This window comes from Cocleimonas flava (genome assembly GCF_004339015.1).
Classification (GTDB): domain Bacteria; phylum Pseudomonadota; class Gammaproteobacteria; order Thiotrichales; family Thiotrichaceae; genus Cocleimonas; species Cocleimonas flava.
Genome location: NZ_SMFQ01000005.1, coordinates 1 through 57,671, shown reverse-complemented (window position 1 = coordinate 57,671; position 57,671 = coordinate 1). Strand labels below are relative to the sequence as shown.

58 protein-coding genes and 1 pseudogene (1 of these 59 running past the window's edge) are annotated in these 57,671 nt (G+C 41.0%); 39 read left to right on the top strand and 20 right to left on the bottom strand.

Going from position 1 to position 57,671, the window contains the following annotated elements; translation table 11 throughout:
- The 3 genes from EV695_RS16700 to EV695_RS16690 form a co-directional block, all read right to left on the bottom strand.
- Window positions 1–242, bottom strand: partial view of a hypothetical protein gene (locus EV695_RS16700; protein WP_131907158.1) — the beginning only. The gene continues 250 nt to the left of window position 1, outside the view; the window shows 242 of its 492 coding nt (coding positions 1–242); its start codon is at window positions 240–242; its stop codon lies beyond the left edge, outside the window.
- Window positions 243–513: 271 nt separating this feature from the next.
- On the bottom strand, window positions 514–1,623 hold the full coding sequence (locus EV695_RS16695) for an SGNH/GDSL hydrolase family protein (protein WP_131907157.1): 1,110 nt from the start codon (window positions 1,621–1,623) through the stop codon (window positions 514–516).
- Between the two features lie 115 nt (window positions 1,624–1,738).
- On the bottom strand, window positions 1,739–2,950 hold the full coding sequence (locus EV695_RS16690; RefSeq protein ID WP_131907156.1) for a BaiN/RdsA family NAD(P)/FAD-dependent oxidoreductase: 1,212 nt from the start codon (window positions 2,948–2,950) through the stop codon (window positions 1,739–1,741).
- A 110-nt stretch (window positions 2,951–3,060) separates the two neighbouring features.
- Between EV695_RS16690 and cysE the strand changes: the two genes are divergently transcribed.
- The 12 genes from cysE to EV695_RS16630 all read left to right on the top strand — a co-directional run bounded on the left by cysE (window position 3,061) and on the right by EV695_RS16630 (window position 13,246).
- Window positions 3,061–3,897, top strand: coding sequence for a serine O-acetyltransferase (gene cysE, locus EV695_RS16685; RefSeq protein ID WP_131907155.1), 837 nt, complete (start codon window positions 3,061–3,063; stop codon window positions 3,895–3,897).
- Window positions 3,898–4,128: 231 nt separating this feature from the next.
- Window positions 4,129–4,608: an Rrf2 family transcriptional regulator gene (locus EV695_RS16680; protein ID WP_131907154.1), complete on the top strand. Its 480-nt coding sequence runs from the start codon at window positions 4,129–4,131 to the stop codon at window positions 4,606–4,608.
- An 86-nt stretch (window positions 4,609–4,694) separates the two neighbouring features.
- Window positions 4,695–5,918 (top strand): IscS subfamily cysteine desulfurase, encoded by a 1,224-nt coding sequence (locus EV695_RS16675; RefSeq protein WP_131907153.1) that lies wholly within the window; start codon window positions 4,695–4,697, stop codon window positions 5,916–5,918.
- An 84-nt stretch (window positions 5,919–6,002) separates the two neighbouring features.
- Window positions 6,003–6,380 (top strand): Fe-S cluster assembly scaffold IscU, encoded by a 378-nt coding sequence (gene iscU / locus EV695_RS16670; protein ID WP_131907152.1) that lies wholly within the window; start codon window positions 6,003–6,005, stop codon window positions 6,378–6,380.
- A gap of 58 nt (window positions 6,381–6,438) precedes the next feature.
- Window positions 6,439–6,762: an iron-sulfur cluster assembly protein IscA gene (gene iscA / locus EV695_RS16665; protein ID WP_131907151.1), complete on the top strand. Its 324-nt coding sequence runs from the start codon at window positions 6,439–6,441 to the stop codon at window positions 6,760–6,762.
- A gap of 133 nt (window positions 6,763–6,895) precedes the next feature.
- Window positions 6,896–7,435: a Fe-S protein assembly co-chaperone HscB gene (gene hscB, locus EV695_RS16660; protein WP_131907150.1), complete on the top strand. Its 540-nt coding sequence runs from the start codon at window positions 6,896–6,898 to the stop codon at window positions 7,433–7,435.
- 44 nt (window positions 7,436–7,479) lie between these two features.
- Entirely contained in the window at window positions 7,480–9,375 is a 1,896-nt protein-coding gene (gene hscA, locus EV695_RS16655) for a Fe-S protein assembly chaperone HscA (protein WP_131907149.1), read from the top strand.
- A gap of 21 nt (window positions 9,376–9,396) precedes the next feature.
- Window positions 9,397–9,735, top strand: coding sequence for an ISC system 2Fe-2S type ferredoxin (gene fdx, locus EV695_RS16650; RefSeq protein WP_131907148.1), 339 nt, complete (start codon window positions 9,397–9,399; stop codon window positions 9,733–9,735).
- 261 nt (window positions 9,736–9,996) lie between these two features.
- Window positions 9,997–10,197: a Fe-S cluster assembly protein IscX gene (gene iscX, locus EV695_RS16645; RefSeq protein WP_131907147.1), complete on the top strand. Its 201-nt coding sequence runs from the start codon at window positions 9,997–9,999 to the stop codon at window positions 10,195–10,197.
- Between the two features lie 222 nt (window positions 10,198–10,419).
- Window positions 10,420–10,923 (top strand): DUF2244 domain-containing protein, encoded by a 504-nt coding sequence (locus EV695_RS16640; RefSeq protein ID WP_131907146.1) that lies wholly within the window; start codon window positions 10,420–10,422, stop codon window positions 10,921–10,923.
- Window positions 10,924–11,024: 101 nt separating this feature from the next.
- Entirely contained in the window at window positions 11,025–11,945 is a 921-nt protein-coding gene (locus EV695_RS16635; RefSeq protein WP_131907145.1) for an aldo/keto reductase, read from the top strand.
- A gap of 5 nt (window positions 11,946–11,950) precedes the next feature.
- Window positions 11,951–13,246 carry an NTP/NDP exchange transporter gene (locus EV695_RS16630; RefSeq protein ID WP_131907144.1) on the top strand — a complete coding sequence of 432 codons (1,296 nt, stop codon included), beginning with the start codon at window positions 11,951–11,953 and terminating at the stop codon, window positions 13,244–13,246.
- Window positions 13,247–13,336: 90 nt separating this feature from the next.
- On the opposite strand, the gene EV695_RS16625 is transcribed toward EV695_RS16630, so the two are convergent.
- The gene (locus EV695_RS16625) at window positions 13,337–13,888 is read right to left on the bottom strand and encodes a helix-turn-helix domain-containing protein (protein WP_131907143.1); all 552 of its coding nucleotides are present in this window, start codon (window positions 13,886–13,888) and stop codon (window positions 13,337–13,339) included.
- Window positions 13,889–13,987: 99 nt separating this feature from the next.
- Between EV695_RS16625 and EV695_RS16620 the strand changes: the two genes are divergently transcribed.
- A complete protein-coding gene (locus EV695_RS16620) occupies window positions 13,988–15,145 on the top strand; it encodes a benzoate/H(+) symporter BenE family transporter (protein WP_131907142.1) in 1,158 nt (385 codons plus the stop codon).
- A 303-nt stretch (window positions 15,146–15,448) separates the two neighbouring features.
- Here EV695_RS16620 and EV695_RS16615 read toward each other — a convergent pair whose 3' ends face one another.
- Window positions 15,449–15,874 (bottom strand): glycine zipper domain-containing protein, encoded by a 426-nt coding sequence (locus EV695_RS16615; protein WP_165874746.1) that lies wholly within the window; start codon window positions 15,872–15,874, stop codon window positions 15,449–15,451.
- A gap of 323 nt (window positions 15,875–16,197) precedes the next feature.
- Window positions 16,198–16,800 (bottom strand): glycine zipper domain-containing protein, encoded by a 603-nt coding sequence (locus EV695_RS16610; RefSeq protein ID WP_131907140.1) that lies wholly within the window; start codon window positions 16,798–16,800, stop codon window positions 16,198–16,200.
- A gap of 360 nt (window positions 16,801–17,160) precedes the next feature.
- On the opposite strand from EV695_RS16610, the gene EV695_RS16605 reads away from it, so the two are divergent.
- Both EV695_RS16605 and EV695_RS16600 read left to right on the top strand, forming a co-directional pair.
- A complete protein-coding gene (locus EV695_RS16605; RefSeq protein WP_131907139.1) occupies window positions 17,161–17,517 on the top strand; it encodes a thioredoxin domain-containing protein in 357 nt (118 codons plus the stop codon).
- A gap of 174 nt (window positions 17,518–17,691) precedes the next feature.
- Window positions 17,692–18,843 (top strand): MFS transporter, encoded by a 1,152-nt coding sequence (locus tag EV695_RS16600; RefSeq protein ID WP_131907138.1) that lies wholly within the window; start codon window positions 17,692–17,694, stop codon window positions 18,841–18,843.
- A 42-nt stretch (window positions 18,844–18,885) separates the two neighbouring features.
- Here EV695_RS16600 and EV695_RS16595 read toward each other — a convergent pair whose 3' ends face one another.
- The 3 genes from EV695_RS16595 to EV695_RS16585 form a co-directional block, all read right to left on the bottom strand.
- On the bottom strand, window positions 18,886–19,437 hold the full coding sequence (locus EV695_RS16595; protein WP_131907137.1) for a gamma carbonic anhydrase family protein: 552 nt from the start codon (window positions 19,435–19,437) through the stop codon (window positions 18,886–18,888).
- A gap of 410 nt (window positions 19,438–19,847) precedes the next feature.
- Window positions 19,848–21,260, bottom strand: coding sequence for a sensor histidine kinase (locus tag EV695_RS16590; RefSeq protein ID WP_131907136.1), 1,413 nt, complete (start codon window positions 21,258–21,260; stop codon window positions 19,848–19,850).
- Window positions 21,257–21,958: a response regulator transcription factor gene (locus tag EV695_RS16585; protein WP_131907135.1), complete on the bottom strand. Its 702-nt coding sequence runs from the start codon at window positions 21,956–21,958 to the stop codon at window positions 21,257–21,259. The genes EV695_RS16590 and EV695_RS16585 overlap by 4 nt, the downstream gene beginning before the upstream one ends.
- A 191-nt stretch (window positions 21,959–22,149) precedes the next feature.
- On the opposite strand from EV695_RS16585, the gene EV695_RS16580 reads away from it, so the two are divergent.
- Entirely contained in the window at window positions 22,150–23,724 is a 1,575-nt protein-coding gene (locus EV695_RS16580; RefSeq protein ID WP_243651700.1) for a Do family serine endopeptidase, read from the top strand.
- 139 nt (window positions 23,725–23,863) lie between these two features.
- On the opposite strand, the gene mnmC1 is transcribed toward EV695_RS16580, so the two are convergent.
- Window positions 23,864–25,120, bottom strand: coding sequence for an FAD-dependent 5-carboxymethylaminomethyl-2-thiouridine(34) oxidoreductase MnmC1 (mnmC1, locus tag EV695_RS16575; protein ID WP_131907134.1), 1,257 nt, complete (start codon window positions 25,118–25,120; stop codon window positions 23,864–23,866).
- A 432-nt stretch (window positions 25,121–25,552) separates the two neighbouring features.
- Between mnmC1 and EV695_RS16570 the strand changes: the two genes are divergently transcribed.
- A complete protein-coding gene (locus EV695_RS16570) occupies window positions 25,553–25,828 on the top strand; it encodes a hypothetical protein (RefSeq protein ID WP_131907133.1) in 276 nt (91 codons plus the stop codon).
- A 51-nt stretch (window positions 25,829–25,879) separates the two neighbouring features.
- Here the strand turns inward: EV695_RS16570 and EV695_RS16565 are convergent, their stop codons facing one another.
- Together EV695_RS16565 and EV695_RS16560 are read right to left on the bottom strand one after the other, a co-directional pair.
- Window positions 25,880–26,653: an ABC transporter permease gene (locus tag EV695_RS16565; RefSeq protein WP_131907132.1), complete on the bottom strand. Its 774-nt coding sequence runs from the start codon at window positions 26,651–26,653 to the stop codon at window positions 25,880–25,882.
- Window positions 26,650–27,606 (bottom strand): ABC transporter ATP-binding protein, encoded by a 957-nt coding sequence (locus tag EV695_RS16560; RefSeq protein WP_131907131.1) that lies wholly within the window; start codon window positions 27,604–27,606, stop codon window positions 26,650–26,652. Before EV695_RS16560 ends, EV695_RS16565 begins: the two co-directional genes overlap by 4 nt.
- Before the next feature lie 169 nt (window positions 27,607–27,775).
- Here EV695_RS16560 and EV695_RS16555 point away from each other — a divergent pair, with 169 nt between their 5' ends.
- The 4 genes from EV695_RS16555 (at window position 27,776) to EV695_RS16540 (ending at window position 33,332) form a co-directional block, all read left to right on the top strand.
- Window positions 27,776–28,087, top strand: a complete 312-nt coding sequence (locus tag EV695_RS16555) for a GIY-YIG nuclease family protein (RefSeq protein ID WP_131907130.1) — start codon at window positions 27,776–27,778, stop codon at window positions 28,085–28,087.
- Window positions 28,084–28,395, top strand: coding sequence for a hypothetical protein (locus EV695_RS16550; RefSeq protein WP_131907129.1), 312 nt, complete (start codon window positions 28,084–28,086; stop codon window positions 28,393–28,395). The genes EV695_RS16555 and EV695_RS16550 overlap by 4 nt, the downstream gene beginning before the upstream one ends.
- 241 nt (window positions 28,396–28,636) lie before the next feature.
- A complete protein-coding gene (locus EV695_RS16545; RefSeq protein WP_131907128.1) occupies window positions 28,637–29,851 on the top strand; it encodes a class I SAM-dependent methyltransferase in 1,215 nt (404 codons plus the stop codon).
- Window positions 29,852–29,969: 118 nt separating this feature from the next.
- Window positions 29,970–33,332 (top strand): adenylate/guanylate cyclase domain-containing protein, encoded by a 3,363-nt coding sequence (locus EV695_RS16540; protein WP_131907127.1) that lies wholly within the window; start codon window positions 29,970–29,972, stop codon window positions 33,330–33,332.
- Window positions 33,333–33,339: 7 nt separating this feature from the next.
- Here the strand turns inward: EV695_RS16540 and EV695_RS16535 are convergent, their stop codons facing one another.
- Complete coding sequence (locus EV695_RS16535) at window positions 33,340–34,485, bottom strand: cupin domain-containing protein (RefSeq protein ID WP_243651698.1); 1,146 nt, start codon at window positions 34,483–34,485, stop codon at window positions 33,340–33,342.
- A 203-nt stretch (window positions 34,486–34,688) separates the two neighbouring features.
- Window positions 34,689–36,053: an adenylosuccinate lyase gene (purB, locus tag EV695_RS16530; protein ID WP_131907125.1), complete on the bottom strand. Its 1,365-nt coding sequence runs from the start codon at window positions 36,051–36,053 to the stop codon at window positions 34,689–34,691.
- 335 nt (window positions 36,054–36,388) lie between these two features.
- Here purB and petA point away from each other — a divergent pair, with 335 nt between their 5' ends.
- The 16 genes from petA to EV695_RS16450 all read left to right on the top strand — a co-directional run bounded on the left by petA (window position 36,389) and on the right by EV695_RS16450 (window position 51,215).
- On the top strand, window positions 36,389–36,994 hold the full coding sequence (gene petA / locus EV695_RS16525; protein ID WP_131907124.1) for a ubiquinol-cytochrome c reductase iron-sulfur subunit: 606 nt from the start codon (window positions 36,389–36,391) through the stop codon (window positions 36,992–36,994).
- A complete protein-coding gene (locus tag EV695_RS16520) occupies window positions 36,994–38,406 on the top strand; it encodes a cytochrome b (RefSeq protein WP_131907123.1) in 1,413 nt (470 codons plus the stop codon). Before petA ends, EV695_RS16520 begins: the two co-directional genes overlap by 1 nt.
- Window positions 38,403–39,206, top strand: a complete 804-nt coding sequence (locus EV695_RS16515; protein WP_131907122.1) for a cytochrome c1 — start codon at window positions 38,403–38,405, stop codon at window positions 39,204–39,206. The genes EV695_RS16520 and EV695_RS16515 overlap by 4 nt, the downstream gene beginning before the upstream one ends.
- Before the next feature lie 197 nt (window positions 39,207–39,403).
- Window positions 39,404–40,033, top strand: a complete 630-nt coding sequence (locus EV695_RS16510) for a glutathione S-transferase N-terminal domain-containing protein (RefSeq protein WP_131907121.1) — start codon at window positions 39,404–39,406, stop codon at window positions 40,031–40,033.
- A 65-nt stretch (window positions 40,034–40,098) separates the two neighbouring features.
- On the top strand, window positions 40,099–40,554 hold the full coding sequence (locus EV695_RS16505; RefSeq protein WP_207907138.1) for a ClpXP protease specificity-enhancing factor: 456 nt from the start codon (window positions 40,099–40,101) through the stop codon (window positions 40,552–40,554).
- Window positions 40,555–40,576: 22 nt separating this feature from the next.
- Window positions 40,577–41,068, top strand: coding sequence for a type 3 dihydrofolate reductase (gene folA / locus EV695_RS16500; RefSeq protein ID WP_131907120.1), 492 nt, complete (start codon window positions 40,577–40,579; stop codon window positions 41,066–41,068).
- Between the two features lie 113 nt (window positions 41,069–41,181).
- Window positions 41,182–42,528 (top strand): dihydroorotase, encoded by a 1,347-nt coding sequence (locus EV695_RS16495; protein ID WP_131907119.1) that lies wholly within the window; start codon window positions 41,182–41,184, stop codon window positions 42,526–42,528.
- Window positions 42,529–42,716: 188 nt separating this feature from the next.
- Complete coding sequence (locus EV695_RS16490; protein WP_131907118.1) at window positions 42,717–44,306, top strand: peptide ABC transporter substrate-binding protein; 1,590 nt, start codon at window positions 42,717–42,719, stop codon at window positions 44,304–44,306.
- A 15-nt stretch (window positions 44,307–44,321) separates the two neighbouring features.
- Complete coding sequence (gene oppB, locus EV695_RS16485; RefSeq protein ID WP_131907117.1) at window positions 44,322–45,236, top strand: oligopeptide ABC transporter permease OppB; 915 nt, start codon at window positions 44,322–44,324, stop codon at window positions 45,234–45,236.
- 1 nt (window position 45,237) lies between these two features.
- Window positions 45,238–46,131 carry an ABC transporter permease subunit gene (locus EV695_RS16480; protein ID WP_131907116.1) on the top strand — a complete coding sequence of 298 codons (894 nt, stop codon included), beginning with the start codon at window positions 45,238–45,240 and terminating at the stop codon, window positions 46,129–46,131.
- A 7-nt stretch (window positions 46,132–46,138) separates the two neighbouring features.
- Window positions 46,139–47,116: an ABC transporter ATP-binding protein gene (locus tag EV695_RS16475; RefSeq protein ID WP_131907115.1), complete on the top strand. Its 978-nt coding sequence runs from the start codon at window positions 46,139–46,141 to the stop codon at window positions 47,114–47,116.
- Window positions 47,116–47,946: an ATP-binding cassette domain-containing protein gene (locus tag EV695_RS16470; RefSeq protein ID WP_131907785.1), complete on the top strand. Its 831-nt coding sequence runs from the start codon at window positions 47,116–47,118 to the stop codon at window positions 47,944–47,946. The genes EV695_RS16475 and EV695_RS16470 overlap by 1 nt, the downstream gene beginning before the upstream one ends.
- A gap of 68 nt (window positions 47,947–48,014) precedes the next feature.
- Window positions 48,015–48,974 (top strand): patatin-like phospholipase family protein, encoded by a 960-nt coding sequence (locus EV695_RS16465; protein ID WP_131907114.1) that lies wholly within the window; start codon window positions 48,015–48,017, stop codon window positions 48,972–48,974.
- Between the two features lie 138 nt (window positions 48,975–49,112).
- The gene (locus EV695_RS16460) at window positions 49,113–49,532 is read left to right on the top strand and encodes a polyhydroxyalkanoate granule-associated phasin (RefSeq protein WP_131907113.1); all 420 of its coding nucleotides are present in this window, start codon (window positions 49,113–49,115) and stop codon (window positions 49,530–49,532) included.
- 166 nt (window positions 49,533–49,698) lie between these two features.
- Window positions 49,699–50,208 (top strand): hypothetical protein, encoded by a 510-nt coding sequence (locus tag EV695_RS16455; RefSeq protein WP_131907112.1) that lies wholly within the window; start codon window positions 49,699–49,701, stop codon window positions 50,206–50,208.
- 419 nt (window positions 50,209–50,627) lie between these two features.
- Window positions 50,628–51,215, top strand: coding sequence for a TlpA disulfide reductase family protein (locus tag EV695_RS16450; protein ID WP_207907137.1), 588 nt, complete (start codon window positions 50,628–50,630; stop codon window positions 51,213–51,215).
- Between the two features lie 6 nt (window positions 51,216–51,221).
- Here EV695_RS16450 and EV695_RS16445 read toward each other — a convergent pair whose 3' ends face one another.
- On the bottom strand, window positions 51,222–53,411 hold the full coding sequence (locus EV695_RS16445; RefSeq protein ID WP_131907111.1) for an OsmC domain/YcaO domain-containing protein: 2,190 nt from the start codon (window positions 53,409–53,411) through the stop codon (window positions 51,222–51,224).
- A gap of 172 nt (window positions 53,412–53,583) precedes the next feature.
- The gene (locus EV695_RS16440) at window positions 53,584–54,243 is read right to left on the bottom strand and encodes an NADPH-dependent FMN reductase (RefSeq protein WP_131907110.1); all 660 of its coding nucleotides are present in this window, start codon (window positions 54,241–54,243) and stop codon (window positions 53,584–53,586) included.
- Between the two features lie 309 nt (window positions 54,244–54,552).
- On the opposite strand from EV695_RS16440, the gene EV695_RS16435 reads away from it, so the two are divergent.
- Window positions 54,553–54,768: a DUF2061 domain-containing protein gene (locus EV695_RS16435; protein ID WP_131907109.1), complete on the top strand. Its 216-nt coding sequence runs from the start codon at window positions 54,553–54,555 to the stop codon at window positions 54,766–54,768.
- A 229-nt stretch (window positions 54,769–54,997) separates the two neighbouring features.
- Here the strand turns inward: EV695_RS16435 and EV695_RS16430 are convergent, their stop codons facing one another.
- From EV695_RS16430 to EV695_RS16415, 4 genes are all read right to left on the bottom strand, one after another.
- Entirely contained in the window at window positions 54,998–55,714 is a 717-nt protein-coding gene (locus EV695_RS16430; RefSeq protein WP_131907108.1) for a hypothetical protein, read from the bottom strand.
- A gap of 214 nt (window positions 55,715–55,928) precedes the next feature.
- Window positions 55,929–56,345, bottom strand: coding sequence for a hypothetical protein (locus EV695_RS16425; protein ID WP_131907107.1), 417 nt, complete (start codon window positions 56,343–56,345; stop codon window positions 55,929–55,931).
- Window positions 56,346–56,434: 89 nt separating this feature from the next.
- Window positions 56,435–56,719: a hypothetical protein gene (locus EV695_RS16420; RefSeq protein ID WP_131907106.1), complete on the bottom strand. Its 285-nt coding sequence runs from the start codon at window positions 56,717–56,719 to the stop codon at window positions 56,435–56,437.
- A 164-nt stretch (window positions 56,720–56,883) separates the two neighbouring features.
- Window positions 56,884–57,264, bottom strand: coding sequence for a hypothetical protein (locus EV695_RS16415; RefSeq protein WP_131907105.1), 381 nt, complete (start codon window positions 57,262–57,264; stop codon window positions 56,884–56,886).
- A 280-nt stretch (window positions 57,265–57,544) separates the two neighbouring features.
- On the opposite strand from EV695_RS16415, the pseudogene EV695_RS20435 reads away from it, so the two are divergent.
- Window positions 57,545–57,671: pseudogene (locus EV695_RS20435) on the top strand (IS110 family transposase); the annotation flags it as partial.

The following is a 57,671-nucleotide window of genomic DNA, read 5'->3' as shown; positions in this document are numbered from 1 at the left end:
TTGATTGCACATCCACCCGTAGTATTCGACTCTGTACCCAGATTTCCTAAGGTAGTCACTGTGCCATTAACTTCAGTCACAGATAGGTCTTTAGATGCATTGCCAGCCAAGTCACCAATGAAGTTAACATAAGCGTCTTTAGTAACGTTGATCTCAATTTCTGCAGTGTCTGTTGCAGCGGTGGCGATTGATGAAGCAGCCATTAAAACAGCTACAGTCATTAACTTTTTAGAAAAAATCATATTTTTATTCCAGTACTTATTTTTATTAAATGGGTTTGTATTTTATATATTGGGGTTATTAAGATTACCCGATTCAAGGTAGTCTCATGCATACGGGCAATTATGAGCGATTGACGTTCAAAAAATGATGACAAAGCGGATGAGCGGTAGTTACGTGATCGCTTAATTCGGATAGAAGGAGTGAAATGAGATATTTTGCTTTATTCTAATCGATTGATTTGTATGGCAATATTTTTTATTTTTAGTATTTTCGTTCAAGTATAATGTGTTGCTAATGTGCAATAACAGGAGTCAATTTTTCGGAAATAATCTTGGCGACAAGTTCTGAACCACGGTTAGTAAAGTGAACGGGATCAGACATATATTCTTTCGTTTGAGGCACTGCTTGATTGAGATCAATGAGTAATGCTGACTTATCCAAAGCTACTGCTCTGATGACTTGGTTCATCGCAATGAAAAGAGAGCGATATTCAGGGTAGCTTAAACCCATCGCCTCAAGATTTTGCAGGTTTTTCATAACTACTTCATCAGGCTTTTCTGTAAAGCGACTCGCTTGTGTCATCAGAACTGGGGTGATGTTGTTTGCCTTGCTGATTTCGATAAAGCTATCCAGATTGGATTTAAACAGTGACAGTATTTTTTCATTGCTGAGTCTAGGTTGCTTATTCCCATGATCAGCATTTTCAAACTCATTGCCATCACCGAGCAGTTTGCGTTTCACTTCGAAAGCGAAATTGTAGGTGTTAGGCAATAACTGTTTAAGCATTGCTTTTATCGACCTGTCTTCTGTGACTAAGAGTGATCGATGATCGTTATTATTCCAGTAGGTTTTTTCGTGCAACAATATCGATAAGTCATTGATATTATGCATGAGTACGGCAATATCGGGGTTCATCGGAATAATTTTATTCAACAGACTATTAATCGAATGCATGCTGTTATTACCACTGACACCTGCATTGAGCGCATTAATTTTTTTACCGCTGTTCGTTTCTAATAACGTTCCTGTTAATGCAGGAAAGCGCTTATCTTCATCCACATACATGCATTCTGTGGTCGAACCTCCAAGAAAGGCGATTACCTTGTCGGCTTGTTGATGCGTAGTGGAGGGAAAAATAAAACCATTCTGATCAATTTTGAAAGAATAAGGCTTGTTTTCTAAGCTATCAGATAGCGCGACTATATCGTCACTCGGTGAAAGCATTTTATCAATATTAGGGGTGTTTTCTTTTAAGCGGATATGTCGAACGGACTGGTTTTCTTCGCCACCAAATCGTGTGTTGCCCAGGAGTTTTTCAAAACCAAATAGCAGCACTAGAATCATAATCAATGAAATGATCAGTAGTGTTTTTTTAGAATTATTTTCAAATCTATTCGACACGGTGAGGCTTACATCCTGTTTTTATCATGGTAGCGAATGAATGCTACCTTGTTTTTTGTGACTAACAACAGCTTTGGGATAAGAGGTCAGGATGGCTAACAGGCTGATTCAATAATCAGACGAATTGCCCAGCGCACCACGCTGACGCCCATGCCCATTGGAAATTATGGCCACCGAGATGTCCGGTTACATCGACCGCTTCGCCGACAAAATAGAGACCTTTGACTTTCTTCGTTTCTAAGGTTTTCGAAGACAGTTCATCCGTGTCTACACCGCCTAAGGCAACCTCGGCAGTTCGCATGCCTTCAGTGCCCGATGGGCGTAATTTCCATTGAGTAAGTTGTTGTTCGATGCTTTCTAGTTCAGGCAGATTAAACTGGCGCATGGTTTTATTGCTTATGTCATCGTTTATAAGCACATGCTCACAGAGTTTCTGTGCCAGACGTTTAGGCAGTTTGTAATTCAGAATGGTTTTTAATTCTGCTTGCGGGTGTTCAGTTTGTTGCTCTTTTAACCATTCCAAGAGATCAAAATCAGGGAATAGGTTGATAGAAATCTCATCACCGAGTTTCCAGTAGGATGAAATTTGCAATGCCGCCGGACCGCTAATGCCTCTGTGAGTAAACAGAATACTTTCTTTAAAGGACTGGTTTAAAGTCACCCCCCCACTTACAGCGCCCATTTCTACATAAGTTGAAATACCTGAAAGGTCTTTGATAAACGCATCCAGTGTTTCAATAGTAAAAACAAAAGGCACTAACGCAGGTGAGAAAGGGATTGTATTGATATCAAACGTTTCAGCCACTTGCAATGCAAAATCGGTAGCGCCCATTTTGGGAATTGAAGGTCCGCCCGTAGCAATCACTAAAGAGTCCGAAGCGTAATTTTCTTTTTCGCTGGCAACCAGAAAATCTTCCCCTTTTTTGATGGAAATGATTTCAGATGAAGGTTGTATAGTAACGCCGGCTTTGTCACATTCATCGTGTAATAGTTGAACCACGGCTTTTGATTTTTGATCACAAAAAAGCTGACCGAGTGTTTTTTCTGTCCAGCTTAGTCCGTGACTTTCTAGAAGCGCAACGAAATCCCATGGAGTATAGCGAGATAAGGCAGATTTACAGAAATGTGGATTGCCAGATAAAAAGTTATCCGCATCAGTATACATATTGGTGAAGTTGCAACGTCCTCCACCTGAAATCAGAATTTTCTTACCGATCTTGTCCGCTTTTTCCAGAATCAAAACAGAGCGTCCGCGTTTCCCCGCTTCTATCGCGCACATCAGGCCGGCTGCACCTGCGCCAATTATAATCACATTAAATTTTTTCATTTTTTTAACTTTATTCCAGCACTAGACACAAGGTAATCGCATACTTTAAAGCAAAGTATTATAGAATCCACATATTATAACGACCTAAAGCTTAAATAGTTGGTAGAAACATGTTGGCAAGTATAAAAGAAGATATCGCAGTCGTATTTGAACGCGACCCAGCGGCACGACATACGCTAGAAATATTAACCACCTCTCCGGGTGTGCACGCGATTATTTTTCATCGCATCAGTCATGCATTATCGAATAAGGGCTTTAAATGGCTGGCAAGAATTCTGTCAAATGTTGCACGTTTATTTACCGGAATTGAAATCCATCCGGGTGCAAAAATTGGTAGACGCTTCTTTATCGATCACGGCATGGGGATTGTAATCGGTGAAACCGCAGAGATCGGTGATGATTGTTCTATTTATCATGGTGTAACTTTAGGCGGAACCAGCTGGAATCCCGGAAAACGTCATCCAACCCTTGGGAATAATATCGTTGTCGGTGCAGGGGCTAAAATTCTGGGGCCGATCAAAATCAACGATGGAGCGCGTATTGGCTCAAACGCCGTCGTGGTTAAAGAAGTACCTGCGAATGCAACCGTTATTGGTGTGCCTGGTCGCGAAGTGATTCGACGCGAAGACGAAGGTGAAGCTCAGCGAGCAGAAGTGGCGAGCAAAATGGGCTTTGATGCATACGGTGCTACACAGGATATGCCCGACCCGGTTGCTAATGCAGTCAACAGAATGCTGGACCATATCCATAAAATGGATGAGCGCATGGATACCATGTGCACTCAATTACGGCATTTAGGCAGTGATTTCGATTTTGAGCCATTTCAAGGTTTAAAAGACGTCGAATTAGATGGTTGTGGTCAAGAGGAAAAGAGGTCACAAAAAGAAGCTAAGGAAAAGGCCGAGTTAGTCGAAGATTCCCCTGAAAAAGAGAAAACTGATAGCTAAGTTGTGTTTGCTTGTGCTCTGTAAATGCTTTGTAAAGCCCTTTGTATAGGGCTTTTTAATCCCCAATATTAAATACTGTACAATCCGTGGTAATACTTGACTATATTAATCGGGTATTCTACTATCTCGCTCAAATCAGGGGTACTAAATTACTCAGGATTAGAACCCCCAACTTTTTATTGGAGTCGATTGGTTGATCTTCAATTTGAGATTAACAACGCGAGAAAAGATATGAAACTCACGACTAAAGGACGTTATGCGGTTACAGCAATGCTGGATTTGTCATTAAATAGTGACAATGGCCCAGTATCGTTGCTGGAAATTTCAGATCGCCAAAGCATTTCATTGTCTTACCTTGAACAGCTATTTTCTAAATTACGCAGACAAGGTTTGGTAAAGAGTATGCGTGGACCGGGAGGAGGGTATAGCCTCAGTAGAGCACCGGAAGAGATTGCTATTTCAAGCATAATTATGGCGGTCGATGAGAATCTTGATGTCACAAATTGTGGCAATGCAACCAGTGGTTGTAACGAAGACAATAAACGTTGCTTGACCCATAACTTATGGATGGATTTGAGCAATCGGATTCAATCATTCCTTGATGATATTTCATTACAAGACATGATGGATAAGAGCGACGTGATTGAAGTCGCAGCAAGACAGAATTCAAAACAAAAAGGGACTCGCATTAATTTGCCAGACTCTCTTTAAAAACGATATAAACATTACATATATAAAGTAACTGCTTTAAAAAGTAAGTACTACATAAAACAGCGCGAGAACTAATAGGATACAGAATGAGTAATTTAATCACCCCAATTTATATGGACTATTCAGCCACCACGCCGACTGACAAGCGTGTTGCGGAAAAAATGGCTCAATATTTAACTGTTGATACAGCTTTTGGTAATCCTGCGTCTAGTAGTCATTCATTTGGCTGGGAAGCGGATGAGGCAGTTAAAGCTGCACGTAAAGATGTTGCTGACTTAATCAATGCTGACCCAAGAGAAATCGTCTGGACCAGTGGCGCTACTGAATCAAACAACCTGGCAATTAAAGGTGCAGCGCACTTTAATACACGCAAAGGTAAGCACATCATCACGATGAAAACTGAGCACAAAGCAGTACTTGATACCTGTCGCCAGTTAGAGCGTGAAGGCTTCGAAGTAACTTACCTTGATCCAAAAGATAATGGTTTGTTAGATATGGATGCTTTCAAAGCAGCACTTCGTGACGACACAACAGTTGTTTCAATCATGCATGTGAACAATGAAATCGGCGTGATTCAGGATATCGCAGCAATAGGCGAGATCTGTCGTGAAAATAAAATCATTTTCCACGTTGATGCGGCACAAAGCGCGGGTAAAGTTCCATTAGATCTGGAAACACTTAAAGTTGATTTAATGAGTTTCTCAGCACACAAAATTTACGGTCCAAAAGGTATTGGCGCTCTATATGTACGTCGTAAGCCACGTGTTCGTATCGAAGCACAAATGCACGGTGGTGGACATGAACGTGGTATGCGTTCTGGTACATTAGCTACCCATCAGATCGTTGGTATGGGTGAAGCATTCCGCATCGCTAAAGAAGAAATGGCGACTGAAAATGATCGTATGCTGATGCTACGCAATCGTTTATACGATGGCTTCAAAGATATGGAAGAAGTTTACGTAAACGGTGATCTTGAGCAACGTGTTGCAGGTAACTTAAACATCAGTTTCAACTTTGTTGAAGGCGAAAGCTTAATGATGTCACTAAAAGATATCGCGGTATCTTCAGGTTCTGCCTGTACCAGTGCTTCACTAGAGCCAAGTTATGTATTACGAGCACTAGGACGCAACGACGAGCTTGCACACAGTTCATTACGCTTTAGTATCGGTCGATTCACTACAGTTGAAGAAGTGGATTACGCGATCGAGCAAACGCGTGCAGCAGTAGAAAAATTACGCGCCTTATCGCCACTTTGGGATATGTATAAAGACGGTATTGACTTGAATACTGTTGAATGGGCCGCACATTAATAACAACGACAACAGAAACAAAAGAGTAGTTAATAATAGTTAGCTACATTGCAATAAATATAGAAAGTTAGAAGGTAAAAAATCATGGCGTACAGTGAAAAAGTTATAGATCATTACGAAAATCCACGTAACGTTGGAGCAATGGATAAAGATGCTCAAGAAGTAGGAACGGGCATGGTTGGTGCTCCAGCTTGTGGCGACGTAATGAAGCTACAGATTAAAGTAGGTGCTGACGGCATTATTGAAGATGCGAAGTTCAAAACTTACGGTTGTGGTTCTGCAATTGCTTCATCTAGTCTTTTGACTGAATGGGTAAAAGGCAAATCACTGGATGAAGTTCAGGCGATCAAAAATACTGATATCGCAGAAGAACTCGAATTACCACCTGTTAAAGTACACTGTTCTGTATTAGCTGAAGATGCTATCAAAGCAGCGATAGCAGACTATCAGTCTAAGCAATAGTTTTTAACTACGTTTTCGCTAAAGCTTAAGCACTATAAAAGATAGTAAGGATTAGAATATGGCCATTACATTGACCGACGTTGCAGCAGATCGAGTGAACACCTTTTTAGCCAATAGGGGCAAAGGTGTTGGCTTGCGTCTGGGTATTAAAACCCATGGATGTTCTGGTATGGCTTACGTGATGGAATTTGCAGATGAGATCGAAGAAACTGATGAAGTTTTTGAAGATCACGGAATCAAGATTATTGTTGATCCTAAAAGTCTGGTTTACCTCGATGGAACTGAAATGGACTTCACCAAAGAAGGCCTGAATGAAGGTTTTAAATTCACTAATCCGAATGAAAGCGGTGCCTGTGGTTGTGGTGAAAGCTTCACTGTTTAGAACCTAATCAGAATACGCATTTAGCCACCCCCCTACTTATAGCCAGTTTTTTTGTATCACCTTTGCTTCATCCGATACAAAATGCTGGCTATTTCCAAAAGTAAACAATACACGTTAGGCCCCACGAAGAACTATGCTCGATTTTAAACAAAGCTATTTTGACCTATTCGGCTTGCCAGAAGATTACAATATTGATACATCTGCGCTTGCCCTGAGCTTTCGCGAACTGCAGGCAAAATATCATCCTGACCGTTTTGTAAATAGTGACGAGCAAGAACGACGTGTTGCGGTGCAAACTACCGGCTTCATCAATGAAGCGAATGAAACGCTAAAATCCTCTCGTTTGCGTGCGCGTTATATGTTGCAACAAAAGGGTGTTGATTTTGATGATGAAATCGATACCACCAGTGATGGCATGTTTTTGATGCATCAAATGGAAATGCGCGAAGCATTAGAAGATGTACCCAATGCTAAAGACCCTATCGCAAGAGTTGATGATATTGCGCATGATGTCGAATCCCAAATGGATGCTTTGAAAGAAAGTTTTGTCGAGCATTATGCTGCAGAGAAATATGCTGAAGCCAAAGAAGATGTACTAAAAATGAAGTTTTTTGAGCGTTTATGTCAAGAAGTGAAGACTTTGACAGAAAAGCTTGAAGATGAAATGTTCTAATGACCATCAACTAGAACTCTAAATTAGATTAGAATCCCCGCGCTATGGCACTATTACAAATATCAGAACCAGGAATGTCTACTGCACCACACGAGCATCGTCTCGCAGTAGGTATCGATTTAGGCACGACTAATTCACTCGTTGCGAGCGTCCGTAGTGGCGCAGCTGAAATCCTTTGTGATCCTGAAGGGAATGCACTGTTACCTTCGGTGGTTCGCTATCTGGAAAACGGTGCAACCGAAGTCGGCAAGAAAGCTCAAGATAATCAATTAGAAGATTTACCTAATACCATTTCATCGGCGAAGCGTCTTTTAGGTCGTGGAATTAAAGATCTCAAAACACTTGGCGGTAGCTTGCCTTATGAGTTCGCTACTGCTTCTAGTAGTTCGCACGGTACTGAATCAAATGTTCCACAAATAAAAACGGTTGCTGGTAATAAAACTGCTATTGAAGTTTCTGCTGAAATTTTAAAAACACTGAAACAACGAGCAGAAGAATCTTTGGGTGGAGAATTGAAAGGTGCGGTAATTACAGTACCTGCGTATTTTGATGATGCGCAACGTCAAGCGACCAAAGATGCTGCACGTCTTGCAGACTTGAAAGTATTCCGATTATTGAATGAGCCAACAGCTGCGGCTGTCGCTTATGGTTTGGATCAAAAAGAAGAACTATCAGAACGAATTATCGCTGTTTACGATTTGGGTGGTGGTACTTTTGATATCTCCATCTTAAAGCTCAATAAAGGCGTATTTGAAGTGATGGCTACGGGTGGCGATTCTGCACTGGGTGGCGATGATTTTGATCATGCTATTGCTGAATGGATTCTTGAAGAAGCACTACTGGAAGATACCCATAACACCAAGATTCATCGCAAAGCGATGATCGAAGCACGTAGAGTCAAAGAAGCACTCACAGATAATAATGAAGTAAGCGTTAAGCTGGAAGATTGGCAGGGTTCTTTGAGCCGTAATCAGTTTGATGAGATGGTTGCTCCATTGGTTAAAAAGACATTGATGGCTTGCAGAAGAGCGTTACGAGATTCGAGTTTAGATAAAGACCAGGTACACGATGTAGTGATGGTTGGTGGTTCAACACGCATGCCAGTCGTGCGTGAAAAAGTAGGTGAGTTCTTCGGACAACCACCACTGGTTGATATCGACCCAGATAAAGTTGTAGCAATTGGCGCGGCATTACAGGCTGATGTTTTGGCAGGCAATAAGCCAGATGCTGAAATGCTATTACTTGATGTCATTCCTTTATCACTAGGTCTGGAAACTTACGGTGGTTTGGTAGAAAAAGTAATCGCTAGAAACACTACGATACCGATCACCCGTGCTCAGGAATTCACCACCTTTAAAGATAATCAAACCGCAATGACCGTGCATATTTTGCAAGGTGAACGCGAAACGGTTGAAGAAAATCGTTCATTGGCGAAATTTGCGTTAAAAGGAATTCCCCCAATGGTCGCGGGTGCAGCACGCATAAAAGTGACTTTTCAGGTTGATGCAGATGGTTTGTTGAACGTGCACGCGGAAGAAGAAACAACAGGTGCAAAAGCTGGCGTTGAGGTGAAGCCATCTTATGGTTTAACAGATTCAGAAATCGAAGGCATGATTCGTGACTCAATGGATAACGCTCAAGCAGATATGGAAGCGCGTAAATTGCGCGAACAATTAGTCGAAGCAGACCGCACTTTAGAAGCACTAGATTCAGCGATGGCATCAGATGCAGATAGAATGCTGAATGACGAAGAAAAGAAAACACTGTTAGCAGCACGTTCAGAATTGATGGAAGCAAAGCACACTAGTAAAGATGCTGAAAGTGTAAAAGCCGCGATTAAAAACATGGAAAAAGTAGCTGAATTTTACGTTGCTCGTCGTATGGACGACAATGTGAAAAAGGCCATGGCTGGTCACAATGTTGACGAGTTCAACAAATAGAATTAGAGAGTTAATACAAATATGCCACAAATTATATTCCTACCACACGAAGAACTTTGTCCTGAAGGTGCCGTAGTAGAAGCAGAACCAGGTACAACACTGTGTGATGTAGGCTTACAAAATCATATCGAAATCGAACATGCTTGTGAGAAATCCTGTGCATGTACAACCTGCCATGTATACGTGCGTGAAGGTTTTGATTCTTTAGAAGAAGCAACAGATCTAGAAGAAGATTATCTGGATAAAGCCTGGGGTGTAGACCCGGATTCGCGTTTGAGTTGTCAGGCGAAAGTGGCTGATGAGGATTTGGTAATAGAAATACCAAAGTACACCATAAACATGGTCTCAGAAAACCACTGATAAATTGTCTTTTTGTCCAATCTCTACGTTGGGCATTTGAATACAAACCCTCACGTACTTAATGTACGTTTCGGCCTTGTATTCAAATACCCGCCTTGATCTTGAACAAAAGTCCTGCTTTATCAATGATGTACTGTAAATAGATAAAGTTTTAGAATGTTGATTTGATGGAATATTCAAAGCAAAAATACACCCCCCTACTTATGGGCACTTTTTTTAATAATTTAGAAATCGATTAAGTAACAAATAGAGGTATTTAAAATGCAGTTAAAATGGACAGACACACTCGATATCGCTATTGATCTTGATGAAGCTCATCCTGATGTTGATCCTCAATATATTCGTTTTACTGATTTACATGCCTGGGTTTGTGCGTTGGAAAACTTCGACGATGATCCTGAAAAATCGAATGAAAAAATTCTCGAATCAATTCAAATGAACTGGATTGAAGAAAAAGAATAATCTCAAAAATGGGCTCTATCAGCCCATTGAAGCCCGATCTACTTGAGGGTATTCATCGTTAAGTAGACTTTTCTGCAACGTATTTTGCGTACACACTTCTTAAACTGTTAATTTCCCTCTCAGAAACAACTTCCTGCGTATGTGCTATTAGTGTGCTCATTGTACATTTTGAACTTTGGCACATAGAATGTTCGACTAGGTTAACCACTTATTCGCCGAGCAATGATAGTTACCCAGTCTAATCACAATGATATTGTAATCACTCTGTCGCCTAATCGATCTGCATCGATGCGTCAGACGCAAGTCGTGATCATTGCGGTGAGTCTATTTGTGTTGATGATTGGAGTAGGGTGGAGTTTTGTCGGCGGTTACCTTGTTTTACCTTTTGCTGGATTGGATGTCGGTCTATTTGCATATTTCATGTACAAGGTTTGTAATCAAACGTATGAAAAGCAGGTGATTACGATTGGTGATCATCATGTGCTTATTGAAACGGGAAAGCATTGTGTCGAGCGAACCTTCAAGCTGGATAGGCCAGAAACCTTTATTCTGGTTACTGAGTCAGAAAAGCCTACCGAACCCATCGAGCTAAGTTTATCTGATTCGAAGTCACGTTTTGAATTAGGCTCCTTTCTTAATCATTCTGATAAAGCTGAAGCACGCCTTGTTTTTAAACAAGCAGGACTAAAAGAAATCAATGCTAAATGGTGGAAGCCACTCTCTTAAATTAAACGCATTTATTAATTAACTATTGAATTAGCTGAACAATTATTCAAATTTTTGGTCTAGAATTTAAACACATCTATTATTTCTGAAAGGGGTATTTCATGGTTACACGACGTCAGATTCTACAGTTAGCAGCAGCGATGCTAGCCTTACCAGCCAGTGAGTTATTCGCAGAGAGTGCAACATCAAAGCTCCCATTGATTCAGAAAAAAATACCCAGTTCAGGTGAATTATTACCCGTCATAGGCATGGGTACATCGCGTACCTTTAATAAAGATGATGATCCAGAAAGCATGGCTAAACTGACTGCTGTTATTCAGGCGTTCTTTGCAGCGAAAGGTATGGTCATCGATTCATCTCCCATGTATGGCAGTGCAGAGGCACGCGTAGGTGATGTTTTACGCAGTATGAAGAATCATCCGAAAGTATTTGCGGCGACCAAAGTCTGGACAAGGGGGCGTGAGCAGGGTATCTCTGACATGCTGGAATCAGCACAACGCATGAATGTGAAGAACTTCGATCTTATCAGCGTACATAATCTGGTGGATTGGAAGACCCAGCTCGATACCCTTAAAAACTGGAAGAAAGAAGGCAAAGTCAGGTATATCGGGATTACTACTTCGCACGGGCGCGACCATGATGAGTTTATTCAGGTGATGAAAAGTGAACCGATCGATTTTGTTCAGTTTAGTTATAACATCGCCAATCTGGATGCAGAACGAGAAATCCTTCCAGTAGCGAGAGATAAAGGAATTGCGACGATGATCAATCGACCCTATCAACGCGGTTCTTTGTTTCGTCAAAGCAAGGGTAAAGCACTGCCAGAAATGGCAAAAGACATTGATTGCACCAGCTGGGGACAGTTTTATCTCAAATTTATACTGGGGCATCCGGATATTACCTGTGCAATTCCTGCGACATCAAAAGCCAAGCACATGGTTGATAATATGCAGGCTAATTTTGGGCGCTTGCCTGGCCAAGCCCAACGCAAAGAAATGCTTAATTACTTTAACAGCTTATAACTGCTATGAGTGATGGTGCAAAAGAGTCACATCCGATTCAGCGGCTTTTAAATTTCGCGAGCGACATTAAACCGCATGAAATCAGAATAACATTAGCTTCGTTTTTGCTGGTTTTTATCCTGATGGCGGGGTATTACATTCTGCGTCCGGTGCGCGATGCGATGGCGAGTGACTGGACTGATGTAGAGGTTAGCTTTTTATGGACGCTGACTTTTTTCTTTAGCATTATCACGGTCTCTTTATACAGTAGTTTGATAAGTCGAGTACGCTACAAACAACTCGTTCCCTATGTGTATGCTTTCTTTGCCTTCAGTTTTCTGCTGTTTTATCTGGGCACTCAATTAGCGACTGGAATCGTATTGCTGGATAAATCCTTCTATGTGTGGATTAGTGTGTTCAGCTTATTTCATATCTCCGTGTTTTGGAGTTTGATGTCGGATATTTTCACACGACCTCAGGCAACGCGTTTATTTGGTTTTATCGGCGCAGGGGCAAGTGTAGGGGCCATTATCGGCCCAAGTATTCCCGCTTTTCTAGCGACTAATATTGGTACAGATAATTTATTGCTGATTGCTAGCGCGTTGCTGATATTGACTATTCCACTAAGTATCTGGTTACAAAAGCTCAAACTAAGCGACCTTGAAATTGATAGCCATGATAGTTCGAGTAATGATGTAGATATTATCGGTGGGAAGCTGTTTTCGGGTATTAATGACTTCCTGAAAAGTCCTTACTTAATCATGATCGCCGTATTTATCCTGCTATATACATCCATCAGTTCGTTCGTGTATTTTGAATTGAAAAATTTACTCGCTGATTATGATCGTGAGACACGCACACAAATCTGGTCGAGTATGGATTTAGTGGTTAATACTTTGACGGTGTTCGTCGCTGTTTTTGCGACAGGTCGTATGGCAAAACGATTTGGGCTTTCTTTCACCCTGGCTTCTGTGCCGGTATTGATTGCTGCGGGTATGTTGTTACTGGCTTTCGCGCCTATTGTCGGTGTGGTGATTGCGGTGCAGGTTATCCGCAGAGCAGGCAATTACGCAGTGACACGCCCAGCGCGGGAAATGTTGTTTACGGTAGTGAGCAGACAGGTCCGATTTAAAACCAAACCTGTGATTGATATTATTATATACCGCGGTGGCGATATGTTGAATGCATGGGCCTTTACCGCATTGACTCAAGGCTTGGGATTAAGTCTTGCAGCTGTGGCTGGCGTGGGCGCCGTTATTGCAATGATATGGGCTGCTTGTGGGATATATTTGGGACGTAAGTTTAAACAGTTTTCAGCATAGTTTTGAATATGTATGAATCTGGCTACAACATGGTTAAATGGGCTAAATAACTACTAGATATAGCTATCTGAGCAATAAATTCATCAGTGCTTATGTATAGAAAATCAGGTTATGAAATTCGGTTGTGGTGTCTTTATCAGTATTTCGATATTCATGTGGTTGATCTGCTTTAAAACGAAGTACATCTCCTTCTGCTAGTTTTTTCCACTCACCATTGAGTTTCACTTCCATATTTCCTTTGATGACAGTGATATGTTCAATAACTCCCTTGTCATGAGGTTCAGAGATATGCGTTTGATCAGGATCTAGTTTTATTGAAAATAGCTCAAAGCCAAATCTAGGGTCAAAAGGGAACAGAATTCTGGCTTTCAGGTCGTGCTTGTGGTGGGTAAAACTGATATGGGTACTGCGTACACTTTCATCATCTTCGGTGATCAAGGCATCATTAACAAAGACCGACAGCGGCTTATGAAAGCCCGTTGCAATTTTCCATAACGTTGAGATAGTGGGACTAGATTCATTTCGTTCTATCTGGCCGAGCATCGCCTTGCTCACGCCCGTTTCATTCGCTGCTCTGGATAGACTCCAGCCAGCATCATTGCGAATTTGTTTTAATTGATGGCCGATCTCATATTTGATCATAGTAATGTATTCGTAAACAAAATGCTTGTGCGCTATAACGGTCGAGCCTATGATAAGTGTACGCTATAGCGCACATGTTATCATAGGAGTCTGTGAAAAATGAGGTTTCCCTTAAAAATCAGTCATATTAGTTCTGGTTTCATTGCCGTGTTAGTTGGCTACACCAGTTCGGTGGCGATCGTTTTTCAAGCGGCGAATGCTGCGGGGGCTGATCAGGCGTTAATCAATTCATGGTTATTAGCGCTTGGTTTGGGGATGGCGGCAACGTGCATCGGCTTATCATTTTATTATAAGACGCCTATTTTGACTGCATGGTCGACCCCCGGTGCTGCCATGCTTGCTACCGCGCTGGTAGATGTGCCTATGAATGAGGCGGTAGGTGCCTTTATTTTTAGTGGGTTATTGATAACCTTAAGTGGAATCACAGGCAGTTTAGATCGTTTGAGTAAACTTATACCTCCGCCCATTGCTGCTGCCATGTTAGCAGGTGTGCTGATGCCTTTCTGTCTGGAAATCTTTACATACCTACAACAAGAATTCGCTTTAGTTGCGTTGATGTGTGTGACTTATCTATTGGGTAAGCGACTATTTCCTCTCTATGCAATTCCATTAGTGTTGGTTGTTGGTGGGGTTGCCGCCTGGAGCATGGGTTTGTTTGAAACCAAACAGCTGGATTTTGAGATAGCATCCTTTGTTTTCACCATGCCTACATTTTCAATGACATCATTGATTAGTATTGGCATTCCGTTGTTTATTGTAACCATGTCTTCACAAAATATGCCGGGTATCGCGACCATGCATACGGCGGGATATAGACCCCCTTTGTCTCCGATTATTACCACTACGGGCATTACCACTATGCTGCTCGCACCATTTGGTGGGTTTGCCTTTAATCTGGCAGCTATAACCGCAGCGATTTGTATGGAAAAAGATGCAGACCCTAATCGTGAAACACGTTATTTGGCGGCGGTGAGCGCGGGTGTGTTTTATTTTATCGCAGCTTTGTTTGGTGCAACCGTTGTGGCGCTATTTTCGATGAGTCCTAAAGCGTTGATTCTACCGTTGGCGGGTTTAGCCTTAATCGGTACATTAGGTAATAGTCTTGCGGTTGCTTTGGATAAGCCTACATACAGAGAAGCTGCTCTCGTTACTTTTCTAGTAACAGTATCTGGTGTTGTTTTCTTTGGGATTGGTGCAACGTTTTGGGGATTGATTGCAGGTTTGCTGGTGCAGAAAGTATTGCAATTTCGATCTTAAAAAAATCCCTTAGCTCTGCATAAATTCTATTTACGTTTTTAAAAAACAAAAACGTAATATCATTCCGCAAAGCATAAGTTCCTATAGTCATTTCATACAGCAAAATGAAAAGTCACTTAAAGTAGGGGGGTGACTTAATCATTATTAAGGGTTAACAATGCCTCAAATACTACTTTGAAACAAAAAAGCCAAACCTAATACACGTGCTATTAGCACTTTGCATTAAGTCTGGCTTGTACATCCAGCTAATGAGTTCGAAGTTGGTTCTTTATAAGCAATATCTTCAAATCACGTACTGAGTTATTAGTAGCGACGCGTATAACGCACACGGTGGTGACGTCTGTCATGCATCGGTCTGTGATAATACCTGCCGCTAATAATAATGGTTGGGCTGATTGGATAGTAAGGGTCCACATACACGTATTCAGGTTGACGATTTACAATCACCTGACGTGGTTGTTGTACGGGAGCCGAATAAACCGCACCATTTTGCGTTGAATTATTATAAGCGTTGACACGATCTTGTTCAGCACCCACTGCGGAACCAACGATACCACCTAATACACCACCAATTACAGCGCGTTTGTCATGATGGTTTGAGGTTGATTTGCCAATGCCAGCACCGACTAAAGAACCAACTAAAGCGCCAGTTTGGGCATTCGTAGAACAAGCACTTAAAAATACAGTTCCTGCTAAAACGAGTGATAAATATAGAGTTTGTTTTTTCATCATAAATCCTTGAGTGTATGAAGCACTTGAATGGTTAGTATATAACTACGTTTACATCTGAAGTTTAGAGCGATAAAAACCCACAAACTTTCCAATAAATTATCTATTAGGAACTGCATCAAGCGAGTTCAATCAGTAACTTTTAGCTCTTATTACACTCTCAATATAGCACCAGAAAAAGAAAGCGCTAATATCTTTACCTAATATTACAATTGGTTATTATTTCAGTGTCTTAGAAGGTTTTTTCTTCGGGAATTTGTGGATGAAAATAAAAAAAGGAGCACATAATGCGCCCCTTTTTTTATTGTTTAACTTATCACGTTTTAGTGACGTCTTGGATGACGAACACGGTTGTGATGTCTGTGGCGATTGTTTCTGTAGTTGCGTTTATTGTAACGATGACGGTAACCACCATAGTAACCTGCACCTAACACGATAGATGTGGTTACCGGTGGGTAATAATATGCAGGTGCTCTTTCGACATAGACAACCTCAGGTTCTGCGACTACAACCTGTTGTTGCGTTTGAGTCGTTTGCTGATTGTAGTTATGCTGATGATTACCTGCACCACCAGGATGAGTATGTGTTGTGTTGCCATGCTTGTGTGTCACAGAAGGGTGTTGTGTCACTGTCTTGCTCGCCGTACCGTTCGGATTGTAGCTATAGTCTGATGAGTAACTTTGTTGATTGCTCACAGCACGGTTATAGTTAGCTCTATCTTTCTCTGCGCCAATGGCTGATCCAACAATTCCCCCCAGAACACCACCTATGACTGCACGTTTATCGCGATGGTTGGAAGTTGATTTGCCTATTCCTGCACCTACTAGAGAGCCAACTAGCGCACCTGTCTGCGCATTAGTAGAGCAACCCGATAATAAAAGAGCGCCTGCGGTAAAGCATGATAGAAGTATGGTTTGTTTTTTCATAATGTTTCCTTGTGTAAATCAAATCCTTTGTGGATTAAATTAACCTGTATGAATACTACTTACGGTCAATACCTGCGAACAGATTCCAGTAGTGTAAAAAGCTTACTCATCGACAATAACAGTTGAATGTCCAAATTAAAGCATCTTTACGAAACTTTACAATTGATATATTTATCAATAATTTATGAACCTTTTTCTGTTTCGATATGTACATGAATTAACAAGCGTGAAACACAACGACATAGAATCGATAACAAAAAAGGTGGTTACGGATTACTTTGTAATAATTTGAAATAAAAAAACGCCTGAAAGTAGGGGGGTGATATATAAGATTTTTACAATGCGTGTTTTAATCCAATAATGAATAAAGTTGCTGAATTAGATGAGTTTACTATCCACGAAGTTTTATCCGATCTGGATGGAATCGCATTGGTTTTTTTCTCAGGCCCGCATTGTGCGTCGTGCCATCATTTAAAGTCGTTGTTAAATACAGAATTTAAAAAATTTGTAGATCATTTTCACGACTTTGCTGCATTTGAGATAAAAGCAGATAAAGCCGCGGCTTTAGTGAATGAATTTGGTGTATTCCATTTACCCAGTATGTATTTGTATAACGATGGTGAATTTCATTGTGAGCTTCATGCTGAGGCAATAACGAGAAAGTTGATAGAGGCAATTGAATTGGCGCTGACCAAACCTGCGGAAGAAGAGCCTTAAGTCATTGGTATTCAGGTTTTTATTACTTGTTACTTTTAGGTGAACTTTATTTGGGGTTGATGTGATTTTTTTTCATTCACTTTACCATCGATATTCTCCTATAATTTTCGTCCTCTACTTTTTTGTTTCGCTTTTTATTTCATATTTTTTTCTTATCTGTTTAAAGAATCCATCATGACTGACACGGCATATTTTCGAATAAAACTCATTGTGTTTGCTCTGGTATCTGCCTCTTTTACCAATGTATACATAACGCAACCTGTATTACCTGTTTTACAGGATGAGTTTGCGGTAGATCTGGTTATGGTGTCTTTTTCTATCTCCGGCGTAATACTGGGCATTGCCTTGTCTAATTTGCCGTTTGGCATGCTGATTGATCGTTATGATATTCAGCCGATTGTATTAGTTGGCGGCACCATGGTGGCAGCCGCAGGGTTGGTTTGTGCATTAACCGATAATTTCTGGGTGTTGATTGCCGCCCGTTTCGTACAAGGCTTATTCATACCCGCGCTCACCACCTGTCTGGCTGCTTATCTGGCCAAAACCATACCGCTCGCCAGTCTCAGTGTCGTGATGGGGTCTTACGTCTCTGCAACCGTCCTGGGCGGCCTTGGAGGGCGTTTATTAGGTGGTTGGATACATCCGCCATTGCATTGGCGTTATGCCTTTATTACCGCGTCTGTGTTTATTTTGATCGCGACATTTATGGCGGTGAAATGGTTGCCAAAACCTGCGAAAGACCTGAGTGTTAACAAAACACCGGTGAGTTTTGTTTCGCTATTAAAGAGAAAAGAATTATTTCTGATCTTCTTGTGCGCGCTCGGCAGTTTTTCTGTGTTCTCATCGGTCTTTAATTATTTGCCATTTAGGCTTGAGGGAGCCCCTTTTAACTTCTCGACCGAATCCATCACGTTGGTGTTTTTGGTTTATATCACAGGGATATTCATGGGGCCTACCGCGGGCAGGCTGAGTAATCGTTTTGGTAGCGGCAACACGCTGTTGTTAGGATCTGGGATTCTAGCAGTTTCCCTTTTGGTTATTTTAATGCAATCGGTGGTTGCGATAGTCATAGGTTTAATCGGCGTATGCATGGGATTTTTTATGGTACACGCAGCTGCTGTTGGCGCATTGAATAAAAAATTAACCAGCGGTCATGGCAGAGCTAATGCGCTCTATGTCTTGTTCTATTATATCGGTGGTGGTCTAGGAATTACCGCGGCAGGCTTTGCTTACAAGCAGGGCGGCTGGAATGTGATGATTTTACTTTCAATTACCATGTTAATTATTCCTGTGCTCACAGGGCTTAGTGAGAGAAAGCAAAATTAAAGATATTTTATAATTCTTGCATAAACAATTTATGAAGTGACATTAGCCATTTTCAGTACGTGTTTTCAAACGCACATAATGCTCTGCAGAATACGGTAAATACTTTTTCTCTTTATCAGTGAGTTCGCGCACTTTTCTGGCAGGGTTTCCGACCCAGAGATAACCACTTTCTAGTGTTTTTCTTGGTGGTACCACGCTACCTGCGGCGATCATGGTGTCTTCTTCAACCACGGTGCCATCCATAACAATAGCGCCCATTCCAACAAGTACACGGTCTTTGATTTCACAGGCGTGTAAAAGTGCTTTGTGGCCGATGGTTACATCATCTCCAATGATCAACGCATAACCGGTTTGGGCAGCGCCAATCTTTTCGCTATGTTCGTTGGGAGCGTGTGTAACATGCAATACAGATGCATCTTGAATGTTTGTGCGTTTACCAATTTTAATATAGTTAACATCGCCACGAACTACTGCCATTGGCCATACAGAACTATCCTCTCCGATTTCTACTTCGCCACTCACTAGTGCAGTTTCGTCAACGTAGGCTGTTGAATGTACATTGGGTAGGTGAGCTTCAAATTTTCTAATAGTCATAATTTTTATTATTCCTTCAAAAGTGTTTGATCCGAGGCGTAGCCGAGCCAATTTTGGCGTTTAGCGACAACGAACCCAAAGGCATGGTTTTATTATTTTAAAGTAAAAAAACCGCTCAAAGTAGGGGGGTGGCTAACTTTATTGTTTAGCTCATTTCTTGCTATTAAGGGTACCTCTACTATTTAGGTGTTCCTTCTGCAAGGTTATAAGTCATCATATCTTAGGTGCACTTTGCAGGGAATGGTTATTCCCTTTCCAATAAGTGCAACAAAGGAGATGATGACTTATAACCTTGCCCTGCGGGTCTTAGCCAAAAAACCAGACTTTGTGTTGTATTCACTTGAAAGGCAATGAGCATTCTGTGTGAATACGTCTTGATTCTGATTTTTTGGCGTTGACAGAAGAAATACCTAATTAATAGAGGAGGTGCCCTTAAATATTACAGAAACACGAAGACCTGGATGGTTGTCTTTAAAGTGTATTTCTGCACCGTGTAAATCAGTCACCGCTTTTACCAGGCTTAGCCCAAGTCCATTGCCTTCGGTGCTTCTTGCGCTGTCTAATCGATAAAAACGTTTCAGTACTTTTTCGTGTTCTTCAGCTGGAATCCCTGGGCCGTTATCAGAAACGGTTACTTCAATTTTATTTCCCTGCTTGCTTTTTATCGCAACGGCTTTAAAGCTGACCAAACCATTTTCAGGTGAAAACTTGATAGCGTTATCCAGCAAGTTAGTAAAGAGTTGCGCAAGTAGCTGTTTACTCCCCATTACTGTCAGTGAGTCTTCGGCTTCATATTCCCATTTCAAGCCTTTCTCGCTGGCCACAACTTCATACAGCTCGGATAGATCATCAAGCAGGGTTTTCAATTCAAACTGTTCCCGGTTTTTACGGGAATTACCGGATTCAATCTGAGCAATACTTAATAGCGAATTAAAGGTTGAGATGACGTTGTCGATATCGCCAATGGTGTCTTCATTAAATTCTGTGAATTCACTATCAGTCATGCTTTTATTGCGTGCCGACTCCAGACGATGACGAATGCGATTGAGTGGGTTGCGCAAATCATGAGCGAGGTTATTGGTTACCTGCTGCATACTTTGCATCAAATCTTCGTTTCGATCTAACATGCTATTCAGAGATAGGCTCAAGCGATCGAATTCGTTATTTTGGGTAGTTACGGGAATGCGATGTGACAGATCGCCTTCAATAATATTATCAGCGGTATCGGTGACGGCATTAATTCCTCTCACTACTTTTCGTGCCATCAATGCACCGATAATAATTGATAGACCGAATATAATAGAGATCGCTATCAGGGTCGCTTTGAATAATTGGTCTAATAAGTGTTGAGTTTCTTCTAGCTCGGCACCGACTAATAATTGGTAGCCACCGGGGAGTAGTGTTAATAAGACACGGATGGTTTCATCACCTTGGCGATCATTGACGTAATCGATAATGTCGCTTAACGGAATACTAGAAAAGGTCTTGTTACGTTTGGTGACCGTATACTGATTGACCGGAATGAATTTTTTAAGATCCAGTTTACTGACATGGATTAAGGCATAAATATAAAAGGGTCGACCTTCCTTTTTGTTGTAAATATTGATGTCTTCAAGCAGGCCTTTAACCGCATGCTTTTTATAGTTCTCTAAAAGGATATTGGTCTCTAAGGTGAGGCGACGATCAATTTGTTCTTCTATTTGCGTTTCTGCAACTTTATAGACAGACAGTAATGCCGCTGCCGCAATCAAACTGAATAAGACAGCATAGACCAGAGATAACCGAAATACCGAAGTATTCAGTATTCGGCGAAAAACACTCACTTTTGTTGGCTGTTTGCATCATATTCAGGAGCCGCCAGAATATAACCTGCTCCACGAATGGTCTTCAATAATGCAACGTCGTAGTCTTTGTCAATTTTCGCGCGGATACGGCTGATATGCACATCAATCACATTGGTCTGAGGATCAAAATTATAATCCCAGACTTTCTCCAGAAGCATGGTGCGTGTAATGACTTCGCCCGCATTGCGCATTAACGTTTCGAGTAAAATAAACTCTTTCGGTTGCAAATCAATCACGTCATTACCGCGGGTGACTTTGCGCTTGAGTAAATCCATTTTTAAATCATGGACTTGTAACTGATTGACTTCCTGACTGGGTTGCGTGCGTCGCACTAATGATTGTAGACGAGCCAGTAATTCGCTGAATGCATAGGGTTTTACCAGATAATCATCACCACCTGCTTTCAAGCCTTCTACACGTTGGTCGACATCGCCAAGAGCGCTTAGAATTAGGATAGGCACGTTAAACCCTCTACCTCTTAATTGTTCGATAATGGCTAAACCATCTAAACTGGGTAGCATACGATCTATTACGAGAGCATCGTATTGGTTGGTCATGGCTTGTGCCAAACCTTTTTCACCGTCTGCTTCATGGTCTACCACGAAGCCACTCTCTTGTAGTCCATTCTGGATGAACTTGGCCGTTTGGGTGTCGTCTTCGATAATCAATATTTGCATGAGAAGGATATTAGTCTCGTGTTAAACGCACAACAACTCAAAAAAAGTATTATTAACAATAATTAATCTAGCCGCTAGCAATTGGTAATGTTGTTTATTGTACATTTGGTTCATGGTTAATGACTGATAAATCCAGAATTAGCTTCCATACAGTGATTAATAACATATTTAAAGGGCAAGGACGAAACAACATGAATGATAAGAAGATGAAGGATTCACCTCAAGTTGAAGCGACAGGGACAGCTTTAGTCCCTAGCAATACCAGTAATATAAATAATACAGAAAAGAGCAAACGAATTAAAAAACATAAACTCAGCCTTATGATGGGTTTTATTATCGGTGCATTAAGTGCATACGGACTTACCACAGCGCCTCTTTTTGCTGACACAACTTCTACTAACGCTGTGGCTCCTAAGGTTGCGGTTGGTGGCGGCTTGCCAGAACTTGCGACAATGATTAAAAAGAGTCGTAGTGCGGTGGTTAGCATTACAGTTAAAACAGGCAAAAGTAGTGCCGGTAATCGTTTAAGTCAACTCAGTGAAAAACAACTGGAAAGACTGCCAAAACAATATCAGGATTTACTCAAAAACCTACCAAAACAACCACATGATTATGGAAGTCGTAGAGGTCAGGCTTATGGTTCTGGTTTCATTATTTCTGAAGATGGTTACGTCGTTACCAATGCACACGTTATTGATGATGCTGACACAATAACGGTTAAACTCGATGACAAGCGCGAGCTTGAAGCGAAAAAGATTGGTGTGGATAAGCTTAGTGATATTGCACTATTAAAAATAGAGGCTAAAGACCTTCCTGTCGCATCTTTCGGTGATTCGGATAAGTTGGATGTAGGGCAATGGGTAGTGGCAATAGGCGCACCATTTGGGCTTGATTACACGGCAACACAGGGGATTGTGAGTGCATTATCCAGAAGTTTACCAGCGGATACTTATGTGCCATTTATTCAAACCGATGCAGCGGTTAACCCGGGCAATTCTGGTGGTCCATTATTCGACCTTAATGGTCAGGTAGTCGGTGTGAATTCTCAAATATATAGCCGCAGTGGTGGTTATATGGGCGTATCTTTCGCTATTCCGATCAATATTGTTAAAAACGTAACGGATCAGCTCAAGACTTCTGGAAAAGTTAGCCGTGGCTGGTTAGGTGTGGGTATTCAAGGCATCAACGAAGCGCTGGCAGAATCTTTGGGTAGAGACGACACCATTGGTTCTTTGATTAGCAGCGTTTCTCCTTCTAGTCCTGCTGATAAGGCGGGTCTGCAGGCTGGTGATTTAATCCTGAAATTTGATAATAAAACCGTAGAAGAAGTAAACGATTTGCCACTGTTGGTTGGAAGTACGCCAATCGGGAAAAAAGTCCCTGTGGAAATTGTTAGAGCAGGCAAGATACAAACGATTGATGTGACCATCGACAAGCTTAAGTCCAAAGATGATGAGCCTGAAGAAGTTGCCGCATTAGAAAAAGGTTCGCTGGGTGTGGCCGTTACAGATTTAACGGACGCTGAGAAAGAAAAGCTGGTTACCAAAAATCAAGGTGTGAAAGTTGCAAAAGTGATGCCTGATTCGGCGGCAGAAAATGCGGGTTTACGTTCTGGAGATATTATCTTAAGTGTCGGTGGACAAAGTATTGCATCGCCTTCGCAGCTTAAGCAAGTGATCCAGAAAGCCAATGGTGATAAGCCATTAGCGGTTTTATTGATGCGAGGTGATCAAGCCTTATTTGTAGCGGTCCATTTGAATTCATAATCTCTCCTTATGATGTTTTAAGATGTTGTTAGTAAGTAAGTTGTTCGACCGTAGTAAGGGCACCCATCTTGGGTGCCTTTTCTTTTTTAAGCTTAAATTTTGGAATGAGTAGAAACAGGGTGATTTTGAAAGAGCGACTCTACAAGCCTTTTTTCAATTGCTTAATCAGATAGCGTGCGGGATGAAGGTTTTCTAAAATCGTACCTTCCTGATTTGAAATGGGTTTATTCTCAATGAGTTGAGTCAGCAATTTTGAACAATAACCGCTAGTGGTTAATCCGCGGGAGCCAAAACCGGCCAGTACAAATAAACCTCTTTGGTATTCGGCCTTAGGGTATTCCTTCCACTTTTTACCGTGATGTAAATCATCATAGTGTTCTCGATAAAAATCCCAGTCAGGGATTGCGCCTGCATAGGGAAAACGATCTGGAGTGGTAAGGCGCACCGCAGCGTGCGCACTTTCTGTGGCAGTCAAAGATTCGGCAAACTCAGGTAGATATTGTGTTAATTGCTCAAGGTTGTCGGTATCAGCTTCTGGAGTGATTGTTGATTGATCGTTGTTTCTATCAAAGGTTGCGCCAAATGTATGCTTTTTTGAGTGGATATCGGCGGGTGTTAAATAACCTTCGTGACCAATAACAGCCTTCAATTTTGTCGATTCGATACTGGCTGTTCCCAATGTAGTTTGACCTGCAACGGGCATGCTGGGTAGATCGCTAGTCTGTGTAAACTGGGTTAGGTCTTTGCCATTTGCAATGATGACGATTTCTGCGTGCGCTATTGACTGTCCCCGAGTGTCGAAAACGTGCCAAAGGTCTTCCTGCTTTTCAATATGTAATGCATTGGTTTCTTTTAGTAAGTTACAGTTACGATGTGAACTTAAGCTTTCGCAAAAGTGAGCAGGGTCAATCCATCCCGCTTGGGGAAAGTAGCTCGCTTTATAGGGTAATGGGATATTGGCTACTTTGCTGGTTTCATCTTCATCTAAAAGCTGTAAAAAATCTTCTTTGAAATCTCGCTCTTTGAGTTGTTGCCAGCGTTTTTCTTCCCGTTGATTGTGAGTGAGTTGTAACAAGCCACAACCATGCCATTCTAGCCCCTGTTTTTTTAGCAGGCTTAATTGATCTAAGGTGTACTGAAAACTCTGTGTGTAAAAATCTTCCCCAATACTCGGTTTGGAGGTCATTTTAGGGGAGATGACTCCCGCCGGATTCCCTGAGGCTTCGTTTGCAATGGTTTTATTGCGTTCTATAAGCGTAATGTTCCAGCCTGCCTGTGCTAAATGCCAGCTCATTTGACAGCCGGCAATGCCTGCGCCAATCACTATTGCTCGTTTCTTTTGCCAGTCATAGTCTAGGATGTTGAACCATACTGGAATGTCTTTTGTTTTTGTCATTGCTTATCGCTATTAAAAAAGTGCCCCAAAGTAGGGGGGTGCCAAATGCAAACCAGATGAGGGTGATATCGGAGGATGACATAGGATAAATCGGTAAATAAAGATTTATCAGCGACTTTTTGCAGTTTCTTTACTATTCGTCACATTTTCTCCATTTTTTGTGCACATTTAGCATCTATATTGCGTAATAAGGAGTTTATGTATTAAGGGCTAATACATAACTTTAAATAGAAGCCTTTGCATGGAACTAGTTCGTTATTTATCCGTCAAAGTATTATGCAAAGGCTTCTATTACATACGAACGTTTCGTTTCATGCGAGCGTTTTGTAAGCGGGCTTCAAAGCTCATTAAAACGACATTAAAAAAAACAATAAAATGGAATTAACAATGAATTTTAAATCAATAAAAAAAATAAGTAGCAAATCAATAGTGATGGCTACAACACTAACCTTGTCATTATCCTACATCGGGCTTGTGGTAATTTATGCTGAGGGTGTGGCAAACGACTTAACCGCTAAAACGGAGAGTTACGGTAGAAACGATACAAAAAGTTTAGCGCGTATAGAGCAATCATTAGTGGACCAAGATAATCCCGAATACATTCAAAAGCTAAAATCAGATTTGGAGAAACAGTTAAGGCAAGCCAATCTCATGTTGAATGTGATCGAAAGCAAAAGTGAATCTTCAAAACGCAGCTATATGAATTAAAGCACTTTACATAAATGCTTTAAAAAAAGCCTCCAAAGTAGGGGGGTGGCCTTAAGATCGGATTCCAACGCCATTCTTTAATAATCGATAAGCGATGAAATACAATACGGCTATAAATGCGATAATTAAAGAGAAACTCACCCAGGGGTTAATATCTGAAACACCAAGAATACCGTAGCGGAAACCGTTCACCATATAGAGTACCGGATTTGCTAACGATACGGTTTGCCAGAATTCAGAGAGCAGACTAATCGAATAGAAAACGCCACCCAGATAGGTTAGGGGCGTTAATACGAAGGTTGGGATAATGCTGATGTCATCAAAGTTTCTCGCATATACAGCGTTAATGAAACCTGCAATTGAGAACAGCATGGACGTCATCAAAACGATGAAGATCGTCATTATTGGATGTTCGATGTGCAATTCTGAAAAGAATAAAGAGACCAGTGTCACGATTAAGCCTACGGTTAATCCTCTCGCCATTCCACCACCGATATAGCCGAGTAAAATGACATGGTTAGGCACAGGTGAAATCAGCATTTCCTGAACGTGGCCGTACATTTTCGCATTGAAAAATGCGGCAACAACATTGGAGTATGAGTTGGTAATTACCGACATCATGATCAAACCGGGTGTGATGTATTCGATATATTTAAAACCACCCATTTCGCCGATTGCACTACCAATTAAGTTACCGAAAATCACGAAGTACAAGGTCATGGTGATTGCGGGTGGTATTAGGGTTTGCACCCAGATTCGCAAGAAGCGTAACACTTCTTTAGTGATAATGGTTCTAAAGGCAGTCAGGTTTTTTTTGTTGTTCATGAGGCTGCCTCCGCGTCATTTAATTCGTTGTCTTGGACTTTATCTTTTTCAACCAGGTTGATAAATAGCTCTTCTAAACGACTGGTTTTATTTCGCATACTTGAAACACGAATATTGTGTTCACTGAGTTTTTCAAAAAGAAAATTAAGCGATCTGGATTTGTCTAAATCAGCTTCGAGGGTGTTGGCGTCGCGTTGGCGCAAGGTAATATCTTCAATGTGAGGGAGATCAGTGATGGGTTCTTTCACATCGAGCACAAATGTTTCTACATTTAAATGCGAAAGCAATTCCTTCATGCTGGTGTTACTAACCACTTCGCCACGATTAATAATGGCGATGTTATCGCACATGCTTTCCGCTTCTTCCAGATAATGTGTGGTTAGAATGATGGTTGTTCCTGCCTGATTGAGTTGGGTCAGAAATTTCCACATTGAGCGGCGAATTTCAATATCCACACCTGCAGTTGGTTCATCTAAAATTAACAGCTTGGGTTTGTGTAACAATGCTCTGGCAATCATTAGTCGACGCTTCATGCCACCTGAAAGTTTATTCGCCTGTTCGTGGCGTTTATCCCATAAATCAAGGTGTCTGAGCAGTTCTTCTGCACGTTCAGTTGCGGTAATTCGGTCGATACCGTAGTAGCCGGCCTGATTGATGAGTATGTCCATCACCGGCTCCCACACATTAAAGTTAAACTCCTGTGGGACTAGACCAATATGTTCCTGTACTTGTTCGCGTTGGGTGTCCAGATCGTAACCAAACACTTCTACACTTCCTGCTGTTTTGTTCACGAGAGAACAAATAATACCTATCGTTGTCGATTTGCCTGCGCCATTTGCCCCAAGTAGCGCAAAGAAATCGCCTTGCTCGACCTGTAAATCGATGCCTTTGAGCGCATGCATATTCTCGCCGTAGGTTTTCTTCAGATTTGTTATTTTTAGTGCAGGTTTCATGAGTTTATTATCTATACAAATTTAGCGGATTCGATCCTAGCGAATGATGTGGTATCTTATCCAACAATTCAATTTAAATATAAAAACTGTTTTTAATGTGCTGTTACTTGGCAGGGTTTTATCCTTCGCTGCATGGTAATAAAATTATAAAAATGGTTAAAGGGAAGAAATGGGGCAAATATCTGAGTGGTTTGTATATATGCTTCGCTGTGCTGATAACAGTTTATATACCGGCGTGACAACGGATGTTAAGCGTCGCTTAAAGGAACATAACGAAGACAAGGCAGGCGCAAAATATACACGGGCAAAACGCCCGGTTTCTCTAGTCTATGAAGAGACGGCAGAATCACGATCCGCGGCTTGCCAGCGTGAATATCAACTCAAGAGATTGAAAAAGAGTGACAAAGAATCTTTTGTTAGAGGTGAATTGAAGGTTTCTCTTCTAAATACGGCTGATACCGCTGTAAGCAAAGGCAAATGAAAAAACGTACCTTTATCTTTGATGCTTCTGATAGGGCAGGGGAAGTTCTAACTAAGGCATTACATCATTATATTGAGGCAGCGTATCCCACAGGGGGCTCTGATTGTGCGGCCGCATCTCGTGAAGCTTTGATAGCAATCATTGCAAAGATTAACTCCAGCAACACTTGTGAAATTAGTACACGTCAACGTCCTGTTTTAATCGCTGCTGTTAATTGGTATTTCAATGACTCTGGTATCGAGCCGCAGAGTGAGCTTACCCGATCTAAATATGAGTTCATCTCAGGTTTATTGATAAAGAAAAAATAATGTTCTTTGTTTTTTCAAATTTTATAATAACCAAAGTCTTCGAGTAGAAAAGTGTGGTTAGGGGTGATGAATAGAGTCGCCTCTGATCGTTGTTAGCCATTACTTTCTAAGAAAAAAACGTGAGTTAAATAGGCTAATAAACACATAGGTGAGATTTTTTGACTGGATTTATCAACAAGATGGGCTATATAAGTATATAAAATAAGGATAATAAAAAAGCAACGAAAGCGAGGTAGTTACTATGAGGGTGGCGGATATCGACGATGCTTCCAATCATGATGAATTAAATAGAAATGATGCAGTAGTCCAAAAATATGTTCCAGGGAAAAAACTAGCGTGGGTTTTGAAGGCTCTGGATAATGCAACAACTTGTGCGGCATCTGTCTATATGCCAGACAAGCATGAAATTAAAATAGGCGACAAGTCTTCTGATTCAGACTTTGAAATACATCTAAACAATGATAAAGCAGTCACCGCATTAGTTTCTTTAGATGAGCTGGCATTAGCGGAAGCTTATATAAAAGGCGACATTGAAATCCTGGGTAATTTTATGAAGGTCCTGGATTTACGCCATGCAATCTCTGATAACCACCCATTATTGGATTTCGTTCGTCGCATTAAACCTAAAGTGTTTGGACAGGTAAAAGATGATAGAAATGCTATTCAGGAACATTACGAATTTGACGATGACTTTTACATGGTCATACTTGATGAGACGCGCACCTATTCTCAAGGGGTTTACGAATCTGATGATGAAAGTCTAGGGACCGCGATGATTCGAAAACTCGATTATGTTATCGAATCCTGCAAACTAACAAAGGGGTCAAAAGTACTAGATGTAGGTGGTGGTTGGGGTGCATTCAATGAATATGCCGGGAAAAAAGGTATTGAGGTTACGTCATTAACCATAGCGGATCATTCGGAAGAATATCTAAGTCGATTGATCAAAGAAAATAATCTGCCTTGCCATGTGATCAAAAAGAATTTCCTTGAATTTGAACCAGAGGAAAAATTTGATGCCATTGTAGTACTCGGTGTTATTGAGCACATGCCGTATTACGATAAGGTTGTAAAAAAACTGGAGAACCTCCTCAAGCCCGGTGGATATGCTTATTTTGACGGCAGCGCGAGTACCAAAAAATTCGAGTTTAATGCTTTTTTAAACCGATATATCTACCCTGGCAATCACTGTACATTAAGTATTCATGATTTCTTAGCTGAAGTGCAAAAAAGTGATATGGAATTGTTAACGGTTCACACTGACCGGCATAGCTACTACTTAACGTGTAAAGCCTGGGCAGAAAAGATGGAAGCTAATCGGGATTTAATCATCGACCGATGGGGTCGAGAGCTGTATGCGAAGTTTTTATTATACCTTTGGGGCGTTGCGCATAATTTTTATCATAATCAGTTGCAAGCCTATCGGCTGGTTTTAACCTTAAATCCTCCAAGCTAAGATTATGTGAAATACTTACATTCTGAAGCGAACGGACATGGAATAATTATTAAATACAAGATGTGTTCGTTAACTAATACAACCTCTTATGATAGTGGTTGTGAGCGAGAATTAATTTATGAAAATCAGCTGCAATGATTGCGGTGTATCCAATAACCCTCAACAGAAGTTCTGTAAAGGGTGCGGTGTACCATTGGCAAGACGTTGTACTTCGTGTGGTTTTAAAAATCAGTTAGATGCTAATTTTTGTGGTGGCTGTGGCCTAAAATTAGATCAATCTATCGAATCAGTAAAATCTCATCCCGAGGCGGAGCGACGCCAATTAACCGTGATGCAATGTGATTTGGTTGGGTCTTCTGAATTGGCTGAACAATTTGATCCAGAAGATTTACGTGATCTTTTGCGTTCTTATCAACAATGTATCGCTGAAGTAACGCTTCGTTATGGTGGCCATATAGCCAAATATATTGGTGATGGTTTACTGATCTATTTTGGTCATCCGCATGCGCATGAAGATGATGCCAAAAGGTCGATCCTTACAGGTTTAGGTGTTATTGAACGTATCGAGAAGCTCAATGAAACCTTAATCATTGAATACAATGTAAAACTCAAGGTTCGTATTGGTATTCATACCGGACTCGTAGTTATTGGGCAAATGGGTAGCGACGATAATCGTGAAGAAAATGCTATCGTCGGTGAGACCCCTAATATTGCCGCCCGCATTGAGCATATTGCTGAGCCAAACACAATTGCGATTAGTGAGGATACTAATGATTTGGTCAAAGGGTTGTTTATTACGCAAAACCTTGGTCAGCAATCGCTCAAAGGTGTATCTCAAAATCTAACGATTTTTAAGGTCATCGCTGAAAGTGATTTCCTTAATGAGTTTGACGTGCGTCGCAAAAAGCGTTTATTGCCTATCATTGGCCGTAATCGCGAGCTGGATATCATTGCAGAGTGCTGGGAGCAGGCCAAATCTGGCAGAGGTCAGATCGTACATTTAACTGGTGAAGCAGGGGTCGGTAAATCCAGAATTGTTTCTGAGTTTATGCGCAGGGTTGATAAAGATCCGCAACATTTACGGTTGTACCAATGCTCTTCTGTTCACACTAATACCGCTTTTCACCCGATCGTAACTTATCTCAAGTATCTGCTTAACCTAAAAAATGAGGATACCGATGAGGTCAAATATAAGCGCTTAGAAGCCTTTTTTGATGAGTTTGCATTACCCTTAGGTAAATATGCGCCCTTATTTGCGCCTTTGTTAGGGGTTAAGGTTGTTGGAGAGGAACCTGTCACGCTAAACCCTGATAAAACCAAGCAAATCATCTTCCAGGCCTGGGTTGGGCTTATGCAAAAAATGGCAGATGAACATCCATTGTTGTTGATTTTCGAAGATACGCATTGGATTGATCCATCTACTCAGGAAATGCTGGACGTCCTCGGTACCAAATTAGCATCAAAACGTATTTTATTTTTTATCACTTCTCGACCAGGTTACAAAGTAAAAGTTGATGAAGACGTGGTATTGAAGGAACTGGTTTTAAAGAGGCTTGATCAGGAAAGTAGTTATTCCATGATTTCACAATTGGCTGGTGATCTTTCCTTGCCTGATGAGTTAATTAGGGAATTAGTGGTTAAAACGGATGGCATTCCTTTGTTTATAGAGGAGCTTACAAAAACCGTCATTGATTCTGGGTTGTTAACTCAAAAAAATAAGCGCTATGAGTTAGCCATTCCTTTGTCGTCAGTAGAAATTCCCACAACCCTTAAAGATTCCCTGATGGCTCGTTTAGATCAGTTATCCAGTGTTAAAAAGATAACTCAATTGGCGGCAACTATTGGTCGGCAATTTTCGTTTGAGTTATTAAGATGTTTGCCAGTAGGAGATGTCGATAAGCTTGATGAAGCGTTAGAAAAGCTTATCAGTTTGAATATTATTGAACAAAAAAGCACAGGTGAAGGCAGGCAATATGAATTTAGGCATGCACTACTACAAGAAACTGCTTATAAGTCCTTGCTAAAAAGTACCCGCCGTAGATACCACGGCTTGATTGCCGATGCCATTGTTGAGCATTTTCCTAATGTCTTGACGTCTGAGCCAGAGGTGTTGGCTACGCATTATATTGAAGCCAACAAAGTATCTTTGGCGGTAGATTATTTATTGCTGGCGGGGAACCAGGCTACATTGACGTCTTCGCATCATGAAGCGATCTCACATTTGAGTAAAGGTGTGGAATTATTGAGCAGCCTTCCTCAAATCAAAAAAGTCATGTCTCAGGAGTTTCAGTTACAAGTAAGGCTTATTGGGCCTTTGATTGCAGCGCAGAGCTACGTTTCACCTCTGGTTGAGAAGGCCTTTACACGAGCCTTAAAGCTTTCTAAGAAGTTAGAATCTTCACCTGAAATATTTCCGGTATTGCATGGTCGATATGCGTTTTATCAAGTGTGCGGCTTGATACACAAAGCAGAAAGTTTAGTGGATGAGTTTGTGTTGCTGGCCAAAAGTCATACACATTCTAATCAATATTTAGAAATGGTAGGAAACCGCATGCGTGGTTCGTCATTATTGCTGCTAGGTGAATCCAAAAAAGCTGAGACCTATTTTAAAAATTCATTAAAGGCCTATTCCTATGAGCATCATAAAGGCTTAGATGTCTTATACGGGCAAGATATCAAAGTCACTTCATTGGTTTACCTGATTCTAAATCAATGGCATCAGGGCAAGTTTACAGAAATGCTCAGCTGCAGTGATGAGGCGAGAGAATTAGCAGAAAATATTGGAAGTGCGAATACCATAGGCATTTCAAACTTTGTGGGAAAAGTGTTACCGCTTGCGCTTTTAGATGAAACGGAAGCGGTTATAGAAGCCTGCAATAAAACCATTGAAGATGCTATGCGTCTGGAAACACCACTGTGGAAAATCGGTGGTTTAATGTTCAAAGGCTGGGCAATGGTACGTCTGGGAAGAAATGTAGATGAATCAAAACAGGGAATGGATATTCTGGAGCAGGGCTTGTCTGCCTATAATTCCATGAATCTCGGTTTATTCCGTCCATATATCATGATTATTTATGCACAAGCCTGTATGCGAATGGGGTATATCCAAAAGGGGCTGGATACTCTGGAGCAATCATTAAAAACCTCTGAAATTGGTGGAGAGCACTGGGTGGATGCAGAAACGTATCGAACCATTGGGGAATTACTCTTGAATGCAGAAAAGCCAAAGCCTCAGAAAGCAAAGGAATCTTTTGAGAAAGCGCTTAAGATTTCATTGAATCAAGGCTCTTTGTCACAAGAATTAAGAGCTGCTATGAGTTTGCTTCGGCTCGCCGATCAAGCGGTTGAAGTAGAGTTCGCTAAAAAACAGTTACAACTGGTGTATGATAAATTTGAGAATAAAGAGCACACCAAGGATTTATTGCAGGCAGAGCAGCTTTTAAATTGCACGGCATCTACGTCGCCACTTTACACGCTTTAGCACAATTTTATTCAGAAGGAAAAACGCTGCCTTGTGAAAGCAATTGTTGAAATAAAGCTCTGAAGTTATTGTTATCTAGTAATGTTTTTAACGAATCGCTAGTGTAGTAAAAATTTTCACATAATTCTTGAACGTCTTTTTTCAAGCTCAAGGGTAATTCCAGATGGTTTCCAGAGGCGAATAAATGGATGGCATTGGAATCTTCAGTGTAAGCAATGCGTAATCCGCTTTGTCGCTCATAATCCTGATTGTCTGCTATCTCTTCTTCGGTGTCTTCCAGTTGTTCTTGCTCACCTCTATTTTCTGTTAAGTATTTGCCGATAAAAATAGGTAAGTTCTGTTTTTGTCTGTCGACAGCTGAAATAATCTGATCCGTTAATGCCTGAAGGTCTTTAGCATTAATTTCACCTGGGTTCTCTTGAGGGCTTCTGCCGTCATCTTTGAAGCGTCTATTCATCTCGGCGTCATCAAAAGACTCTATCCAGCTTTGAGACATTTCTAGAATGCTAGGAGCACGAAATCCTACAGAAAAAGTAAAGCATTCACCTTCAGCTACCCCATGATGTGGCATATTTGGAGGTAAATAGAGCATATCTCCTTTTTCCAGTAACCATTCTTCATCTGCTGCAAATTCTTCTAAAATTGCTAGAGAGGTATCAGGAATAAGATTTTTTGGGTAATCAGGGGCCGTATTTATCTTCCAGCGCCGTTTTCCTTCTCCTTGTATAAGAAACACATCGTATTCGTCAACATGCGGTCCTACGGAGCCTTGGTCGGCGGCGTAGCTCACCATTAAATCATCTATTCTCCAATCGGGTATAAAACGAAAGGGTTCAATCAGATTGCCCAATTCAGGAACATATCTTTCCAGATCGTTTACCAGAAATGTCCAGTGAGAATCAGGGGTATTTATGAAATCCTCGTCAGTGAATGGCGAGTGTTTGGAGGTCCACGCCTTAAAATCAGGTGCAAGACCTTTTTCTACAATAATACGCGATGGGGCTTCTGTGTCGCAGGCAAGCCCAGCAAGTTCTGCCGCGTCAAAAGGCATTTCAAAATCTGCAAATGCACCCCGAATGACTAGTGGTTTTTGCTGCCAGTAGTCGCGTAGGAATTCTTCTTTGGAGATGTGTCCCAGGATGCTCATAGTCATTTGTATAGAGTTGTATTAGTTAAAAAAACTGGCTCAAAGTAGGGGGGGGGCTTTGGATATTTCATAAACACTTAATTGTGTTTTCCCATTGGTATCAATGTTTTTACGGAAACTACGATACAACTAGTGAATTTACCATTGCCAGCGCTTGGTAAGTTTAGAAAACCCACCCCCCTACTTATGGGCGTTTTTTTACTAATTAATTAAATCGCCTTTGTTTGTTCAATTGCATTACCAATATAAGTCGCTGGCGACAATGCTAATAATTGCTGTTTGGCTTCTTCAGGAATTTCTAACTTTTGAATAAACTCTGCCATTTTCTCGGCGTTTATTCGTTGCCCGCGAGTGAGCTCTTTTAGTTTTTCGTAAGGCTTTTCGATGCCGTAACGACGCATCACTGTTTGAATTGGCTCTGCCAATACTTCCCAGTTTGCATCAAGGTCGGCGGCAATGGCTTCTTCGTTGACTTCTAATTTAGAGATGCCTTTCAGCGTTGATTGGATTGCAATACTGGTGTGGCCGAATCCTACGCCTAAAGTTCTCAAAACGGTTGAGTCGGTAAGGTCACGCTGCCAACGAGAAATAGGAAGCTTTTGCGATAAATGAGTCATCATCGCGTTTGCCATTCCCATATTGCCTTCGGCGTTTTCAAAATCAATCGGGTTAACTTTGTGCGGCATGGTTGATGATCCGACTTCGCCCGCAATCACTTTTTGCTTGAAGTAACCAATCGAGATGTACGACCAAATATCACGACAGAAATCGATAACGATGGTGTTGTAACGTGCGGTCGCGTCAAATAGCTCAGCGATATAGTCGTGTGGCTCAATCTGAATCGTATAAGGGTTAAACGTAATACCTAATGATTCGATAAAGTTTTGCGAGAATTTTGGCCAGTCCATATCAGGGTAGGCACTGTAATGTGCATTGTAGTTGCCTACTGCTCCGTTGATTTTGCCGAGTATTTCAACGTCGGCAATTTGCTTGCGTTGGCGTTGTAAACGATACGCTACGTTTGCCATTTCTTTGCCTAATGTTGAAGGCGATGCGGTTTGTCCGTGGGTACGGCAAAGCATGGGAATTTCCGCATTATCAAGTGCTAAGGTTCTAATCGCAGAATTTAGTTGATCAATTTCGTTTAGCATTACAGATCGTCCGCCTTTTAGCATTAAGGCGTGTGATAGGTTGTTGATGTCTTCAGAAGTACAAGCAAAGTGAATGAATTCAGTCACTGCATTTAATTCTGCATTATCTGCGATTTGATCTTTCAGGTAATACTCAACCGCTTTCACATCGTGATTGGTTGTGCGCTCAATATCTTTGATTTTTTGTGCTTCAGCTTCATTGAAATTGGTTAGAATTGCTTCTAAATGTTGGTTGGCTGTATCTGAAAACGCAGGTACTTCTGCAATCTCCGGATGATTTGCAAGTGCCTGTAGCCAGCGAACTTCTACTAAAACGCGATGTTTGATTAAGCCATATTCGCTAAAAAATTCACGAAGTGCGCTAGTTTTTGACGCATAACGACCGTCAACCGGGGAAAGTGCAGTTAAAGCAGATAGATTCATGTCTGTATGTTCTGTGATAAGGGGTGGGAATAAATTAAAGACGGAGTATAACCGATGATTTTACGCATACAAGAGTATCTTTGTCCTACTCTTTGCTACACTACCTTGTAGAAGTGAGTAAAATACACGGAGAAAGAGAAATATCAATCTGTATTTATGGTATTTTTTAATCTTTTGTATTTATGTGTTTTAGATCAAAAAACCCTACCAATTTAGGATTATTTCTTGACCTTCGTAGCCAGTTAAGCGACGATACGGCGGTTTTTTAACGAGGAATTTATTGTTTTTTCTCTCGTTATTTCAGATTTTTATAATTTATGTGGAGAACATGAATCATGTCAGATTCTGATTCGAATACAGTCGATAAAAAGCGTAGGCGCATGCTTATCGCTGCCACTGCAGCAGTAGGTGCAGTAGGTACAGCCGGTTTTGCAGCACCGCTTCTTATCTCCTGGATGCCGAGTGCAAGAGCCAAAGCAGCGGGTGCTCCTGTCGAAGTTAATATCAGTAAAATTGAGCCTGGACAGTTAGTTAGAGTTATCTGGCGTGGTAAACCTGTCTGGTTTATTCGTCGTTCAGAAGAAACGCTGAAAAACCTACCATCTAATGATCCTCTACTTGCTGATCCTGAATCAAGTGTGGAAGCTCAGCAGCCTGCTTATGCAAAGAATGCAGATAGATCGATTAAACCAGAAATGTTGGTGCTAATTGGTATTTGTACTCATCTGGGTTGTTCGCCAACTTACAGACCTGAGCTTGCACCTGCAGACTTGGGTGCTAATTGGAAAGGTGGTTTCTACTGTCCTTGTCATGGTTCACGTTTTGATTTGGCGGGTCGTGTATTTAAAAATGTTCCTGCGCCGACAAATCTTGTTGTGCCGCCTTACTATTACAAAAGCGACGATGTAGTTCTCGTTGGTGAAGACGGAGGTGCAGCTTAATGGCTAACAATACAGAATATAAAGGATTGCTAGGCTGGGTTGATGAGCGTTTCCCATTGATGGAAACGTGGAAAGCTCATATGTCTGAGTACTATGCGCCTAAAAACTTTAACGCCTGGTACTACTTTGGTGTTTTAGCGATGTTGGTTTTGGTGATTCAGATTGTTTCTGGCATCTTCCTTACCATGCATTACAAGCCAGATGCTGAATTAGCATTTGCCTCTGTTGAATATATTATGCGAGATGTGCCTGGCGGTTGGTTTATCCGTTATATGCACTCTACGGGTGCTTCGGCATTCTTCATTGTCGTTTACTTTCACATGTTCCGTGGCCTTATGTACGGTTCTTACAAGGGTAAGCGAGAGTTAATTTGGCTCATAGGCATGGTGATTTATCTTGCTCTGATGGCTGAAGCGTTTATGGGATATATGCTTCCTTGGGGGCAGATGTCATTCTGGGGTGCTCAGGTAATCATCAACCTCTTCAATACCATACCGCTGGTGGGTGAGTCTTTATCACTCTGGATTCGTGGTGATTTCGTTATCTCTGATCCTACATTGAATCGATTATTCGCATTCCATGTTGCTGCCGTTCCATTAATTTTGGTGGCTTTGGTATTTGTACATATCGTTGCGCTTCATACTGTAGGGTCTAATAACCCGGATGGTGTGGAAATCAAGAAACTGAAGAATGAAAAAGGTATACCGTTAGATGGTGTTCCATTCCACCCTTACTACACAGTGCATGATATTCCTGCAATCGTTGTGTTCTTGATGGTGTTCTTCTCGATTATATTCTTTGCGCCTGAGATGGGTGGTTACTTCCTGGAGCATGCAAACTTTGAGCCTGCGAATCCATTGAAGACACCTGAGCATATAGCGCCGGTTTGGTACTTCACGCCATTCTATACAGTGCTACGTGCGGTTACCTTGTCTCCGTTTATGGGTACATTGGCGATGTTTGGTGCGATTATTATGTTGTTCTTATTGCCTTGGCTGGATCGCAACCCGATTAAATCATGGCGTTACCGTAATACTGCACACATGCTTAACCTAGCTATCTTTGCTGCGGTATTTATCATCCTGGGTTATTTGGGTGTTAAAGCAGTAACTCCAGAGTTTAAAGAGATGGGTGTGCGAATGACTGAAATTTATTTCATGTTCTTTGCCGTTATCTATGTTCATAGTAATTCTACGAAACCAGGTCGTTATTTGGTGTGGTTCGTAATCCTGGCGGCAGCGGTTTTCATTATTGATTTTATCCGTTACAACCCGGGAGATGCAGCGAGTGCTGCTCAGATTATGTGGCAATGGGTATGGCCGATAGGTTACTTAGCGTTAACTTTATTGCTTCCATACTTTATGAAAAGCTGTAATGCAGAGAAAGAAGTTCCAGAGAGGGTAACATCATGAGTAATAGTATTCGCAAATGGATATTTGTCTTATTAGTGCCGGCCTTGGTTGTTTTCATCCTAGGTAGTGTTAGTGGGGGCGCAGGTCATGGTGCAGCACTACAAAGTGCAAATATCGACCTTCATGATAAGCAAAGCTTACAAAATGGTGCTAAGTACTATGTAAACTATTGTATGGGTTGTCACTCTCTTAAATTCAGTCGCTACAATCGTATGGCTGAAGATATGGGGCTTAATGAAGAGCATGGTTTAACTGGAGATGATGTTTCTACTCTATTGAAAGAAAACATGATCTTTACTTACGATGAAGATGGCAAGCAGGACAAAGTAGGCTCTTTAATGAAGAATGCTTACTCTCCAAAAGCTGCTGCTGAAGCATTTGGTACCAGCGTACCGGATCTTTCTTTAGTTGGTCGCTCTCGCGGTACAGACTGGATCTATTCTTACTTGAAAGGATTTTATCTGGATTCTTCTCGTCCTATGGGTGTCAACAATACTGTCTTTAAAGACGTCGGTATGCCTCATGTTTTATGGGAGCTACAAGGCTGGCAAGAAATGGAGCACGCTGAAGGTGATGGAGAACATCACGGTGAGCCAACGCTAACATTGTCTAAGCCAGGAAAGATGTCTCCAGGTGAGTATGATCAAGTAGTACGTGATCTCACCAATTTCTTAACATATGTTAGTGAGCCTGCGCAATTATCAAGAAAAATGTACGGTGTGTTTACACTATTATTCTTGTTGTTATTGTTCGGTGTTTCATGGATGTTAGAGAAAGAATACTGGAAAGATATTCACTAATGTAAGTTAAAGATCATTGTTGAAAATACCGATACCAAAGGTACTTAATTGACAAGGATTTTTATAAATATTTAGTGTAAAATACTGGGCTGCTCGAAATGAGCAGCCTTTTTTATTTGATTTACTTCGACCTTGAAGTTTATTTAATAGCACCCATATAGCTGTAGGTATTTACCATCAGCACGCAGGAGATTTAGATGTCATCAGTTGCAAATCGTCGTTCAGTAATGACCCTTTTTACTTTGCCGGATTGTCCGCACTGTCACAGCGTTAGAATCGTTTTGGCAGAAAAAGATATTCAGGCAGACATTATTGAAATGGACCCTAATAATAAACCTGAAGACTTGGCTGACCTTAACCCTTATAACTCTGCGCCTACATTGGTTGATAGAGAATTAGTTCTATATGACTCACACGTTATTATGGAATACCTTGATGAGCGTTTTCCTCATCCGCCATTAATGCCTGTTGATCCGGTTTCAAGAGCGCATACACGCCTTACATTATTCCGTATCAAGAAAGACTGGTTGTCTTTGGTTGGTGATTTAGAGAGTGGCGAATCTGAACGCATGGATACAGCTCGTGTCATCTTAAGAGAAAGCATGCTAGCTGCAGCAGAAGTTTTTGAAGTTAAAGATTACTTCTTGAGTAATGATTTTTCTTTGATTGATTGTACTATTGCTCCAATCCTTTGGCGTTTACCTAAGTACGGTATTGATCTTAATGGCCCAGAAGTTAAGCCAATCCATGATTATATGGATAGAGTATTCTCACGTGACTTATTCCAGGGATCATTAACGTTAGCAGAGCAGTCGATCCGACCTTAATTGCTCGTTTAAAAGCCAGCTAGATATACCCCTGATATACGATATTGAAGAAGGCGCTTTAAATAATGGAATTGACATCCAATAAACCATATTTGCTAAGAGCGATATATGAGTGGGTAGTAGATAATGATGCTACCCCTCATGTAGTACTGTTTGCAGATAACCCTCTCGTGCAGGTTCCCCAGCAATTTGTTGAGAATGGTAAAATTGTTCTTAATATTAGCCCTTCTGCGGCGAAAGACCTGTTGATAGATAATGATGGTCTGAGTTTTAGTGCGCGTTTTAGCGGCAAGCCACATTCTATCTATGCGCCTATTGGTGCTGTGTTAGCACTATACGCAAGTGAAACGAGTGAAGGTTTATCGTTTGACCCTGAAGAGTTTGATGATAGTACTCCGCCAGATGATGAGCCACCCAAAGGTCACCTGTCTGATGCGAGCTTGGATAAGGGGTCAGCGTCAGCCGATACTAAGAAGACCAAAAAGTCTTCTAAACGCCCAAGTTTAAAAGTCGTTAAGTAGTCACTGTTACAAAGGTCTAGAAATGAAACTTTCAATGATAGTTGCGATGGCTCACAACAGAGTCATAGGTCTGGATAACAAAATGCCGTGGCATCTTCCCGCTGACTTGCAATGGTTTAAAAAGACAACCTTAGGCAGTCCAATCATTATGGGTAGAAAAACCTATGATTCGATTGGAAGACCACTTCCCGGAAGATTAAATATCATACTTAGCCGAAATACGCAGCTGGAGATAGAAGGGTGTACCGTTGTAAATACCTTATCTGATGCTTTAGATGCGGCTAAAGGCGCTGACGAAGTCTTTATTACAGGTGGTGCGCATCTTTACGAAAAGTTTCTACAGGACGCAGATTGTCTTTACCTAACGATGATAGATGCAGATTTAGAGGGTGATACCTTTTTTCCCGACTATACTCAATATGCATGGAAAGAAATCGATCGAATCGATAACCCTGCAGATGAGAAAAACCCTTACCCTTACTCATTCGTTACTCTAATACGAACTGAAGACTAAAAAATAACGATTAGTAGTGGAAGCTCTTAGTTAGCGAATATGTACTTTTGTATATATGGCGCTTAGCTAGTAACGGGGTGAACAAACTGAATGGTTAAAGTGAACAAATATATATGGCTACTCTTTTAATACTTAACGCCAAAATAGTAAATGAGAATTCAATCGTAGAATCTGATATTTATATTAGAGGCGGGCGTATTGAAAAAATTGCAAAAGACCTTTCGTTCATGAAAGTTGCCAATGTTCTTGACGTTAAAGGCAAGCACGTTATGCCTGGTATGATCGACGATCAAGTACATTTTCGCGAGCCCGGCTTAACGCATAAAGGGGACATCAAAAGCGAATCATCTGCTGCTGTAGCAGGCGGTGTTACAACATTCTTTGATATGCCAAACACCATTCCGAATGTACTCAATTCAGATATTTTAGAAGAGAAAATGCAGTTAGCAGCGAAAACGTCGATTGCTAACTATTCTTTCTATCACGGTGCTTCAAATGATAATTTGGAAGACATCAAGGTTATAGATCCCCTGGCGTGTTGTGGCTTAAAAGTATTCATGGGGTCATCGAATGGCAATACTCTGGTCGATGTTGAAGAAACGCTTGACGATATCTTTAAGCATGCTCCTCTGTTGGTTGCCACTCATTGTGAAGATTCGCCCACAATCGTGGAAAACGAAGAAAATTACCGCCAGATCTATGGTGATGATATTCCTATTGAACTTCATTCCAAAATTCGCAGTGAAGAGGCTTGTGTAAAATCGACAGCGTTAGCAATGAAACTTGCAGAAGAGCATCAAACGCGATTGCATATTCTACACATCACAACCGCCAAAGAGACCGAAAAGTTTTCAGAGTTACCGCTCAAAGAAAAATTGATAACGGCAGAAACATGCAGTCAGTATCTGGTCTTTTGTGATGAAGACTATGAAACGCTTGGATCGCTTCTCAAATGTAATCCTTCATTTAAAACAGCAGTCGATCGTGCGGCTCTGATTCAGGGTCTACTGGAAGGACATCTAGATTCTATAGGTACAAACCATGCACCTCATACCTTGCAAGAGAAGCAGGGTAATTATTTTGATGTACCAGCAGGGTTACCGATGGTGCAATACGCATTACCAAGCCTGTTGGAGCATTATCAAGACGGTATTTTCTCCTTAGAGTTTATCGCATCTAAAACCAGTCACGCTGTTGCAGATATATTTAACGTCAAAGACCGTGGTTACATCCGCGAAGGCTATTGGGCAGATTTGGTTGTGGTTGATCTTGATACTGAAGTGACTGCAAGTAATGACGACGTTATTTCGAAATGTGGCTGGACGCCTTTTGATGGTTACGAATTCCGCTCGAGCGTACACGCTACCATCGTTAACGGAAACCTGGTTTATATCAATCAAAAAGTTAGAAATGGAAATCTTGGTCAGCGCATAGAGTTTGATCGTAAAAAGCGTAGTTAACCTTTCTTAGGTAGTATTTTTGAGCAAATAAACAAGGTCATTACTTTCTGAGTTGAATATAAAAATGACTAAAAAAAGTGCCCCAAAGGTGGGGGGTGGCTTTGATCTTGTTTCCAATGTAAAACATCGCTATAAAACAAGTCCAAGGCGTTGTAGAATCATTCAAACTGGCTACCAAAAGACCCTTGATGAAAATCTCTCAAAAGCTTCTATTTCTACCTGTCCTGATTTTATTTTCTAGTATTGTTTCTACCGCGGTAAACGCCGAAATGGTGATTCATCGTGGCAACGGTGCAGAGCCTGAAACCCTCGATATACATAAATCTACAGGCGTTCCAGAAGCGAATATCCAGCGTGATTTATTCGAAGGATTAATTTCAGAAGCTGCCGATGGCTCATTAATACCGGGAGCAGCCGAAAGCTGGGCTACATCAGAAGATGCGAAACTCTGGACCTTTAAACTTCGTCAAAACGGTAAATGGTCTGATGGTACTCAAGTTACCGCAAACGATTTTTTAAATGGTTTCCAGCGTGCCTTGTTGCCAGCAACGGCCTCAGAATATGCATTCATTTTATGGCCCATTAAAAACGCAAAAGCTATCAGCAAAGGCGAGATCAATGACATCAATGATTTAGGCGTTAAAGCTGTCGATGACTTTACCTTGGAAATAGCCTTGGAAAACCCGACGCCTTTTTTAACCGGATTGCTCAGTCATCACATGGCTTATCCGGTACCTGTAGCGAAAATAAAAGAACACGGCAAAAAATGGACACGCCCGGGTAATTTGATTTCGAATGGCCCTTACCAATTAGCTGATTGGAAACCACAATCAAAAATCATACTCACAAAAAATCCGCATTATCGTGATCATGATGCTATCGAGGTAGACAACGTTTATTTCCACCCTATCGAGGATAAAGCGACCGAGTTAAAACGTTTTCGTGCTGATGAGCTAGACATCACCGATGATGTACCGTCTGATCAAATCGCATGGGTTAAGAAGAATCTGGGAGACGCTTTTCGTAATACGCCTTATATCGGGACGTATTATTTAGCAATGAATCTGGAGCAAGCGCCATTCAAAGATAATTTAGCATTACGCAAAGCGCTGAGTTTTGCCATCGATAGAAATATTCTTACGGATAAAGTCACTAAAGCGGGCGAACTACCAGGCTTGGGCTGGGTACCTCCAGGCATGAATGGCTATACATCCCAAACGATTCCTGAGCTTGCGCTAGAGAAAAAAGAGCGTGTTGCACTGGCTAAAAAATTGTATGAAGAAGCAGGGTATTCCAAAGATAAGCCCCTTGAGGTTGAGCTGCTTTATAACACCAGCGAAAACCACAAGAAGATCGCGATAGCATTATCGGCGATGTGGAAACAGACTTTGGGTGTAAAAGTGAGTCTGCGTAATGAAGAATGGAAAGTGTATTTGAATTCACGCTCTCAGAAACAGTTCCAATTGATTCGATCAGGATGGATTGGCGATTACAACGATGCCTCGAATTTCCTCGATCTATTTCGATCAGATGTCGGCACAATAAATCCTTCAGGATATAAAAACCAAAACTACGACAAACTATTAAAACAAGCTGAAATCGAAACAGATGCCAAGCAACGAGCAGAGTTTATGCAGAGTGCTGAGAAGCTTTTGTTAGCTGATATGCCGTTAATTCCCATTTATTATTACACTACCCAGCACTTACTGAATCCTAAAATTAAAGGCTGGGAAGATAATGTGATGGATATTCATCCGACTCGTTATTTAGCTAAATAATTGCTCTAAAAAACAATGCTTTCATATTTTGCTAAACGTATCGCTTCGAGTATTCCAACACTCTTCATCATAATAACCATCGCTTTTTTCATGATACGTTTGGCGCCGGGTGGGCCATTCGATTCTGAGCGTCCAGTTCCCGCTGAAATAGCAGCAAATCTGGAAAAGGTCTATCACCTGAATGATCCATTGCCCGTTCAATATGGTTACTACTTATTGAATGTTCTCAAAGGGGATTTTGGTCCTTCCTTCAAATACCATGATTTCACCGTAAGCGAGCTTATTGCTCAGGGTTTTCCCGTGAGTATTCAACTGGGCTTATTGGCTATTTTACTGTCCTTGATGATTGGTGTTTTATTCGGTGTGATTGCGGCATTAAGACAGAACAGTGCCATAGATTATCTGGTGATGGGCTTGGCGATGACGGGAATCACCATTCCAAATTTTGTTATGGCGCCGATACTGATTTTACTTTTTGGGGTGTTCTGGGGGCTTTTACCAACCAGTGGTTGGGGTGAATTAAAGCACATGGTATTACCTGTGATTGTATTGAGTTTGCCACAGATAGCCACTGTCGCTCGCATGACACGAGCCAGTCTTATTGAAACCCTGAATATGCCTTATATTCGCACCGCCAAGGCGAAGGGTTTACCGACTCGATTGATACTCTCCAGACACGCTTCAAGAGCGACTTTATTGCCCATACTGTCTTGGTTAGGCCCTGCAACAGCCGCAATCATTACAGGTTCTGTGGTAGTGGAAACCATTTTTGGTTTGCCGGGAATAGGGCGTCACTTTATCAATGGTGCGCTCAATCGAGATTATACTTTGGTGATGGGTGTTGTAGTGTTCTACGGTTTCCTGATTATTCTGATGAATCTATTGGTTGATCTACTCTATGCCTGGCTTGACCCAAGGATTAAATACTAAGATGTCAGCGCTTATACCAAATGAGATTGTTGCAGATAACACCGTTGCTGGTTTATCTCCATGGCAACAAGCATGGCGACGTTTATTGCATAATAAAGCGGCGGTCGTCAGCATCGTGCTTTTAGTCATCATCGCCGTTTTATGTATTTTTGGACCATTATTTAGTCCGTGGGAACTCGATTCTGTCGATTGGGATAATATGGGGACGCCCCCCCACTTACAGTCACATCATTACTTTGGTACAGATTCAAACGGGCGAGATCTATTTGTTAGAACCCTAGAAGGCGGACGCATATCATTGATGGTGGGTTTATTGGCAACAGCCGTCAGTTTCGTCATTGGCATTATCTACGGCTCTATCGCCGGTTATGCCGGAGGTAAAACAGATTCGATCATGATGCGCTTTGTTGATGTGTTGTATGCATTGCCCTTCATGTTTTTCGTTATCCTGCTGACGGTCTATTTTGGGCGCAGTATCTGGCTAATTTTCATTGCGATAGGGGCTGTTGAATGGCTCACCATGGCGCGTATTGTTCGTGGCCAGACCTTATCACTCAAACAACGTTCGTTTGTCGAGGCGGCCAGAGTAACGGGTGCGAGTCATTACTCGATTATCAAAAGACATATAATTCCTAATACGTTAGGACCCGTAATCGTATATGCCACATTGACCGTACCACAGGTGATCCTGTTTGAATCCTTTCTCAGCTTTTTAGGACTTGGGGTGCAAGAACCCATGTCGAGTTGGGGAGTGCTTATCGCTGAAGGTGCGCAACAAATGGAGTCAGCGCCGTGGATGGTGTTATCGCCGGCAATTATGTTGGCAGTCACATTGTTTTGTTTGAATTTTATCGGCGACGGTCTGCGTGATGCGCTAGACCCGAAAGATAGGTAGAACGCTTATGATGCTTACCATCGAAAACCTTCGCGTCGACTTTGCGGTAGATTCGGGTATTCAGAGAAAGCAAACGCTGCAAGCGGTTAGAGGAGTTTCACTCGAGTTAGATCAGGGTGAAACCGTTGCAATAGTGGGAGAATCTGGCTCAGGTAAAAGCCAGCTGTTTAATGCCTTAATGGGATTACTTCCACCAAATGGAAGTGCCCACGGCTCGGTTAGCTTTAATCAACAAGCACTGTTAAATCAGTCTGATAAATCGCTAAACAAAATTCGTGGCAAAGAAATCGGTATGATTTTCCAGGACCCAATGACGGCGTTGAATCCTTACCTGCGAATTGGCAAACAACTCACCGAAGTTTTAGAAGTGCACGAAGGCGCAAATTTTAACAAAGAATCTGCCAAACGCAGAGCTATCGAAATGCTCGATAGAGTGAAAATTAAAGACCCTGAGCAACGTTTCAATAGCTATCCGCATGAATTGTCGGGTGGCATGCGCCAACGCGTTGTGATTGCGATGGCTTTGTTATGTAAACCTAAACTGATTATTGCGGATGAGCCAACGACTGCGCTTGATGTGACTGTCCAGACTGAAATCATTCGGTTGCTAAAAGATATCTACCGACAAGAGAAAACCAGTATCGTGTTAATCACTCACGATTTGCCATTGGTTGCTGGTTTGTGTGATCGAATTATCGTGATGTATGCAGGCAAAATAGTCGAAACCGGAACGGTCGATGAGATATTTTATGAAGCCAAGCATCCCTATACGCAAGCGTTGCTTGCGGCTACGCCGACCAATACAGAGAAGAGTGGTAAAATGTTAGCCATAGATGGGCAACCACCCGATCCATTGAATCTCCCAGCTGGCTGCGCCTTTTCTCCGCGTTGCGCCTTTGTGGAAGAGCGTTGTAAAACGGATTCTCCTCCCGAGAGAAAAATCGATGCTGGTCATTTGGTGAGTTGTTTTCGGGAGGATATTTAATGTATTCGCCTTCACAAGCTTCACCTTTACTCTCGGTTGAAAACCTCAGTGTGGCGTTCAATCAAGGTATAAAAAAAGGCCCGAATCAGGAAATACAGGCACTTAGCGATATCTCCTTCGAACTTGTCGAAGGTGAAGTGTTGGGCGTGGTGGGTGAATCAGGCTGTGGTAAATCAACGCTTGCCAGAGCGATCTTGCAGTTACAAGCGATAACATCTGGACAGGTTCTCTGGCAAGGTGAGGATTTAACGAAAAATACAAACGATCAGAATAAAGCGATGCGCGAGCATATTCAGCTTATCTTTCAAGACCCGTTAGATGCGTTAAACCCCCGGATGACGGTCGCACAAATAATCGCAGAGCCACTGTATAATCTGAAGCCAGAACTGTCGAAGCAAGAAATACAAAACAGAGTGGTTGAGTTAATGCTGGCAATGGGTTTGCAAGAACAGCAAAAAAATCGCTACCCACATGAATTTTCGGGCGGCCAATGCCAGCGAATTGGCATTGCCAGAGCCATGATTCTTAACCCTAAACTGTTGATTTGCGATGAGCCAGTTAGTGCGCTGGATGTCTCTATTCAAGCGCAAATCATTAATCTGTTGATGGATTTGAAGAGTCGTACAGGTATGAGTATGATCTTCATTTCGCATGATTTGAGTATTGTTAGGCAAGTCTGTGATCGTGTTTTAGTGCTATATAAAGGGCAGGTAGTCGAAACAGGAAATGCTTCGGATATCTATGAAAACCCGCAACACGCTTATACGCAGAAACTACTAGATTCTATTCCATTAGCAGACCCTGCAATGGAAAGAAAACGAATCGGTTAGATTGGATTCAAACCAATAAAAATAGGCTATAAGTAGGGGGTGACCTCTATTAAAGGTAATAGACCATAATGAATAATTTAAAAATCGGATTGGCATTAGGCAGTGGTTCTTCACGCGGTTGGTCACATATCGGTGTGATCAATGCCCTTATTAAAAACGGTATCGAGCCTGATATTGTCTGCGGAACATCCATTGGCGCCTTGGTTGGTGCATCTTATGTTAATGGAAAACTGGATGAACTTGAAAAGTGGGCAACATCATTAACAAAGTTTGAATCAGCCAAGTTATATGAAATCAATTCATCGCTGAATGGTTTTGTAAATACCAAAAGATTACATGCCCTAATGCAAGAAACGGTGGCTGCCGAATCTACTTTAATAGAAGATCTTCCCAAAAAATTCGCCACCATTGCGACTGATTTAGACAGTGGTCGAGAAATCTGGCTGAAGAAAGGTTCGGTACTAGAAGCGGTGTGGTCATCCATTTCATTGCCTGGCCTGTTTCCTGCGGTTCGTAAAAATGAGCAATGGTTGGTCGACGGAGGTTTGGTTAACCCCGTTCCTGTTTCTACGTGCCGTGCTTTGGGCGCAGATTTGGTGATTGCTGTTAATCTGAATGGTGATTTACTCGGGCGCCACATGAGAAAAAATCACCTTGAAAACCTGGAATCTAAAGAAACAAAGCGTCAAGAGTTGAAAGTAAAACAATTACCACAAGCGAATAGTTTGCCCGCGCTGGCAGATAAGTTTACTAGTCTAATCGGCGGTTACACGCCGTCATTCTTTTCAACCAAAAAGGATAAAGCCACCTCGCCATCATTGTTTGAAACAATCGCCAGTTCGGTCAATATTACTCAGGACAGAATCACTAAAAGCAGAATGGTGGGTGATCCGCCAGAAATTATTATTACCCCGCATTTGGCTCATATTGGCATTATTGAATTATATCGGGCAAAAGAAGCGATTGAAGAAGGGGAGAAATGCGTGAATGCGATGCTGCCCGAAATAAAAAGAGTGCTTGGTTTATAAGCGTTAATCTATTGATGTTGTTACATTTTATCGTAAAATTGTATATTTAAAGCTCAGTATTGAAAATTTTCTTGTGCACTGCAGCAAAAAGAGTATAGTGCACTCTTAAATGATACAAATAAAAGGGTTACAAATAACATGACAAAAAGTAAATCAACTACAGCCAATAATAACAACGTAAAAAAATCTATTGCTATGCAGTCGGTTGAATTATCAACGTCTGTTCCAGAAGTGATGGCACGTCGTATCGGACAATTTATGTTCGCTGGATATCAACCAAACGAAAATCATCAGGAAGAATTTGAACTTATGTGGTCAGAAAAGTCTGATGCGTTTGTTGAGTCTTGGCAGGCTATGGCTGAGCAGACTAGCAAAATTAATCAGGAAATCTATTCGTCGGTAGTCAAAGCGATGTTCACACCTTGGTGGGAAATGAACGCACTAGAAGTGTGTACACCTAAAAAGATGAATAAAGCAGCGTTAAGTATTATCAATAAAGGTCTCGAGCCTATACACGCTAAAACAACTTCAAATGCTGAGCGTCTTAAAAACAGATAAGCGTTCGATTGCAAAAATACCTCTAATAGATAATCTTAGATAAAAACCCCTCCAAAGTGGGGGGGTGACATTTCACTTGACCTAAGTCAGCTAACAATTGTATTCATCTACTTCCTCCGTTTTTCAGGCATATAATAAAAACAGAAATAATTGGCAGGAGATTAAGATGGATAACGAATTCAAAAAGAAATTAGAAGCTGCAGAAGAAGCGATCGATCGACTCGAAGATAAGATAGAAGACAAAGTCGAAGACATTACTGAAGACTTGGCTGAAGATGCCCGTGAGTTATGGGCTGATTTAAAGAAGAGTTTTTCAGGTGCCAAAGGAAAGCTTAAAGAAGCGGCATCTGCCGTTGATCAGATAGGCGATGAAGCCAGGCTTCAAGCGCATCTGGGTACAATGGAAGCTGTTGATAAGATGGAAGGCGTGAAAGAAACGCTGGAAGATTTCACACAGAAAATTTCAAGCAAAGCCCACACAGAAATCGATACTGCAAAACTACGCGCACATTTGGCCGAAATGGAAGCGGAAGATTTCATGGAAACCAAAGGCGCCAAGATAGCGCGTGACTTGAATGAGTCTGGTGATAAAGTAAAAGATGCGAGCCTCAAAGCTGCCGGAGAAGTGAAAGACTACTTTGATAAATTACTGGAAGATATCAGTAAAAGTGCTTGATTATATTCGCGTTGAAAATCACGTTTACAATAACTTTGAAATAAACGCTTAAACAAGGTTTTAAACAAACTTATATAAAAATTAAGACTGATACATTCTAGTGTCAGTCTTAAAAAAAGTGCCCCAAAGTAGGGGGTGGCTTTCGACTGCTGTTAAAAATCAACTCGGCTAAACTCTCTTAGCTAATCAACTTAACTCATCAACACCAAACAAATATACAAAACAAGCACAGTAAAAAGATATGATATTGTGTCTTATCATCCTCGTTAGTTTTTATGTTTTAATAAAACTGAAATTGAGTAATGACAAATCTGAGCAATAATAAGTGATTGAAGCATCAGCAACTGTAGTATTAACAAATGTGTTTACGAAAGTATTAACAAAAATCTTAACCACAATAAAATTGTCTGGAGTTTGATGTGTTCGAACGTCGCCAAGTTAAAGCCAAATCTGGAATATCCTTAACGCGATTAGCAATACCTTTGCTCATCATCATGACGTTGACGACTGTTAATGGCGTTAGCGCAGATGAAAAAACCTTAATTCAAAAGCTCACGCCTGTAAAACAATCGATTATGGCGCCAGCTTTAAAGTTGCAGGATATGGATGAGGAAACCACCGATTTAAAAGACCTTAAAGGTAAAACTGTGGTGGTTAACTTCTGGGCGACCTGGTGTCCTCCTTGTCGCAAAGAGATGGCTTCATTAGGACGCTTGCACCAATCAACAAAAGATAAAAACGTAGAAGTATTGGCAGTAGATATTGGTGAAGACGACGATGCAGTGTTCGCCTTCATGGCAGAACTCGATCCCACGCCAGAGTTTACGGTACTTTTTAACGAAGACGGATCGCTAATGAAAAGCTGGAAGGTCAGGGGATTACCTACGACATTCATTATCAACCCCAAAGGCGAAATCGCCTATTTTGCCATTGGTGGCAGAAATTTTGATGACCCTGAAATTATCAAAGCCATCACAGACTTAAATTTTTCTACGCATAAAACCTGATTAAACTTAAGCGATTGACGCTTTTGCGGCACGCGCCTGATGGAGTTTCTTATAACTCTCAATTAACTTCAGGTGTCTGTCTAAATCTTCGAGCTGCATATTGGTTTTAGTGAGTCCATAGAAGGTTACTTCACCAGTAATCGAGCCTACAACATTACTCATTGTTTCTTCGCCAAACATTCTTGTCAGGTTAACAATAAAGTCATCAAGTTCCATTTCGTCGTCTAATGAAATCTCAAGCGCAGCGTGAATTGCCTGATAGAATAAACCACGTTCTACGGTATTGTCGTTAAATTGCAGGAAGTCGCCGACCAGTTCGATAGCTTCTTCAAGATCACCTATTGCAAGACAAATAAGGATCTTCAGTTCAAGAATCGTCAATTGTCCCCAGACTGTGTTTTCATCAAACTCGATACCTATCAGTGTTTTGATATCGGTATAGTTATCGAGCTGACTGTCTTCTAGACGCTCTTTAAGTGTGATGAGTGCATCCTCACTCAAGGCATGAATGTTCAGGATATCTTCGCGATAATCTAACGCTTTATTGGTGTTATCCCAGATTAAATCTTCGACCGGATAAACCTCTGAATAATCCGGTACTAAAATACGGCAGGCTGTTGCACCAAGCTCATCAAACACGGCGATATACGACTCTTTGCCAATGCTTTCTAAAATACCAAACAAGCTATCGCATTCTTCCTGATTACTGCCAGAAAAATCCCATTCGCAGAATTCATAATCATGTTTCGCACTAAAGAAGCGCCACGAAATAACCCCCGTTGAATCGATAAAGTGCTCAACAAAGTTTTCAGACTCTTGCACCGCAAGGCTGTTAAAGGTGGGGGGTGGTACATCATTTAAGCCTTCGAAACTGCGACCTTGTAGTAATTCGGTAAGGCTGCGTTCTAGAGCGACTTCAAAACTGGGATGCGCACCGAAAGAGGCAAATACGCCGCCGGTTCTTGGGTTCATCAAGGTCACGCACATCACAGGGAATTGTCCCCCTAAGGATGCATCTTTAACAACGACAGGAAAACCCTGTGCTTCCAGTGCTTGAATGCCTTCAACAATGCTAGGGTATTTGTTTAAGACCTGCTCGGGAACATCCGGCAAGGCGATTTCTTCTTCAATGATTTGTTTTTTGACAGCACGCTCAAAAATTTCTGACAAACATTGTACTTGCGCCTCGGGCAGATTATTGCCCGCACTCATGCCATTACTTAAGTACAAGTTCTCAATCAGGTTTGAAGGGAAATACACTGTCTCACCATCAGAATGGCGCGTGTATGGAATAGAGCAAATGCCGCGTTCCGCATTGCCAGAATTGGTGTCGATCAGATTGGAGCTACTTAGCTCTCCATCAGGGTTAAAAATCTCTAAGCAATACTCATCCAGAATGTCTGAAGGTAATTCGTCGTTTGGTCCCGGTTTAAACCATTTCTCATTAGGGTAATGGACGAAATCGCTGTTCGCTATTTCATCTCCAAAATATTGATCGTTGTAAAAGAAATTACAGTTCAAACGCTCGATAAACTCACCCAATGCTGAACAAAGTGCACTCTCTTTGGTAGCACCTTTGCCATTGGTGAAGCACATCGGTGAGGCGGCATCGCGAATATGTAATGACCAAACATGGGGTACGATATTACGCCATGAAGCGATCTCAATTTTCATTCCCAGATCAGCCAGAATCCCCGTCATATTGGAGATGGTTTGTTCTAAGGGTAAATCTTTACCTAATATAAAAGTATTCGCATCACCTTCAGGCTGTGCCATCAACATCGCCTGCGCATCTTCTGCAAGATTCTCAACCGATTCAATCTCGAACCCCGGGTTATTCTGTATTACCCGTTTAACCGAACAGCGTTCAATTGATCTCAAAATTCCCTGACGATCCTTATCAGAAATATCTTCGGGCAATTCAACCTGAATCTTAAAAATCTGGTTATAGCGGTTTTCAGGATCAACAATATTGTTTTGCGATAGCTTGATATTTTCCGTTGATATATCGCGAGTCTCACAATACAACTTCACAAAATATGCCGCACATAGCGCAGAAGAAACCAGAAAGTAATCAAAAGGACCCGGAGCTGAACCATCGCCTTTATAGCGTATAGGCTGATCTGCAATCACAGTAAAATCATCAAACTTGGCTTCAAGTCTGAGGTTATCGAGAAAGTTAACGTTGATTTCCATTGGGGGATTTCCGAAGTCGTTTTCTATAGGAAGTAGGGTAAAGCTTTAGGCAACTAAACGAGTTAGAAACTGCCAATCAGCGAGTAGGTGGAGATTATAGCTATTTCATCTATAAAGGAAATATCGCATACAAATATCGTCGATAAATCACGTAATAGTCACTTGAAGACTATCAGGGTGCATTGCGCTCTGACGGATCGGTATTGAAACTCTTGATTAGTGTGTGCGGATCAACTTCAGCTCTGTGTTTTTTTGTCGCCTTGGCCCACCAAAGCAACTGATTGAAGGTCCGGTCAAAATAGTCAAACCAGGAGGCAATATCAATCTCCGCAAGTGCAGATCCATCTGCATCGAAGACCTCTTGTGCTTTAGGTACGTGAATCATCGACGAAACAGGAAGACAACCAAGCTCAGAAAGAAACGTGCGCATCCCAATGGCTGCTCTTAAACCACCCCATTGACCCGCAGAATAGGTAACGATTGCACTGGGCTTGTAAGAGAATAAAGAACTACCAAAATGGTTTAATAAATTTGCCAGAGCAGGGCTCATGGAATGGTTATATTCCGGGCTGATCATAATAAAACCATCGGCAGATTCAATTTTGCTTGCCAGATCATTAAGGGCAGGTGGAGCTTTGCTACTTGCGTATGCAAAATGAGGTTTAAAAACATCATCCAGCGGATAATCCAAAGCATCGATTAACTCTACCTCATGCTTGTCGAAACGTGAATGCAAACAATCGAGACAGGCTTTTGCAACCCGATCACCGAGTCGTGCTGGTTTGGGTGGAGTACTATCTCGAACAGTACCCAAAAAAATTAACAATTTCATTTGATAGCTCCTTATCTATAGATAGTTTTAAGCATAACACCGCCATAATCTATTGGCAGTTATAGGTAAGCATACTGTGATCGTTATAAGACAAGTATGAGGCTATAAACAACCAAAAAATCATCATGATCATTTAAGTATATTGAGCAAATACGTAAATGCATGCGAATAAATATATTTTTGTTTGATAGCTTAATCTGTAAATATGTATCGATAGCTTTTTACTATCAATACATTCATTATAATTCATTTAAAAAATCGAACGAGAATGATTATCATTTAACCATCAAAACACATTTGGAGATAATCATGTTAAAAACAATCACATTTGCCATCGTTCACTTTTCAACGGCATTCTTAGTCGCATACCTAATTACCGGTAGCGCTGTTATCGGCGGGGCGGTCGCTCTTATCGAACCCGCAGTCAACACAGTAGTGTTCTATTTCCACGAGAAACTCTGGAATAAATACGATATCGCTGGAATGTTTTCTGTATTAACAACGGTTTACAGTGAGCGGGTGTAATAATCTAACAACACAAAAGTGCTAGCTATGTTTTATTAATAGGGGAGAGTCTTTTTTATAACTTAAAATGCCTTTAACTTTATGGCATGAGGTTTGTTAGCTTTCTTAGCTTAGTTATTAAGATTTTGCGGCTTCATTTAAAAAACCACTTAGTAAAACTGTAGCTATTAAAAATGAATATTTTTAGCGAATTAATAATATTATTTGAGTGAAACGACAGCAAAGGCTTTCAATCAGTAAGATTATTTTTAAAAGCATGCAAAGTAAAATAAGTGCTATTTTCTAAATCGTATTTAAATGGGTCTTTGGGTTCTAGTAATAAGCCTAATTCTACATGCTTAAAATGGTTGTAACCCATATATCGCTGCCCAACTAATCTTACAGCGGCTTTGTTGTTTTTTTTATCGTAGTTTAAAACAGCAAAACTATTTGGGCTAAACCGGTCATTACTCAGGGTATTGATACTCTCGATAAAAGCGTCAAACGATAAGATAGGTTCGAAGTTGTTCTTTGTTTCTTTTAGAATTTTTTTAACCCACTGATCCTCACTAAGCGCTTTGAGAATACTCTCCTGAGTGAATATATCCGTTAAAGAAACGTCTTTATAATCAGCAAGGTTTATCGTTACAATCTTTGAGGAGCCACCCGGAGTGCCGCAGGCTAAAACGCCAAACTCACCTGACTCATAACTATAGTAATTACCGACTAATGAAAGCGGGTGATAATAATAGGTATAGTTAACAGGACAATCATCCGTAGCTTCTTGCAGAGTTAAACGCTCAAGGTCTTTTGCGGCATCATATAACGCTATACCATTATAATAAGCTCTGTCCTTGTATATGCTGACATCTTTATTTTTAAACAGTAGAGTGCTTTGCTCAGCAGATATAGTGTTAGTGAAAAGGCATAATATAAGCGTAATGATAATCGGAATAAGTCTATTCACTAATAGCCTGTTGCTACAATAGTTTTGCATTACACTGCTATTAAAGTTGATATTCAATCTATCCCAAGAGTTTTAAAGACCGAAAATGGCGATTAGATCTAGTATATCACTAATCAAAGTTTTCACCTTTTAGTGTGTTTAGAACCCTAAAATAAACGCAGTAATGTTTATTTCAAAAATACCTAAAAGGTTGACTTGAAACCACAGTCACTTGTTATATGATTTCATTGTTTAGCTTAGTAAACGTGATAGTTTCATAGTGATTATACTGCAATAACCAAGAGTTATTTACAGGCCAAATAGTTACATCATCGCTAGAAGGGTAACAAAAGTCACTGAAATATTTTATTAAAGTTAAAGTATCTGTTTGTACTGCAATGTTTTTAGACCAAGAAACATAAACCGTTTCTTTTCCTAGATTCTTTGTAAGGAAAAGTATTGGTGTTTCTTTGCAATCAATTTCTTGTGATACGCCAGAAATCACTGGTGTTTGTTTATAAATACTTTCTGAACATGCTTCAGATAACGGCTTTATTTTGATTAGATCTTCTTCGGGAATTAGACAATGGCTCTTTTGTGTCCATCTCCAATTTAATTCAAAGTCATTTGTATTTATATATTCGAGTTTCATGTGTATTTACATATAACGCCGCAATAAACGGCGAGCGTTAGCGAGTCCAGCACAACGTGTTTTTGTTGTGCGATTGTTTAATTGCCTTGTTATGTTTTTTTAAATAAATCATAAATTTTAAAGACTGCTGCGTACCCTAAAAGCTGAAACACCCAAAGTTCAAAACCTAGAATATTGGTTTTGTATCCAAGCAATTCTCTAAGCTCTAAATAAATATAGGCAGGCCACCAAAAAATACCTGCAATTATCATTTCTAGCTTGTAGTACCACTTTAAAACTGTGTCTTGATCACTACTCATTCCAGCATGTAAAAAGAGAAAATAACCTATTACTGAAATAATTAGAACTAAGCCAAATCGTTTTGCCCATTTCATAAGTAGCCCCACTTGCAAGATCTTTTCTTATTAATTGTAAAACACACCCCCGTACTTTTAGGCACTTTTTCAATTTTGTTTTAGAACATAACGCCTTACACAGCGGAAAACGACGAGCGCGAGCGAGTTGATTTTCCGATGATGTAACTTGTTAGGCTTATTCATTAATAAATATCCATAACTAAATTTTCACCTTCAGGAGGATATTCAATAATTACAGACTCATATTGTCCTTCAGTAGTTTCAATATCCAAATAATCACCACTTTCAAATTGGATACAAAGTATTTTAGAACTTTTTAGATATGCATTAACAGCAAGTTGACGCACTAATGAACCCCAAGGTCCTTTATTAGGATTATCTCCATCCCATATATGACTTTTATTAGATGAGGTTAAAACACTCTTTTCATAACATGTTATTTGGAAAGAAATAAAATTAATTGAGAATCCACAGGACATCAAAGTAACTGAAGATACAGTTTCTTCTTTTTTGGAGAAATAACTATTCAGTGTATCGATTGTGCTTTCGTCAAATAAAATCATAAGTTCTTATTAGCCTAACGCCTTGCTAAGGGGACGCCTGCTTTTGGCGTTCCCTGCCTTAAGCAACTTGTATGGTTACTAAAGTTAAAGAACGGGTAAACTGAGACCCACCTTTAGTTAGCTGCTAAAGGCCATTATGTAGTAGCTCGATGTAGCAACGGCTTACTCTTTTTCAAGAGATACCGATAACAAGTGTGAGCACTACATAACTCTATAGATAATAACTCGAACAGTCATCAGGGTCTCAGAACCCGTATAGCAAGTCGGAGTCCATCTTATCATGAAAACAGTAGAAGAAATCAATGTAGGAACCGATACCAGCAAAACTCAATTGGATATATTTGTTCGTCCAATAGGAGAATTCTTTAACGTCGAAAACAATACTAAAGGTATCAAAGAAGCGTTAA

Coding starts and splice junctions, on each gene's coding strand:
- EV695_RS16635 (WP_131907145.1), top strand. CDS start 11,025: ATGGTTACACGACGTCAGATTCTACAGTTAGCAGCAGCGATGCTAGCC.
- iscX (WP_131907147.1), top strand. CDS start 9,997: ATGCAGTTAAAATGGACAGACACACTCGATATCGCTATTGATCTTGAT.
- EV695_RS16460 (WP_131907113.1), top strand. CDS start 49,113: ATGACAAAAAGTAAATCAACTACAGCCAATAATAACAACGTAAAAAAA.
- cysE (WP_131907155.1), top strand. CDS start 3,061: ATGTTGGCAAGTATAAAAGAAGATATCGCAGTCGTATTTGAACGCGAC.
- petA (WP_131907124.1), top strand. CDS start 36,389: ATGTCAGATTCTGATTCGAATACAGTCGATAAAAAGCGTAGGCGCATG.
- purB (WP_131907125.1), bottom strand. CDS start 36,053: ATGAATCTATCTGCTTTAACTGCACTTTCCCCGGTTGACGGTCGTTAT.
- EV695_RS16600 (WP_131907138.1), top strand. CDS start 17,692: ATGACTGACACGGCATATTTTCGAATAAAACTCATTGTGTTTGCTCTG.
- EV695_RS16565 (WP_131907132.1), bottom strand. CDS start 26,653: ATGAACAACAAAAAAAACCTGACTGCCTTTAGAACCATTATCACTAAA.
- EV695_RS16545 (WP_131907128.1), top strand. CDS start 28,637: ATGAGGGTGGCGGATATCGACGATGCTTCCAATCATGATGAATTAAAT.
- EV695_RS16495 (WP_131907119.1), top strand. CDS start 41,182: ATGGCTACTCTTTTAATACTTAACGCCAAAATAGTAAATGAGAATTCA.
- EV695_RS16535 (WP_243651698.1), bottom strand. CDS start 34,485: ATGACTATGAGCATCCTGGGACACATCTCCAAAGAAGAATTCCTACGC.
- EV695_RS16445 (WP_131907111.1), bottom strand. CDS start 53,411: ATGGAAATCAACGTTAACTTTCTCGATAACCTCAGACTTGAAGCCAAG.
- EV695_RS16440 (WP_131907110.1), bottom strand. CDS start 54,243: ATGAAATTGTTAATTTTTTTGGGTACTGTTCGAGATAGTACTCCACCC.
- EV695_RS16425 (WP_131907107.1), bottom strand. CDS start 56,345: ATGAAACTCGAATATATAAATACAAATGACTTTGAATTAAATTGGAGA.
- EV695_RS16420 (WP_131907106.1), bottom strand. CDS start 56,719: ATGAAATGGGCAAAACGATTTGGCTTAGTTCTAATTATTTCAGTAATA.
- EV695_RS16490 (WP_131907118.1), top strand. CDS start 42,717: ATGAAAATCTCTCAAAAGCTTCTATTTCTACCTGTCCTGATTTTATTT.
- EV695_RS16675 (WP_131907153.1), top strand. CDS start 4,695: ATGAGTAATTTAATCACCCCAATTTATATGGACTATTCAGCCACCACG.
- EV695_RS16515 (WP_131907122.1), top strand. CDS start 38,403: ATGAGTAATAGTATTCGCAAATGGATATTTGTCTTATTAGTGCCGGCC.
- EV695_RS16595 (WP_131907137.1), bottom strand. CDS start 19,437: ATGACTATTAGAAAATTTGAAGCTCACCTACCCAATGTACATTCAACA.
- EV695_RS16470 (WP_131907785.1), top strand. CDS start 47,116: ATGTATTCGCCTTCACAAGCTTCACCTTTACTCTCGGTTGAAAACCTC.
- EV695_RS16480 (WP_131907116.1), top strand. CDS start 45,238: ATGTCAGCGCTTATACCAAATGAGATTGTTGCAGATAACACCGTTGCT.
- EV695_RS16610 (WP_131907140.1), bottom strand. CDS start 16,800: ATGAAAAAACAAACCATACTTCTATCATGCTTTACCGCAGGCGCTCTT.
- mnmC1 (WP_131907134.1), bottom strand. CDS start 25,120: ATGACAAAAACAAAAGACATTCCAGTATGGTTCAACATCCTAGACTAT.
- EV695_RS16605 (WP_131907139.1), top strand. CDS start 17,161: ATGAATAAAGTTGCTGAATTAGATGAGTTTACTATCCACGAAGTTTTA.
- EV695_RS16540 (WP_131907127.1), top strand. CDS start 29,970: ATGAAAATCAGCTGCAATGATTGCGGTGTATCCAATAACCCTCAACAG.
- EV695_RS16465 (WP_131907114.1), top strand. CDS start 48,015: ATGAATAATTTAAAAATCGGATTGGCATTAGGCAGTGGTTCTTCACGC.
- EV695_RS16435 (WP_131907109.1), top strand. CDS start 54,553: ATGTTAAAAACAATCACATTTGCCATCGTTCACTTTTCAACGGCATTC.
- iscU (WP_131907152.1), top strand. CDS start 6,003: ATGGCGTACAGTGAAAAAGTTATAGATCATTACGAAAATCCACGTAAC.
- EV695_RS16630 (WP_131907144.1), top strand. CDS start 11,951: ATGAGTGATGGTGCAAAAGAGTCACATCCGATTCAGCGGCTTTTAAAT.
- fdx (WP_131907148.1), top strand. CDS start 9,397: ATGCCACAAATTATATTCCTACCACACGAAGAACTTTGTCCTGAAGGT.
- EV695_RS16585 (WP_131907135.1), bottom strand. CDS start 21,958: ATGCAAATATTGATTATCGAAGACGACACCCAAACGGCCAAGTTCATC.
- EV695_RS16640 (WP_131907146.1), top strand. CDS start 10,420: ATGATAGTTACCCAGTCTAATCACAATGATATTGTAATCACTCTGTCG.
- iscA (WP_131907151.1), top strand. CDS start 6,439: ATGGCCATTACATTGACCGACGTTGCAGCAGATCGAGTGAACACCTTT.
- EV695_RS16560 (WP_131907131.1), bottom strand. CDS start 27,606: ATGAAACCTGCACTAAAAATAACAAATCTGAAGAAAACCTACGGCGAG.
- EV695_RS16550 (WP_131907129.1), top strand. CDS start 28,084: ATGAAAAAACGTACCTTTATCTTTGATGCTTCTGATAGGGCAGGGGAA.
- EV695_RS16455 (WP_131907112.1), top strand. CDS start 49,699: ATGGATAACGAATTCAAAAAGAAATTAGAAGCTGCAGAAGAAGCGATC.
- hscB (WP_131907150.1), top strand. CDS start 6,896: ATGCTCGATTTTAAACAAAGCTATTTTGACCTATTCGGCTTGCCAGAA.
- hscA (WP_131907149.1), top strand. CDS start 7,480: ATGGCACTATTACAAATATCAGAACCAGGAATGTCTACTGCACCACAC.
- EV695_RS16570 (WP_131907133.1), top strand. CDS start 25,553: ATGGCTACAACACTAACCTTGTCATTATCCTACATCGGGCTTGTGGTA.
- EV695_RS16555 (WP_131907130.1), top strand. CDS start 27,776: ATGGGGCAAATATCTGAGTGGTTTGTATATATGCTTCGCTGTGCTGAT.
- EV695_RS16415 (WP_131907105.1), bottom strand. CDS start 57,264: ATGATTTTATTTGACGAAAGCACAATCGATACACTGAATAGTTATTTC.
- EV695_RS16505 (WP_207907138.1), top strand. CDS start 40,099: ATGGAATTGACATCCAATAAACCATATTTGCTAAGAGCGATATATGAG.
- EV695_RS16475 (WP_131907115.1), top strand. CDS start 46,139: ATGATGCTTACCATCGAAAACCTTCGCGTCGACTTTGCGGTAGATTCG.
- EV695_RS16620 (WP_131907142.1), top strand. CDS start 13,988: ATGAGGTTTCCCTTAAAAATCAGTCATATTAGTTCTGGTTTCATTGCC.
- EV695_RS16520 (WP_131907123.1), top strand. CDS start 36,994: ATGGCTAACAATACAGAATATAAAGGATTGCTAGGCTGGGTTGATGAG.
- EV695_RS16690 (WP_131907156.1), bottom strand. CDS start 2,950: ATGAAAAAATTTAATGTGATTATAATTGGCGCAGGTGCAGCCGGCCTG.
- EV695_RS16680 (WP_131907154.1), top strand. CDS start 4,129: ATGAAACTCACGACTAAAGGACGTTATGCGGTTACAGCAATGCTGGAT.
- folA (WP_131907120.1), top strand. CDS start 40,577: ATGAAACTTTCAATGATAGTTGCGATGGCTCACAACAGAGTCATAGGT.
- EV695_RS16615 (WP_165874746.1), bottom strand. CDS start 15,874: ATGAAAAAACAAACTCTATATTTATCACTCGTTTTAGCAGGAACTGTA.
- EV695_RS16510 (WP_131907121.1), top strand. CDS start 39,404: ATGTCATCAGTTGCAAATCGTCGTTCAGTAATGACCCTTTTTACTTTG.
- EV695_RS16625 (WP_131907143.1), bottom strand. CDS start 13,888: ATGATCAAATATGAGATCGGCCATCAATTAAAACAAATTCGCAATGAT.
- oppB (WP_131907117.1), top strand. CDS start 44,322: ATGCTTTCATATTTTGCTAAACGTATCGCTTCGAGTATTCCAACACTC.
- EV695_RS16580 (WP_243651700.1), top strand. CDS start 22,150: ATGAATGATAAGAAGATGAAGGATTCACCTCAAGTTGAAGCGACAGGG.